Origin of the sequence: Sorangium sp. So ce448 (assembly GCF_051520915.1) — a bacterium.
GTDB classification, from domain to species: domain Bacteria; phylum Myxococcota_A; class Polyangia; order Polyangiales; family Polyangiaceae; genus Sorangium; species Sorangium cellulosum_B.
Map to the genome: position 1 here is coordinate 4632228 of NZ_CP150343.1, position 57671 is coordinate 4689898.

The 57671-nt window shown below is 70.7% G+C and carries 43 protein-coding genes and 1 pseudogene (2 of these 44 cut by a window edge); 32 read left to right on the forward strand and 12 right to left on the reverse strand.

The window, feature by feature from the left end; translation table 11 throughout:
• On the forward strand, window positions 1-9 hold the final stretch of the coding sequence (locus tag WMF45_RS17625) for a VOC family protein (protein ID WP_437718037.1). The gene continues 528 nt to the left of window position 1, outside the view; 9 of the gene's 537 nt are visible here — the last part of the coding sequence; its start codon lies off the left edge, out of view; it ends in the stop codon at window positions 7-9.
• 97 nt (window positions 10-106) lie between these two features.
• Here WMF45_RS17625 and WMF45_RS17630 read toward each other — a convergent pair whose 3' ends face one another.
• Window positions 107-1282, reverse strand: a complete 1176-nt coding sequence (locus WMF45_RS17630; RefSeq protein WP_437718038.1) for a hypothetical protein — start codon at window positions 1280-1282, stop codon at window positions 107-109.
• Between the two features lie 180 nt (window positions 1283-1462).
• Complete coding sequence (locus WMF45_RS17635) at window positions 1463-2068, reverse strand: polysaccharide biosynthesis/export family protein (RefSeq protein ID WP_437718039.1); 606 nt, start codon at window positions 2066-2068, stop codon at window positions 1463-1465.
• 260 nt (window positions 2069-2328) lie between these two features.
• Between WMF45_RS17635 and WMF45_RS17640 the strand changes: the two genes are divergently transcribed.
• The 4 genes from WMF45_RS17640 (at window position 2329) to WMF45_RS17655 (ending at window position 6944) form a co-directional block, all read left to right on the forward strand.
• Window positions 2329-3858, forward strand: coding sequence for an O-antigen ligase family protein (locus WMF45_RS17640; RefSeq protein WP_437718040.1), 1530 nt, complete (start codon window positions 2329-2331; stop codon window positions 3856-3858).
• Window positions 3859-3955: 97 nt separating this feature from the next.
• Window positions 3956-4885, forward strand: coding sequence for a Uma2 family endonuclease (locus WMF45_RS17645; RefSeq protein WP_437718041.1), 930 nt, complete (start codon window positions 3956-3958; stop codon window positions 4883-4885).
• A gap of 256 nt (window positions 4886-5141) precedes the next feature.
• Window positions 5142-6275: a UTP--glucose-1-phosphate uridylyltransferase gene (locus tag WMF45_RS17650; protein WP_437718042.1), complete on the forward strand. Its 1134-nt coding sequence runs from the start codon at window positions 5142-5144 to the stop codon at window positions 6273-6275.
• Window positions 6276-6413: 138 nt separating this feature from the next.
• The gene (locus WMF45_RS17655; RefSeq protein WP_437718043.1) at window positions 6414-6944 is read left to right on the forward strand and encodes a GNAT family N-acetyltransferase; all 531 of its coding nucleotides are present in this window, start codon (window positions 6414-6416) and stop codon (window positions 6942-6944) included.
• 17 nt (window positions 6945-6961) lie between these two features.
• Here WMF45_RS17655 and WMF45_RS17660 read toward each other — a convergent pair whose 3' ends face one another.
• Window positions 6962-7504, reverse strand: coding sequence for a PadR family transcriptional regulator (locus tag WMF45_RS17660; protein ID WP_231864867.1), 543 nt, complete (start codon window positions 7502-7504; stop codon window positions 6962-6964).
• Between the two features lie 472 nt (window positions 7505-7976).
• Between WMF45_RS17660 and WMF45_RS17665 the strand changes: the two genes are divergently transcribed.
• The 4 genes from WMF45_RS17665 to WMF45_RS17680 all read left to right on the forward strand — a co-directional run bounded on the left by WMF45_RS17665 (window position 7977) and on the right by WMF45_RS17680 (window position 14424).
• Complete coding sequence (locus WMF45_RS17665; protein WP_437718044.1) at window positions 7977-8759, forward strand: class I SAM-dependent methyltransferase; 783 nt, start codon at window positions 7977-7979, stop codon at window positions 8757-8759.
• Between the two features lie 167 nt (window positions 8760-8926).
• Entirely contained in the window at window positions 8927-9538 is a 612-nt protein-coding gene (gene rpsD / locus WMF45_RS17670; RefSeq protein WP_437718045.1) for a 30S ribosomal protein S4, read from the forward strand.
• 471 nt (window positions 9539-10009) lie between these two features.
• Window positions 10010-11188 (forward strand): PAS domain S-box protein, encoded by a 1179-nt coding sequence (locus tag WMF45_RS17675; RefSeq protein WP_437718046.1) that lies wholly within the window; start codon window positions 10010-10012, stop codon window positions 11186-11188.
• Between the two features lie 536 nt (window positions 11189-11724).
• A complete protein-coding gene (locus WMF45_RS17680) occupies window positions 11725-14424 on the forward strand; it encodes a hypothetical protein (protein WP_437718047.1) in 2700 nt (899 codons plus the stop codon).
• Window positions 14425-14557: 133 nt separating this feature from the next.
• Here the strand turns inward: WMF45_RS17680 and WMF45_RS17685 are convergent, their stop codons facing one another.
• Window positions 14558-14986, reverse strand: a complete 429-nt coding sequence (locus WMF45_RS17685) for a VOC family protein (protein WP_437718048.1) — start codon at window positions 14984-14986, stop codon at window positions 14558-14560.
• A gap of 104 nt (window positions 14987-15090) precedes the next feature.
• Window positions 15091-16476, reverse strand: coding sequence for an aldehyde dehydrogenase family protein (locus WMF45_RS17690; protein WP_437552968.1), 1386 nt, complete (start codon window positions 16474-16476; stop codon window positions 15091-15093).
• Window positions 16477-16533: 57 nt separating this feature from the next.
• On the opposite strand from WMF45_RS17690, the gene WMF45_RS17695 reads away from it, so the two are divergent.
• On the forward strand, window positions 16534-17325 hold the full coding sequence (locus WMF45_RS17695) for a Stp1/IreP family PP2C-type Ser/Thr phosphatase (RefSeq protein ID WP_437718049.1): 792 nt from the start codon (window positions 16534-16536) through the stop codon (window positions 17323-17325).
• Between the two features lie 106 nt (window positions 17326-17431).
• Window positions 17432-17692 (forward strand): hypothetical protein, encoded by a 261-nt coding sequence (locus WMF45_RS17700; protein WP_437300102.1) that lies wholly within the window; start codon window positions 17432-17434, stop codon window positions 17690-17692.
• A gap of 41 nt (window positions 17693-17733) precedes the next feature.
• On the opposite strand, the gene WMF45_RS17705 is transcribed toward WMF45_RS17700, so the two are convergent.
• A complete protein-coding gene (locus WMF45_RS17705; protein WP_437718050.1) occupies window positions 17734-18810 on the reverse strand; it encodes a glycosyltransferase family protein in 1077 nt (358 codons plus the stop codon).
• A 105-nt stretch (window positions 18811-18915) separates the two neighbouring features.
• Here WMF45_RS17705 and WMF45_RS17710 point away from each other — a divergent pair, with 105 nt between their 5' ends.
• Window positions 18916-19917 (forward strand): hypothetical protein, encoded by a 1002-nt coding sequence (locus WMF45_RS17710; protein WP_437718051.1) that lies wholly within the window; start codon window positions 18916-18918, stop codon window positions 19915-19917.
• Between the two features lie 283 nt (window positions 19918-20200).
• Here WMF45_RS17710 and WMF45_RS17715 read toward each other — a convergent pair whose 3' ends face one another.
• The 3 genes from WMF45_RS17715 to WMF45_RS17725 are packed head-to-tail and all read right to left on the reverse strand — an operon-like array spanning window position 20201 to window position 23867.
• On the reverse strand, window positions 20201-21316 hold the full coding sequence (locus WMF45_RS17715) for an ABC transporter permease (RefSeq protein ID WP_437718052.1): 1116 nt from the start codon (window positions 21314-21316) through the stop codon (window positions 20201-20203).
• A complete protein-coding gene (locus tag WMF45_RS17720; RefSeq protein ID WP_437718053.1) occupies window positions 21313-22851 on the reverse strand; it encodes a sugar ABC transporter ATP-binding protein in 1539 nt (512 codons plus the stop codon). Before WMF45_RS17720 ends, WMF45_RS17715 begins: the two co-directional genes overlap by 4 nt.
• A complete protein-coding gene (locus tag WMF45_RS17725; RefSeq protein WP_437718054.1) occupies window positions 22848-23867 on the reverse strand; it encodes a sugar-binding protein in 1020 nt (339 codons plus the stop codon). The genes WMF45_RS17720 and WMF45_RS17725 overlap by 4 nt, the downstream gene beginning before the upstream one ends.
• A 652-nt stretch (window positions 23868-24519) precedes the next feature.
• On the opposite strand from WMF45_RS17725, the gene WMF45_RS17730 reads away from it, so the two are divergent.
• The 19 genes and pseudogenes from WMF45_RS17730 (at window position 24520) to WMF45_RS17820 (ending at window position 52142) form a co-directional block, all read left to right on the forward strand.
• Window positions 24520-25983 (forward strand): YkgJ family cysteine cluster protein, encoded by a 1464-nt coding sequence (locus WMF45_RS17730; RefSeq protein ID WP_437718055.1) that lies wholly within the window; start codon window positions 24520-24522, stop codon window positions 25981-25983.
• A 64-nt stretch (window positions 25984-26047) separates the two neighbouring features.
• Complete coding sequence (locus WMF45_RS17735; RefSeq protein ID WP_437718056.1) at window positions 26048-27079, forward strand: DUF2169 family type VI secretion system accessory protein; 1032 nt, start codon at window positions 26048-26050, stop codon at window positions 27077-27079.
• The gene (locus WMF45_RS17740; RefSeq protein ID WP_437718057.1) at window positions 27076-28137 is read left to right on the forward strand and encodes a beta-ketoacyl synthase N-terminal-like domain-containing protein; all 1062 of its coding nucleotides are present in this window, start codon (window positions 27076-27078) and stop codon (window positions 28135-28137) included. Before WMF45_RS17735 ends, WMF45_RS17740 begins: the two co-directional genes overlap by 4 nt.
• 109 nt (window positions 28138-28246) lie before the next feature.
• A complete protein-coding gene (locus WMF45_RS17745) occupies window positions 28247-30175 on the forward strand; it encodes an ATP-binding protein (RefSeq protein WP_437718058.1) in 1929 nt (642 codons plus the stop codon).
• 461 nt (window positions 30176-30636) lie between these two features.
• Complete coding sequence (locus WMF45_RS17750) at window positions 30637-35433, forward strand: alpha-2-macroglobulin family protein (protein WP_437718059.1); 4797 nt, start codon at window positions 30637-30639, stop codon at window positions 35431-35433.
• Between the two features lie 290 nt (window positions 35434-35723).
• A complete protein-coding gene (gene arsA / locus WMF45_RS17755; protein ID WP_437718060.1) occupies window positions 35724-37514 on the forward strand; it encodes an arsenical pump-driving ATPase in 1791 nt (596 codons plus the stop codon).
• A 278-nt stretch (window positions 37515-37792) separates the two neighbouring features.
• Window positions 37793-38590 (forward strand): arsenite methyltransferase, encoded by a 798-nt coding sequence (locus tag WMF45_RS17760; protein WP_437718061.1) that lies wholly within the window; start codon window positions 37793-37795, stop codon window positions 38588-38590.
• Entirely contained in the window at window positions 38587-39162 is a 576-nt protein-coding gene (locus WMF45_RS17765) for a sigma-70 family RNA polymerase sigma factor (RefSeq protein ID WP_437718062.1), read from the forward strand. The genes WMF45_RS17760 and WMF45_RS17765 overlap by 4 nt, the downstream gene beginning before the upstream one ends.
• A gap of 185 nt (window positions 39163-39347) precedes the next feature.
• A complete protein-coding gene (locus tag WMF45_RS17770; RefSeq protein ID WP_437718063.1) occupies window positions 39348-39893 on the forward strand; it encodes a hypothetical protein in 546 nt (181 codons plus the stop codon).
• Between the two features lie 118 nt (window positions 39894-40011).
• Window positions 40012-40359, forward strand: a complete 348-nt coding sequence (locus WMF45_RS17775; protein WP_437718064.1) for an ArsR/SmtB family transcription factor — start codon at window positions 40012-40014, stop codon at window positions 40357-40359.
• A 55-nt stretch (window positions 40360-40414) separates the two neighbouring features.
• A pseudogene (locus tag WMF45_RS17780) lies at window positions 40415-40516 on the forward strand (arsenic metallochaperone ArsD family protein); the annotation flags it as partial.
• Between the two features lie 56 nt (window positions 40517-40572).
• A complete protein-coding gene (locus WMF45_RS17785; RefSeq protein ID WP_437718065.1) occupies window positions 40573-41043 on the forward strand; it encodes an arsenate reductase ArsC in 471 nt (156 codons plus the stop codon).
• Window positions 41044-41049: 6 nt separating this feature from the next.
• The gene (gene arsB, locus WMF45_RS17790; RefSeq protein WP_437718066.1) at window positions 41050-42165 is read left to right on the forward strand and encodes an ACR3 family arsenite efflux transporter; all 1116 of its coding nucleotides are present in this window, start codon (window positions 41050-41052) and stop codon (window positions 42163-42165) included.
• A gap of 5 nt (window positions 42166-42170) precedes the next feature.
• Window positions 42171-43028: a VOC family protein gene (locus tag WMF45_RS17795; protein ID WP_437718067.1), complete on the forward strand. Its 858-nt coding sequence runs from the start codon at window positions 42171-42173 to the stop codon at window positions 43026-43028.
• A 3-nt stretch (window positions 43029-43031) separates the two neighbouring features.
• Entirely contained in the window at window positions 43032-43727 is a 696-nt protein-coding gene (locus WMF45_RS17800; protein WP_437718068.1) for an aquaporin, read from the forward strand.
• Window positions 43728-44242: 515 nt separating this feature from the next.
• Window positions 44243-46468 carry a type VI secretion system Vgr family protein gene (locus tag WMF45_RS17805; RefSeq protein WP_437718069.1) on the forward strand — a complete coding sequence of 742 codons (2226 nt, stop codon included), beginning with the start codon at window positions 44243-44245 and terminating at the stop codon, window positions 46466-46468.
• A gap of 40 nt (window positions 46469-46508) precedes the next feature.
• The gene (locus tag WMF45_RS17810; RefSeq protein WP_437718070.1) at window positions 46509-48782 is read left to right on the forward strand and encodes a type VI secretion system Vgr family protein; all 2274 of its coding nucleotides are present in this window, start codon (window positions 46509-46511) and stop codon (window positions 48780-48782) included.
• Between the two features lie 13 nt (window positions 48783-48795).
• Entirely contained in the window at window positions 48796-51570 is a 2775-nt protein-coding gene (locus WMF45_RS17815) for a type VI secretion system Vgr family protein (protein ID WP_437718071.1), read from the forward strand.
• Window positions 51570-52142, forward strand: a complete 573-nt coding sequence (locus WMF45_RS17820; RefSeq protein WP_437718072.1) for a hypothetical protein — start codon at window positions 51570-51572, stop codon at window positions 52140-52142. Before WMF45_RS17815 ends, WMF45_RS17820 begins: the two co-directional genes overlap by 1 nt.
• A 1448-nt stretch (window positions 52143-53590) precedes the next feature.
• Here WMF45_RS17820 and WMF45_RS17825 read toward each other — a convergent pair.
• Complete coding sequence (locus tag WMF45_RS17825; protein WP_437718073.1) at window positions 53591-53896, reverse strand: hypothetical protein; 306 nt, start codon at window positions 53894-53896, stop codon at window positions 53591-53593.
• Window positions 53897-54145: 249 nt separating this feature from the next.
• On the opposite strand from WMF45_RS17825, the gene WMF45_RS17830 reads away from it, so the two are divergent.
• A complete protein-coding gene (locus WMF45_RS17830; RefSeq protein ID WP_437718074.1) occupies window positions 54146-55561 on the forward strand; it encodes a hypothetical protein in 1416 nt (471 codons plus the stop codon).
• Between the two features lie 47 nt (window positions 55562-55608).
• On the opposite strand, the gene WMF45_RS17835 is transcribed toward WMF45_RS17830, so the two are convergent.
• Together WMF45_RS17835 and WMF45_RS17840 are read right to left on the reverse strand one after the other, a co-directional pair.
• Window positions 55609-57354 carry a glycoside hydrolase family 43 protein gene (locus tag WMF45_RS17835; protein WP_437718075.1) on the reverse strand — a complete coding sequence of 582 codons (1746 nt, stop codon included), beginning with the start codon at window positions 57352-57354 and terminating at the stop codon, window positions 55609-55611.
• A 237-nt stretch (window positions 57355-57591) separates the two neighbouring features.
• On the reverse strand, window positions 57592-57671 hold the 3' portion of the coding sequence (locus WMF45_RS17840; protein ID WP_437718076.1) for a hypothetical protein. Its footprint extends 1354 nt past the window's final position; the window shows 80 of its 1434 coding nt (coding positions 1355-1434); its start codon lies off the right edge, out of view — the gene reads right to left on this strand; its stop codon occupies window positions 57592-57594.

Here is a 57671-nt window from a genome sequence, read left to right on the forward strand (position 1 = left end):
GCGGGGTGACGCGCCTGCGCGCGACCGGGCCTCCGATGGGGATTGCGTCCCATCGTCATGGCATGCGCCGCGCGCGGGCCGATGAGAGCACGCGCGGCGATGTGGCTCAGGGCGCTGCCGGAGGGCCTTCCCGGCAGGGCGCCACCCGATCTGCGCCGCCGAAGAACTCTTTCGCGAGCAGCGACCACGCCCGCGCGTTCTCCGGCGGGCCGCACTTGAACGGCGCCTTCGCGAGCCGCTTGCCGCGGAGCGCCGCGCGCTGCTCGCGGTAGTAGCGGATCGCCAGCTCGGCGGCGTACTCCACCACGCCGTTTCCAGGCTGGAACGAGTAATACGTGCCGCCCTTCACGATGGTCTCGTTCGGCGAGTACGGTGTGAGGCAGGAGATCCTCGTCCCGCAGCGCGCGACGATCCCGTCGTAGATCGGCGAGAGCGCCGCCTGGGACCACCCGCCGTGCGCGCCGTCGTTCAGGTGGAAGAGCTCGTGGAAGAGCGTCTCCCGCACGTCGTCCGCGGAGCGATGGAGCGAGCCGGAGAGGTTGTACGCGACCGTCCAGCCCGAGGCGTACGCGGAAGGCGTCCGCGCCCGCACGGACCGGAAGTACCGGAGCGCGAGGGCGCGGTGCCGGTAGCGCACGGGCGAGCTGGCCGCGGCCGCGAGATCCGCGACGAAGGCGTCGAAGTCGGCGATCGCCGACACCGTCCACTCGAGGTGGCGGCGCTCGGCGCGCACCGGCAGCTCCGGGACGAGGTGGAGCATGCCGCGGTAGCCGCCGTCCATCATGTGCTCCCGCTCCAGCCCGGCGACGCTGCCGTTCTGATCGAAGAGCGCGGTCGCGCTCGCTGCGGCCTGCGGGTCGCCCTGGTAGCGGAGCGCGAGCAGGCAGCGGATGCGCTCGTGCGCCGGGCTTGGCGCGGCCGCTGTCCCGGCGTTCCCGCGCCGGCAGGCGTCGATGGCGTCCCGGTGGGCGGCGGCGTCGCCCGGGAACAGGATCGCCTCGGCCTCGTCCGCCGAGATGGCGGGGACCGGCTCGGTTGGGGCGGGGTAGGGCGCGGCGCCCTGCGCGCCATCGGCCCGCGCCGCCCCCGAGGACGCCACGCCGGCAGGCCCAGGGGTTTCCGGGCCAGAAGGCGCGCTGGCTGCCGCGAGGACCGGAGAGCTCGGCGCCGTGGCCTTGCCGGCGGGGCCCGGGGGGCCAGGGCTCGCGGGGGAACACGCCGCGACGATCACCGGCAACGCGAGGGTCAATACGGCGACGAGCGGCGTGGCCTCGGGGCGCATCCTGCCCAGGATGCCAGAACTTGGTGCGGCGATCATCCAACGATGTCCGGCGGGGCAGGGGAGGACGCCCATCGAAGCGCGACGGGCTCTCTGCGACGTGAACGCTGCCCACCCGCGCGCGCCGCCGCCGCATGCGGATAAGCCGTCTCCCGGAACGCCGTGTCGCCGATGCGGGCCTTCCTACGGCACCACCACCGTATCGTTCGTTTGCAGCGGCAGATCCCCGCGGAGATCGCCTTTCCCGACGACCTCATCGAACGCGAACGGAATCCTGCGCTCGCCGATCGCGTCGCGCCGGACGATCACCACCTCGTCGGGATCGGCGAAGCGCGTGAATCCGCCCGCGAGGGCGAGCGCCTGGAGCACGGTGATCTGCGCCCTCGGCGTGAACTCGCCAGGACGCGACACCTCGCCCATCACGTAGACCCGGTAGCTGTGGAGCTCTGCCACCTCGACGCTGACGACCGGCTTCTCATGATAGAACTTGGCGGCCTGCGTCGCGATGTCCTCGGCGATGCCCATGACGGTGCGCCCCGACACCAGGACGTCGCCGACGAGCGGGATCGTGATGAACCCGTCGGGTCGCACCGTGACGCGCTGGCTCAGCGCCTCGTTCTTCCAGGCGCGCACCTCCAGCACGTCGCCGGGGCCGACCGCATAGGCGCTCGTCGCGCGGCGCTCCGCATCGAAATCGACGCGTGGTGCGCGCGCGCCGCAGCCCGGGAGCGCCATGAGGACCGTGAGCGCGGAGCAGAGCAGGGCAATCCGGACACAGCGGGAGCACATGCGGTTTCCAGCCTCCTTGATGCGATGGCGCTCCAGCAAGCGCCGATCCCGCCGCCGCGCTCCGCGCCTGCTCCTCGCGCGCGCACTGGCGCTCTTCCCGCGTGCCGCTCGGGCCCGCGGTGCTAGATCCGTCGCGCGGAAGGGGGGAATGCGCGCCGCGCCTCATCGCGCCCGCGCAGGGCGCCTCCGCGCGGCCGTCACGAGGGCGCGGCGCGGGCCGCCCGTGCGCGGCGCGCGCCACGCGAACGGCGCGCCACACCATGGCAGCGTGGGTCGTGTGCGCGCTGTGCGCGCTCGTCATCATCAAGCCGCAGGAGTTCATCCCCGCGCTCTCGGGGATTCCGCTCGTGCACGCGGCGTTCGGGATCACCCTGCTCTGCGTCGCCCTCGACGTCGTGTGGCGGAGGCTCAAACCGACGCTCGCGCCTCAGGTCGTCTATGCGCTCGCGTTCCTCGCCTGGGCAGCGCTGACCACCGCGCTGAAGCGCCCGACCGCGCTCGAGGAGCGCGGAATGCAGCTCGCGACCGTCGCGGGCATCTTCGTCGCCGTCGCCGTCGCCGCCGCCTCGCCGCGAGGGCTGCGGGCGCTGGCGATCACGCTCGTCGGCTGCGCCGTCCTCACGACCGTGGTCGCGATCGTGCAGGCGTTCCAGCCCCACGGCTGCATGATCGCGGCGCCCGATGACTGGGAAGGCAAGGGCGAGCTCGAGCCGGATGGACGCCCCTGCGAGACCAACCTCGACTGCCGCATCGAGGCGCCCGTACCCGACGGCAACTACCGGTGCGAGCGCCCCGGGCCGCTCGGCACGTCGACCATCGATGGCCGCGTCCGCTACCGCGGCTCGCTCGCCGATCCCAACGAGCTCTCGCTGATGGCCGGAATGTCGATCCCGCTCGCGATCGCGCTCGCCGAGCGGCGCTCCGGCCCGCGCCGTCCGCGCAGGTCCGTCCGCGGGGGCCCACCCCCGTCGGCCGGCGCGCCGTCCGGCGGCGCTGCGCCAGGGGCCGCGCGGGCCTGCGGGGCGCGCCGCGCGCTGACGCTGCCCGTCCTGCTCACGGATCGGCTGATCTCGCGCGTGGCCGGGGCGCTCCGCGCGCTCCCCGTGACGGCCGTCATCGCGGCGATCGGCGCGATGGTCGTCCTGTCGCGCTCGCGCTCGGGCGTCATCGTGTACCTGGCGGTGCTCGGCATCAGCTTCATCCGCCGGAGCGGGACCCTCGGCGTCATCGCCGCCTGCTTCGTCGGGCCGCCCATGCTCCTGCTCGGGGGCCGGAGCGGCGAGGAGGCGAGCGAGAGCTCGGGCGAGCGCGTCGAGCTGCTCCGGGAGGCGTTCGAGCTGATCCGCCGGACCAGGGGGATCGGCGTCGGCGCAGGGCAGTTCGGCGACGAGTCGTCGCTCGGCTTGACCGCCCACAACTCCTATCTCCTCGCAGCAGCCGAGACGGGCTTGCTCGGGATGTGCCTGTTCGCGCTCGTCCTGTACGCGTCGATCAAGGTGCCGCTGTCGATCTGGCTGGGCGACGTCGAAGTCGGCCCCACGGCGAGGCGGTTCGCGCCGGCGATCTTCGTGAGCCTGTGCGGCGCGCTGATCGGCATCTTCTTCCTCTCGTGGGCCTACAAGGACATCCTCTACATGGTGTTCGGCGCCTCCGCCGCGCTCTACGGCGCCGCGCGGGCCGAGGACAGCCGCGTCGTGGTGCGTGTGTCCGGGAGAGAGGTCGCGCTCGTGTGCGGCGGGATGGTCGTGGTGCTCGTGCTGCTCAACATCTTGCTCCGGTTCCTCGGGTGAGCGCGCCCGCGAGCGCCGGGCGCCCCTGGGCCGTCCGCGGCGCGGCCTCGCAGGTCGTTCGGCGGGCGCGCCCTGGAATGGTGGTATGCTGGGCGGGATGTCGGCTCCCATCCGCAAGCCCGTCGGCCCCGCAGCGGCGCCGATCCCGGCCGAGGCGCCGCGCGCCCCGACGGAGGCCGAGTGGGCCGCGATGTCGCCCGCTCAGCGCCAGCAGGCGATCGCGGCGCTCGTCGACTCCATGTCCCAGGAGGAGATCGACGAGCGCCTGGCCATGGCCGAAGGGGACCCGCACTTCGACGCCAAGGTGGAAGCCCGCGACACGCTCCGCGCCTGGTTCGGCCGGCGCGGGCGGCGCATCTACATCGGCGCCGAGATGAAGGTCCACTATCCGGGCGAGAAGGGCTTCACGTCCGACGTGATCGCGGTGACCGACGTCGATCCCACCCCGCGCCTCTGCTGGATGGTCAGCGCCGAGGGCAAGGGGATCGACCTCGCGATCGAGGTGCACTACGCCGGCAACTGGCGCAAGGACTTCGTCGATAACGTCGTGCGCTACGCGACCCTCGGGATCCGCGAGTACTTCATCTACGACATCCCGCGCGGGCACCTCAAAGCTCACCGGTTACCGCCCACCGGCGCGCGGCGCTACGAGAGCATCCCCTCGCGTGCCGGGCGGTACCGATCGGAGATCCTCGATCTGGATCTGGCAGTGGAGGCGGGGCGTCTCCGCTTTTACGCGGATACCGCTGAGCTGGTCACCGCCAGCGAGCTGGTGGGCAAGCTGGAGGGGATGATCGAGGCCGCCGAGGCCCGGATCGAGCAGGAGCAGGCGCGGGCCGAGCAGGCGGTGGGGCAGCTGTCGGCGGCGATCCTGATGCTGCTGAACGCGCGCGGCGTCCCGGCGAGCGAGGAGGCGAGGGGCCGGATCCTCGGCGAGACGGACGTGGACGTCCTGGGACGCTGGCTCCAGCGCGCGGCGACCGCGGCGGCGGTGGAGGAGCTGTTCCTGGAGTCGACCGGCCGCTGACGGAAGCCGGACCGGGGGCTCCCGGGTCAGCGTGATTTCCTGGAGAGGGGCCATTCTCGGAATGGAACTGGCGATCTTCAGGCGAGCGACGCGGCATCAGGGAGCCACGTACGACGCATTCAGCGCCATCCGGATCTCGGGTGTGTGCGCAGGCGCGAGGTGCCTCTCGAGCAGGAGGCGCGCCCATTCTGAACGGCGTGGCCGGATGCACGATGCCGTTGCCTCGCGCATCGCCTCGTGGTCTTTTGAGGATACCGTGTCTTCCCTCACCCAGCAGATCGCCGCGCTCCCTGGCCCTCTCCTCGCTCGCCTCCGGGCTCGCGGGTTCGACCCCGATCGCGTCGCCGGGTGGGCCGCGTCCATCGGCAAGGACCGGGACGCCCGCAACCGCCTCCAGGGCACGGTCGAGCCGCCCGCGCCCGGCGATGTCGCCGACCTGCCCGCCGAGGGCACGCCCGAGCACGCCCGCTGCCGCGAGGCGGGCCTGGCCGCGCTGCGACGGGGCGAGGTCGCCCTCTGCGTCCTCGCCGGCGGGATGGCCACCCGGATGGGGGGCGTGGTCAAGGCGCTCGTCGAGGTGCTGCCCGGTCGGACCTTCCTCGATCTGCGCCTCGCCGAGAGCGATCACCTCCGGCGCACGACAGGGGTCCCGGTCCCGCTGTGGCTGATGACCAGCGAGGCGACGAACGGGCCGATCCGCGAGGCGCTCGGCCCGCGCCTCGACGAGCCGGGCGATCTGTGCGCAACGTTCGAGCAGCACGTCTCGCTGCGCCTGACCCCGGAAGGCGGGCTGTTCCTGGACGAGGCGGGCGAGCCGAGCGTCTACGCCACCGGCCACGGCGATCTCCCGGACGCCCTCCGCGAGAGCGGCCTCCTCGGCCGCTTCATCGCCCGCGGCGGGAAGATCGTCTGGATCGCCAACCTCGACAACCTCGGCGCGACCGTCGATCCGGTCCTCCTCGGCTGGCACCTCGGCCATGGCGGGCCCCTCTCCGTCGAGGTGGTCGACAAGGGCGGCGACAAGGGCGGCGGGCCAATGCGGTGGAACGGCCGACCGGTGATGGCAGAGGACTTCCGGCTACCGGTCGGGTTCGATCCGAAGGTCGTGCCCGTCTTCAACACCAACACCTTCCTGGCGAGCGCCGAGGCGCTCAGCGCGCTCGCGCTGGACTGGATCTATGTGGAGGTCGAGAAGAAGGTGGACGACCGCAAGGCGATCCAGTTCGAGCGCATCCTGAACGAGGTCACCTTCGGCCTGCCCGCCCGGTTCGTGCGCGTCCCGCGCGAGGGCCTCGCGGCCCGGTTCCTTCCCGTCAAGGACGTCGAGGAGCTGGAGCGGCGGAGGCCGGCGATCGAGGCGATCGCCCGCGCGCGCGGCTTCATCGGCTGAACCGAGGGCACAGGCCGCGTCGCGGGGCGCGCGGCTGGCGAGTGAAGGTGGCTGTCGTCGTGGATCGACGCGTGTGACGAGGCGCTGGGCACCGTCGAGGAGCGCCCGAGCGCGCGCTGGCGGATGGGAGAGCTGGATATGGCAGATGCGCAGACTGTCTCTCTGGACGCGGCGACGCTGGCGGATGCGGTGATCCTGTCCAATCTTCTCGAGCTGTACATTCACGATCTCAGCGATGTGTTCCCCGCGGTCGAGCTGGGGCAGGACGGGCGCTTCGGTTACCCCAGGCTCCCTCTCTACTGGTCGGAGCGGGAGCGGCGGTTCGCGTTTCTCATTCGATGCGGCGGGCGTGTCGCGGGGTTTGTGCTGGCGACGCGCGGTTCGCCGGCGGTGGAGGACGCGGACACCCTCGATGTGGCCGAGTTCTTCGTCCTTCGCCGCTATCGCCGCTCTGGCGTGGGCCGCCAGGCGGCGTGCCTCCTGTGGAACGGCCTCCCCGGGAAGTGGACCGTGCGCGTCGCCGAGGGGAACCGGGGCGCTCTGGCGTTCTGGCGCGGTGTCGTCGCGGAGTTCACGAGCGGCGCTGTGACGGAGCTCGTGCGTCCTGGCCAGCCACACGCCTGGCGGGTGTTCTGCTTCGAGAGCGTGCCTGCGCGCGTCGCGCCCTGATTCCAGGGCGGCGCGGATCACGGGCGCCGGCCGGCGCGCCCCTCCGGATCTTCGGCGAGCAGCTCCTCGATCTCGGCCGCCGCCTTGTCGAGCACCTTCACGGTGCGCGCGAGCACGGCGGGCGTGATGCGCCCCCGGCGCATCGCGTGGCGCAGCATCTTCATGAGCGAGCCGATGCGCTTCATGACGTCGCCGAAATCCTCGGCGAAGCGCTCCCACGAGGTCTCGACGAAGCGCTCGTAGAACTCGTCGACGTACTCGCGGTTCGCCTTGAGGTCCTCGCGCCCCGCGTCGGTGATCTCGTAGATCTTGCGCCCCTCGGCCTCGATGACGCGCGCGTGGCCGAGCTCCTCGAGCATCTGCAGCGTCGGATAGATGACGCCGGGGCTCGGCCGGTAGGTGTCGCCGCTGCGCTGCTCGATCGCCTGGATGACCTCGTAGCCATGGCGAGCTCGCTCGGCGAGCACGTCGAGCACGAGGTAGCGCACGCCGCCGCGATCGGCGCGGAGCGGCGGCCCTCCAAACCAGTCGCCCCACCAGCCCGGCGGGCCGCCACCCATGCCGGGCCGACCCCTCCCGAACGGACCCCCCCTCGGCCCTCGCGGGCCTGCGCAGTGATGGTGATGGTGTTCGTATCCCCAGAACATAGACAAAATCCCTCTCTGGCTCGGCGGCGGACCACCACGGCGGCGAACACTCAGCTGCCGCGCGCTCGTGCGCAGACCACCCCGGCTCCACGGCCCGGCGGCCCTGTGGCGGCCGGGTCGATATTCTAAAAGATATATCTAAAAGATAGCTCTCGACTGTCAGCCGTCAAGAGGCGGGGCGGACGACCGCAAGCGCGCGGGCCGGGCAGGGTCGCAGCACGCAGCGACGGGGAGAGGCGCCGCAGCTCAACCTGGGTGGGGTCGCGGCTCCGCAGCTCAGCTCAACCTGGGTGGGGTCGCCGCAGCTCAACCTGGGTGGGTCGCGGCTGATCGCCGGCTGTTCGCCGCTTGACACAGGGCGCTCGTCCCTGTAACGAAAATGAAAATGATTTTCAGTATCGACGCTGCCCCTTCGTTTGCTCGACGCGAGCTCGCGGGAGTCGCCGCGTGCGCGTACGCCTCCGACGCGTTTCCTGACCTCGGGCTCCACGACGAGGAAGCGCGCCAGCTCGCTCGCTTGCTCGAGGTCGAGCGCGCCGGCTTCACGGAACAGGAGCTCCGCCCCCTCGCGACCCGCACGCGGCTGGTCGATGACGTCGTGGACGACTTCTTCCGCCGTCACCCGGACGGGCTGGCCATCGGGCTCTTCTCCGGGCCGTGCACCCGATTCTCGCGCGTCGACAACGGGCACCTCCACTGGATCGACATCGACGTTCCCCGCGTGGTCGCGTGGAAGTCCCGGCGCGCCCCGCAGACGCCGCGGTATGCGCTGGCCACCGCGTCCCCCGGCTGCGATCACTGGATCGATCAGCTCGCCGACGCGCAGGACTGGCCCACGTTGATCCTCGGCCTCGGCCTCTTCTCCCATCTCGGCCCCGAGCGGATCGGCGCCTTCTTGACCCAGGTCTCCCTGCGCCTCGCCAAGGACGTGGAGCTCCTGCTCGACGCGAGCCCGTGCCTCCAGCTCCGTCCCACCGCGGCGAGGGGCGCGCGTCACGTCGAGCTCCACCGAGAGGGAGGCGTCGTCGAGACGTTTCCATGGCTGCGCGTCCTGGGCGATAACGACTATCCCGAGCCGCTCGGCGCCCGCATCCGGACCACGAATGGACTCGCGCGCTTCTTTCGCAAGGCGCAGTTCCCGATCCTCCGCCACCTCCGGCGCGTGTGAGCCCTCGACGGCACCCTCGATAACACCTCCATAACAAGCAACAGCAAGACCCATGAACAAGGACAGAGACGCTCGATGAACATCCAGGACTACGTTGACGCACCGGCGCCCTGCGGCGCCGCGCTCCACCATCGCGACGCGCGCGCGTCCCTGGGGAGGGCCCGGGCATGAGCCGTTACACCGGACCTCGCGTCAAGGTCATGCGCGCGCTCGGGGTCGAGCTCCCCGGGCTGTCGGCCAGGAAGACGGAGCGGAGGCCTTACCCCCCCGGGCAGCACGGACAGGCCCGCAAGAAGCTCAGCGAGTTCGCCCTGCGGCTCCGCGAGAAGCAGAAGGTCAGGCTCAACTATGGCCTCACCGACACGCAGCTGAAGACGCTCATGCTCGAGGCGCGCAGGAGCGATCTCGCCGCCGGGACGAAGCTCATCGAGCTGCTCGAGCGGCGGCTCGACAACGTCATCTTCCGCGCGGGCTTCGCGCGCACCATCCCGGCCGCGCGGCAGCTGGTGGCGCACGGGCACGTGCTCATCAACGGAAAGCGCGTCGATATCCCGTCCTACCGCGTCACCACCGGAGAGACGGTGAGCGTGAGCGAGAAGCGCCGTGACCACCGGACCGTCGTGGAGGGCCTCGCGAGGACGGACATGGAAGCCCCCACGTGGCTCGCTGTCGACAAGGACGCCCGGCAGGCGCGCGTGGCCGCGCTGCCGGACGAGACGAGCATCCCGTTCCCCATCGCGGTTCAGCTGATCATCGAGTACTACTCGCAGCGGCTGTGACGGGGACCAGGGCTCGCCGAGCAGGCGAGCCCGCCTCCTCCGACGGGCGCGAGGTTCGGGCTCTACCCTGAGAATATTGAAGGCGCATCGTGCGTGGGATGGTTGGTGTGGAACCCCCAGCCTATGCACGATGCACCCCTTCCATCAGTCGCGCTTGCCCAGCAGGAAAGGCACGGCGCGGCGGCGAACGCGGGCCCCGCGAGCGCATAAAGGGTCGTCAGCTCCAGGGAGAAGGAAATCCAAGCGCTTCGGGGGCGTCAAGCACCAGCTGCGGGACCGCCTTCTCCACAACCTGCAGCATTGAAAGGGCCGCTTTCGGTCCACAGCCAGCCTGCGGGCTCATCGCGACGAGACCACGCCGTCGCCTCTCCCGTGTCAACTGATTTTTGCCTTGACACTGGAAGACGGCGCCGTGCACGATGGCCACTTGGCGCAGCCTCGTGGGGGACGCGGTTCGCAATGATCATGGGGATGTCTTCGCTCAAACGACTGTGGCCGCTGAGCTGCGGTCCGCTGTTCACATTTCTCGCCGTTCTCGCCGTCATGCTGGCGAAGAAGGCTTTGCTGGGAATACCCAACCCGCCCGCTATTCTGGTCCTCGCGCTCGTCTACTCGGCTTATGTCGGAGGGATCATCCCCGGGCTGATCAGCGCGACGTTCAGCTGGCTCTACATCGCGCTGTTCTTCTCGATTTCCGGTCAGCCGTTCCATTACACGGACGAGAACCTCCAGCGCGTCATCGTGTGGGCCATCACCCTGCCAGTGACGGCGCTGATGGTCGGCAGATTGAAGCGCGAGACAATGCTGCAGATGTCCGCGCTGCAGGAGAGCGAGCTCCGGCTCCGGAGCGTTATCGACAACATGGTGGACGCGGTGTTCACCTTTGACCAGCATGGCGCCATCAAATACCTCAATCCGGCGGCCGAGCTCCTCTTCGGGTACGGGGAGCGGGAGGTGGCTCGGCGGGATGTCTCCAGTCTCCTTGTCACGTCCAGCGCGCCCGCGCCTGGTGGCGACGCGAAAGACGCGTCCCTGCTGAAGTGCCCGCCGCTGGGCTTCTCGGATCTGCCCGTCAACCGCCGCGAGATGCTCTGCCGGCATCGGGACGGGGGCGAGTTTCCGGTGGAGGTCAGCGTTGCCGAGATGGCCTTCGGCGCGGAGGTGCTCTTCATCGGCACCACGCGCGACATCAGGGAACGCAAGCTTGCCGAGGAGGAGAGGCGTCGGGCAGAAGAGGAGCGGAGCCGATTCCAAGAAGAGCTCATCCGGGTGCAGGCGAACGCCATCGCGGAGATATCCACGCCGCTCATACCCGTCCGCCGCAGGATCCTGGTGATGCCGCTCGTCGGATCGATGGACTCGCAGCGCGTGGTGCGCGTGATCGAGGTCCTGCTGAATGGCATCTCACATCACAGCGCGCACAGCGCCATCCTCGATATCACCGGGGTCCCCGTGGTCGACACCCTGGTGGCCTCCGGGCTCGTCCAAGCCGCCCATGCGGCGCGGTTGCTCGGCGCGCGGGTGGTGCTCACCGGGATCCGGCCCGAGGTCGCGATGACCCTCGTGACGCTCGGCGCCGAGCTTCACGGGGTCGTCACGTGCAGGACCCTGGAGCAGGGTATCACCTACGCGGAGGCTCAGGAGCGGTAGCCGGGGACGGAGGTCCGTTCCGATGGTGCGGCACGCGAGGCGCCACCGCCGCGGATAGTACTACCGTGGAGGTTGCTGCTGGCGAACCGGCGCGACCATACCGACCTCGGAAAGCTCGATGTCGGGCTCGGCGGGACGGTGAGCACCAGGGCTCTTCAGCTTGCACCAGGTGCGCGCCGAACCGCGTGGACGAGTCGGGCGGCCCGGAACACGTGCAACTCCTAGAAGGGGCTGGCCTGCTCGCGCTGCGCCCCACCATCGGAACAGAAGAGCTCCGGCCGAGAAGCTGCCATGGCACGGCCGCGAGGAGCACCCGTCTGCCTGTAGCTGTCCGGCAAGGAATCAGCGCTCGCCGCAGGTGGAGTGTCCACGGCGCCGTTCGCCCTCGCTCACCCGAGCCGCGTCCCCCCTGGCGGGTGCGTCCCGGGGTGACGCGCCCGCGAGCACGCGCCTTGCCGTGCGGGGGCGGAGCACCCCCGCGCGCGCCCTCCGCGCCGCGCGGCGCCGGACGCGCTGCCCGCGGGGCGAGGAACACCATGGCCAGCCTGAGCACGGAGAGCACACCCCGGGAGCGCCTGGATCGCGCGATCAGCGTCCTCGGCCGGGTCCGGATGTACTGGCGCGGAGCGGCCGCGATGCTGGCCGTCGGACTCGCGATCTCCTTCGCCCTGGCGCTCGCCACGAAGCGGGTGTGGCGGAGCGAGGCCACGATCCTCTACCGCGACACCATCCAGACTGGCCGCGATCCGCAGAGCAGCACCGCGCGCGCGGCGCGCCTCGGGTCGAAGCTCAAGGATGCGCTTACCGCGCGCGGCACACTCGCCGGCGTCGTCGAGGCGTTCGGGCTCTACCCGGAGAAGACCGCCCGCTCGATGGTCGAGGCCGTCGAGGAGATGAAGACCCACGTCGGCTTCCGCGCGCAGAGCAGCGATACGTACGTCGTCTCGTTCACCCACGACGATCCGCACGTGGCGCAGCAGGTCGCCGCCCGCCTCACGCAGATCCTGCTCGACGACTACCGCCGCGACAGCCTCGGCACGGCGACGATGACCCGCGATTTCCTGCGGAAGGAGCTCGCCGAGGCGAGCTCCAAGGTCGACGCGGCGAGCCGCGCGCTGGCGACGTTCCTCGCCAGGAACCCGCAGTTCCAGTGGGGGCTCAACGACTCTCCCTATGCACCGGCGCCCCAGCAGCTCGGCTCGCCCGGCGCCCCTGCGCCCGCGGCCGGCGCGCGCGCTCTGTTGTCAGCGCAGCCTGTCCGCCCGGTCGACCCGCAACTCGCGGCGCTCGAGCGGCAGCTCGCGCGGGTCGAGGCGCTGCTCGGGGCCGGGCGATCGCCTGCGGCGGCGCCGGGGCAGCCGCTGCCCCAGAGCGTCGTCGAGGCGCAGCGGGCCCGCTCCGCCGCCGTCGCCGCGGTCGCGGCGGCCGAGGCGGCGCTCGCCGAGAAGCTCACGACCGTGACCCCGATCCACCCGGACGCCGTCGCCGCGAAGCGCCGCGTCGAGGCGGCGAAGAGCCAGCTCACCGCGGCCGAGAGCGCGCTCGGGCTCGTGCGCGCGGGCGTCACCGAGGCGCCGGCCGGCGACGCGCGCGCGCTCACCCCGTCGCGGCGCGCGGCGCTCGCGGCGGAGCGGACCGCGCTCCTCCGGCAGATCGCGGGCCTGCGCGCGCGCGCCGGAGGCGGCAGGGGGCCGGCGGGGGGCGATGCGCCGCGCGCGCCGGCGGAGAGCGCGGCCAGGGGCGATACGCCGCGCGCGCCGCAGTGGGCGGCCGACGGGGGCGCCGAGGAGCGCGTGATCGAGCTCGAGACCGAGTGGCACCGGCTCCGCCTCGATCTGGAGCGGGCGCGCGAGTACCTGAAGGCCGTTCAGGCCAACGAGCGGGCCGCTGACCTGTCCGCGGACGCCGCCGAGAACAAGAGCGAGACCGAGCTCGACGTCCTCGACCAGGCCTACCTGCCGAGCCGCCCTGACCGGGGGCGGGGCCGCGTCTTCTTCGCGGGCGCCGCGGTGACGTTCTTCTTCGCGCTCGGCGTCGCCGGGGCCCGGGTGCTGCTCAACGACACGCTCTACGACGGCGGCGACATCCACGCGCTCGGCGGCCCAGCCCTGCTGGCCGCGATGCCGGAGCTCCCGGCGCGCCCGCCGCTCCGCGAGCGCACGATCGTGCCCGCGTACTACGCGGAGCCGCCCATCGAGCCGAAGTACGGCACGGAGCCGCCCGGCGGGCGCGGGCATGGCGCAGACCCGCCTGGCGCGGCTGGGCCCGGCACGGAGCCGCCCGGCGGGCGCGGGCATAACGCAGAGCCGTCCGGCGCACCGGAAGAGGCCGCTCTGGCCGGCGTCGCTCCGGCCGGCGCCGCCCCGGAGGACACGCTCCGGGACGGCCTCGATGTCGGCGACTGCGAGGTGGTCGACCGGTCGTCCTGGAGCGCGCCCGAGGCGCCGCTCGCCTGCATGGGCGTGCGCTCGTTCGCGCGCGCCGGCGGCCCCGCGTTCGATGGGCCCGAGGTGGAGATCATCGGCGCGGACCTCGATCCCGAGGGGCACGGCGTGTTCGAGCTGCTCCGGGGGGCGCCCGCGCCCGCGCTCGCGGCGCTCCGGGTCCTGCGGCACCGGCTCGATCAGCGGCGGGCGGGCGAGCCGCTCGCGGTCGCGGTGGTGAGCCCCGGCCGGGCCGAGGGCAAGACAGCGCTGGCGGTCCGCCTGGCGATGACGCTCGCCGAGGCCGAGCGCGCCCGGGTGCTGCTCGTCGACGGCCACCTCACGTGCCCCCGCGTCGCGGCGACGCTCGGCCTGCGGCTGCCCGCGCACGCGAGCTTCTCGGAGCAGCTCCGGCGGCGGATGGCGGGCGAGATCCGCCCGCTCGGCGTCATCGCCGTCAGCCAGTCGCTCTCGGTGCTCGCGGAGCCATCGCTCGAGGCGAGCTACCCCGCGGCGCTCCACTCGGTCCACTTCGAGGCCGCGATGCGCACGCTGCGGCGCTACCACGATTACGTCGTCATCGACGGCCCTCCGGTCCTTGGCTCGGGCGACGCCAACGTCATCGAGGACGCCTCCGACGGCATCGTCCTCGTCGCGCGCGCCTCGCTGACCCGGGCGTCGTCGCTGACGAGGGCCGCCGAGCAGCTCGGCGATCGCCGCATCCTCGGGGTGGTCCTGAACGACGTCGCGCCGAGGCCCGTCGCCAGGAAGCGTGTCTGCATCGACGGAGAGCCAGCGCGGCAGTCCGTTTGAGGAGAGACGAGCAGGCGCCGAGAGGGGGAGCAGGGAAAGAAGCGCGGGAGGAGCAGCGGTGGTGCGCCGGCGCCCGTGCCAATTTCAATCGATTCTCTGTCGGTTCTTCAATGCTCTCGCGACATCTTCGCGATCAGAACGTGATCTTTATCGCGTCCGCCGACCTGTTCGCCTGGCCATGGTGGACGACCTCGATGTTGTTCCCATCCGGGTCGAGCACGAACGCCGCGTAGTAGCCGGGGTGGTACGGGCGCTTGCCCGGAGCGCCGTTGTCCTTGCCGCCCGCGGCGATCGCGGCGGCGTGGAACCGATCGACCGTGGCGCGGTCGCTCGCCTGGAAGGCGAGGTGCGTCCGGCCGGTGGTCACGCCGGCCGCGGCCGGCGAGTCCGCGCTCGAGATGAAGAGCTCGTCGGCCCAGAAGTAATCGTTGGCCTCGCCTGCGATCGGGATCCCGATCACGTCGAAGACGGCACGATAGAACTTCTTGCTCGCCGCCAGGTCGGCCACGACGAGCTGAACGTGATCGATGAGGCGCCCGCGATAGATCTCTTGAGTTTCCATCGCCTCGGGATACCGCACTTCGCCCCCGGCGCAAGCCGTCTCCTTCGAGCTCATCGGCTCTCGGGCTGCGCGAGGCGCGGTGTTAGCGCCGCGCGCCCGGGCCTTCAGCCGATCTTGAAGTTGATCGATTTCGGCCGCGTCAGGTGCAGGAACCCGAGCGTCGAGAGCGTCGCGCCCTTGCCGCTGTTCTTCGCGCCCGTCCACGGGAGCGCCGGATCCAGGGTGTCACACTGGTTCATGAAGACCGTGCCGACGTCGAGCTCGCGCGCGAGCCGCGCGGCGCGCTCGCGGTCGCGCGTCCAGACCGACGCGGTGAGCCCGAGATCGCTGTCGTTCATCAGCGCGAGCGCCTCCTCGTCGGACGAGACCGGCACGATGGGCAGCACCGGCCCGAACGACTCGATGCGCATCACGTCGAGATCGGGCGCCGTGTCCACGAGGAGCGTCGGCTCGAAGAAGCGGCCACGGCCGTCGACCTGGGTCGCCCGACCGCCGCAGAGCGCCTTCGCCCCCCGGGAGAGCGCCTGCTTCACCTGCGCCTCCAGGAACGCCGGCGCGTGAGGCTGCGCCATCGGACCCAGGTTCGTCCGCTCGTCGGTCGGATCGCCGAGGACGTAACGCTTCATCAGCTCCAGCGCGGCCTCCACGAACTTCGGATAGAGGTCGCGGTGCACATACGCGCGCTCGACAGCGCAGCAGCTCTGTCCCGCGTTGTAACAGGCGCCGTCGACGATCCCGTCCACCGCCTTCTCGAGGTCCGCGTCGGCCGCGACGTAGGCGCCGTCCTTCCCGCCGAGCTCCAGGCCGGCGTCGACGGCCACCTTCTTCGATGTGGCCGCATAGATCCGGCGTCCGCCTTCGACGGAACCGGTGAAACCGACGAAGTTGACCCGCGGGTCCGACGCGATGCGCTCGGACGTGGCGTGGCTGCAGTGGAAGGCCTGGACGAGGCCGGGCGGCGCGCCGGCCTCCGCGAACGCCGTCGCGAAGTGCTCTCCGCAGAGCGGCGAGCGCGGCGAGTGCTTGAGCAGCACCACATTGCCCGAGAGCACCGCGGGGATGACCACGTTCACGGCGGTGAGGAGCGGATAATTCCAGGCGGGCAGATTGAAGACAACGCCGAGCGGAGCGCGCACGATCCGCCGCTCGAGCCCGGGGAGCTCCGGCAGGATCACATCGGCGAGCGCGCCCTCGGCGATCGCGATCATGTGCCGGGCTCGCTTGGCCATCCCCGCGACTTCATTGCGGGATTGGCGCAGGGGCTTGCCCATCATGCGGGTGATGTCGGCGGCGATCGACGGGGTGTTGGCCTCGATGTGCTCGACCGCGCGCTGGCACAGGGCGGCGCGCTCGGCGATGGATGTGTGCGAGAAGCGCCGCGCGGCGGCGGTCGCCGTGTCGAGGAGGCGGTCGACGGCGGCCTCGTCTGCAAGAGGCCGGCGGACGGCTTCCTCGAGGGTATACGGGTTGTCGATCACAAGGTCGGACATGGCGGGGAGATTAACCCAGTTCCCTGGGGGGCCAAGCGTCGTCTAGACTCGGGGCGAATGCGCGCCACCGCGGCAGGTCTATCCGACGTCGGCAGGGAGCGGGTCCACAACGAGGACCGATACATCCTCCTCCCCGAGTTCAACGTCTACGTCGTCGCGGATGGCATGGGCGGGCACGAGGCCGGCGAGGTCGCGAGCCGGATCGCCGCGAGCGCCATCGCCGGCTACTTCCGCGACGCGAACGGCAAGCGGCGCAAGGCGTCGACCGGCGACAGGCTGCGCGCCGCCGTGACGTACGCGAACGCGCGCATCTTCGCGCACGCCGACGACTCGCGGTTCTACCGCGGGATGGGGACCACGGTCGTCGCCGCCGCGTTCTCGCCGCGGGAGCGGAAGTTCTACGTCGCCCACGCCGGCGACAGCCGCTGCTACCTCCTCCGCAACGGCGATATCTCGCAGCTGACCCGCGACCACTCGCTCATCGCGGACGCGCTCCTCGAGCGGCCCGACCTCACGGAGCGCGACCTCGCTTACCTGCCCCGCAACGTGATCACGCGGGCGCTCGGCATCGGCCCCAGCGTCGACATCGACCTGCGCGCGGAGCGCGTCGAGGCGGGCGACGTGTTCCTCCTCTGCTCCGACGGCCTCCACGGGCTCGTCGACGATCGCGAGATCGCGCGCATCGTCGAGGACAACGCCGTGCTCGCCGACGCGTGCGGCAAGCTCATCGACTGCGCCAACGAGAACGGTGGCCGCGACAACATCACCGCCGTGCTCATCCGGATCGAGGAGACGGCATCGGCGTCGTGGAGCCAGCGCCAGGGCGTCAAGAGCCGCAGCGCGCGGTAGCATCGGGCTGCGTGCGGAGGGGGCCGAGAGCGCGCCGCGCCATCACGTGAGCGGCGTCGACGCGCCCTGCCGCCTGCGGGTGGGATGAAGACAAGGGAGGTCATGCATGCGAACCAGGTGGATCGGGATGGGGCTCTTCGTCGGCGCGCTGCTCGCGTGGGGCTGTGGCGGCGAGGCGGCGCTCGGCGAGGCGTGCGACGAAGCGGGCGCGGACGGCGAGTGTGAGAGCGGGGCGGTCTGCGGCAAGCCCGACGACAGCGCGGCGCTCGAGTGCCTGAAGACGTGCGTCGAACAGACGGACTGCCCCGCGGACCAGGAGTGCAACGGCGTCTCCGGCTCGGACCTCAAGGGCTGCAGGCCGAAGTAGGGGAGGGCGCCTGGCCGAGCGCGGCGCGCCGGCCGCCGCGCTCAGAGCACGCCGGCGTGCGCGCGATCGAGCAGGCCGTCCATCACCTCGAACAGCTGCCGGTTGCCGTCCTGGGAGTAACCCGCGAGCTTCTCTTCACAGGCCGGGATGGCCTTCACGAAATCCGTGACGACGGCCGGATCGTCCAGCGAATCGGCGCCGCGGCCGAACCCCTCGCGCTCGAGGTAGCGGGCGTTCAGCACCTGCTCGAACTGGCGGCCGAGAGGGACGGCGAGCATCGGCTTGCGCAGGTAGACCGCCTCCCCCATGAGCGTGAACCCGCCGCCGGCGATGACGGCGCGGCACGACGCGAGGTCGTCGATGAAGCCCTCCTCGCTGAAGGGGCGGTAGCGCAGGTTGCCCTCGACCTGCTCCTCCGTGATGTTCCGGCGCATCCCGTAGATGCGGCACTCGAGCCCGGTCTTCGCGAGCGTCGCCGTCAGCGCGTCGTTCCCCTCGGCGGTCTGGTAGACGAGCAGGTGCTCCCCGGGGCGGCGGTTCGCGGCGATGATCTCGGGGCGGAGGATCGGCGGCACCAGCGTCGTCTCCTGCTTGCGGACCGGCGGGCGGAAGAACGTGGCGATGACGTAATGGTTGCAGAACGGCAGCTTGCTCTTCACGAACGCGCGCGTGAGCTGGAAACCCGCCTCGTGGCCGGCGAGGATCTCCGCGTCGTGGGTGCACCGGTTGATGATCTGCATGTTGTCGACCGAGAGGATCGGCAGCCGGTGGAGCTTGGCGTAGAGGTACGTCCACGACTCGAAGTCGCTGACGGTGAGCTCGGGGCGAAAGTCCTTGATGAGCTCGAAGTACGCGGCGATGTTCTTCGGCGTGCCCGTGGCGCCGGAGAGCACGTTGGACCAGAGCGTCTTGCCGCGCCGGACCCGGTTCTCCTCGTAGATCATGTGGAGCCCGTGGATGCGGTTCACCCCCGCGAAGCGCTTGGACAGGAAGTCGGTCGCCCTGCCCGACGCCATGATCTCGAGCTCGTGTCCCTGCGCGAGCAGGTGTTCGATCACCACGCGCGAGCGCATGGCGTGCCCCATCCCTTCGCCGACGACGCCATAGAGGATCTTCATGACGCGCGAGTGTAGCGGGGGCTCCGGGGCGTTCGGAAGGAAACGGCGGCGCCGCTGCGCGGGCGGCGACCGAGCGCAGGCGGCTTCGCGGCGCGGGCGGCGGGCGTGACGCCTCGCCGCCGGATCTGGAGCGAGCTGCTGCCGCTCGAGGTGGTGCGGGCGCCCGGGACGCTCGCGCTGTTGCGGCGGTATGCGCTGGAGCTCTCGATCGCGGTGCGGCCGGAGACCGCGGCGGGGCTGCCGGATCTCGTGGCGGCGTGCGCGGACGCGGGGGTGCCGGTCGCTGTGTGGCCGATGATCGCGGACGAGGACGGGCGCTGGGCGAGCGCCGGCAATGTGGCGGCGTTCGGCGCGTTCGTCGCGCGGCTGCTGGACGCGCTCGACGCGCGGCGCCTGGCCGTGGCGGAGGTCGTGTTCGATCTCGAGCCGCCGATCGAGGCGCTGCGGCGGGCCCTCGCGGGGGGGCGCGGCGCGCTCGATCTGCTCGGCGGTGGGCCGCGGGGAGCGCGGGGGAGCCCGCGGTGGAGCGATGCGCAGCGCGCGTACGTGGAGCTGGCGGGCGCGGTGCACGCGCGCGGAGTGGCGACCTCGGCGGCGATCGTGCCGCTCGTCTTGACCGACGGGTCGTCATGCGGCTGGGAGCAGCTGCTCGGGACGCCCGTGTCCGCGCCGCCGTGGGGGCGCGTCGGCGCGATGCTGTACACGTCGCTGTTCGAGGGGTACTCGCGCGGTGCGATGGGCCGGGAGGACGCGCTCACGCTGCTCGCCTGGGGGTGCCGCGCCGCCGCCCGGCGGTTCGGTCCGAGGGCGGGCGCCTCGCTGGGCGCCGTGGGCAAAGGCGCGCTCGGCGACGAGCCTGTCTACCGCTCGGTCGCCGAGCTCCGCGAGGACGTGGCTGCCGCGGTGGCGGCCGGGGTCCCGGATCTCTCGCTGTTCGACCTCGGCGGGGTGCTGGCGCGACCGCCGGCCGAGGCCTGGCTCGAGGCGTTCGTCGCGCCGCCGGAGGCGCGTTCGCCCCGGGAGACGCTGCGGGCGCGCGGCGTCATCGCGGCCGCCGCGCTCGTGGGTCGGGCGGCGGGTTATGCTCGCCGGCTCACCTCGCCGTGACGGCGATCACCCGTGGTGTGCCTTGCCCTGGCCGCGGTAGCGCTTCCAGTGATGTCGCTTGTTCTTGTTCGTGGGCCTGCTGTTGCCGGAGCAACCGATAGACGTCTTCTTCGAGTGCGCTGACATGGACCCGTCATGGCGCCGAGACGGGGCGGGCGACAGGGGTCACGAGCTCCGGCGCCGCTCAGGCCGGACCGCCAGGCTGAGGAGGCAACGACTTCTCTGAGGGTCAGGGCGGGGCGCTCCTGGCGACTTGCCGGTTCGTCTCCCATCGCCGGAAAGCTCAGACGCTCTCGCGATCGGGCGCTCTCGCGGCGGGCGGCCCCGCCGCGCTGACCGCCGCGGCCGCCTGCAGGCTCGGCGCCGCCTCGGCGGCGCCCGCGGAGGCATGCCGGATGCGCCGCTTCGTCTGCACGATGTGCACGATCTGGTCGAGGATCACGGCGACGAGGATCACGGCGCCGATGATGATGAAGGTCCAGTTCGGGTCCAGGCGCCAGATGCGCTGGATGCGGTCGGCGTCCTGGTACGGCAGCTGAAACATGTTGATGCCGTTGTCGATGACGCGCATCACCGCGGAGCCGATGATGATGCCGAGCACCGTGCCTTCACCCCCGCGAAGCGAGCAGCCGCCGAGAACGGCCGCGGCGATCGCGTACATCTCGTACGCGATGCCGACCTGCTGCGACATCTGGCCGATGTACGACGCGTAACAGACGCCAGCCACGCCGCCGAGGCCCGCCGAGATCACATAGGTCGACGTCTCCACCCGCCTCACGTTGATGCCGGAGTACTCGGCCGCGTCGCGGTTGCCGCCGATCGCGTAAACGTACCGGCCGAACACCGTGAAGTGCAGCGCGTAGGCCGCCACGCCGCCCACGGCGAGGAACATCAAAAGCGGATACGGGACGAGCGCGTCGCTCCCGCTCTTGAGCAGCCCGCCGTTCGCGAGGGTGAGCAGCGGCGAGCCACCGAGGCTCAGCGTGCCCCCGCCGGCGATGGTCTGCGAGACGCCGCGCAAGAACAGCATGCCGCCGAGCGTGACGATGAACGGCTGCAGCTTGAGCCGCGTGATCAACAGGCCCTGGCCGAGGCCGATCAGCAGCGCCACGCCGAGCGCCACCGGAATGCCGATCCAGAGCGGATAACCCAGGCCGCCGAGCTGGGTCGACGAGAGCTTGGCGATGAGGACGCCCGTCAGGCCGATCACGGACCCGATCGACAGATCGATGCCGCCGGCGATGATGACGAACCCGATGCCGATCGCGAAGATCCCGAGCATCGAGATCTGCCGCAGGGTGTTGATCGAGTTCGACTGCCCGAGAAAATCCGGGTTCGAGATGTAGAGGGCCAGACACATCACGAAGAGCGCGATGGTCATCCCGAGCTCACGCCTCACGACCAATCCTCCTTGTCGGCGTGGCCCGTCATCAAGGTCGCGATCCGCTCCTGGCTGAGCCGTTCCCGCGGCAACACGCCCTTGATGCGTCGCTCGTGCATGACGGCGACGCGATCGCTCATTCCGATGATCTCTTCCATGTCCGAGCTGACCATCAAGATCGTGATGCCTTCATCCGCGAGAGCGGTCATGTGGCGGTATATCTCGGCCTTGGCGCCGACGTCGACGCCCCGCGTCGGCTCGTCCAGGATGAGCACGCGCGGGTTCATGGCCAGCCATTTCCCGAGCACCACCTTCTGCTGGTTTCCGCCGGAGAGGTTCACGACGAGCTGGCGGATGCCGGGCGTCTTCGTCCTCAAGCGCTGCACCTCCGATTCGGCGACCCGGCGCTCCGTCTCCCTGTTCAGGAAGCCCCAGCGGCTGTAGCTGCCGATGTTGGGCAGGGAGGTGTTCTCCGCGACGCTGAGCGGCAGTACGAGGCCGTGGCGCTTGCGATCCTCCGGCGCCAGGTAGACGCCGCGGTCGATGGCGTCCCTGGGTTTTCGAGGCGCAAACTCCTTGCCTTCGAGCGTCATGTGTCCCCCGAGCGCCGGGGTGACCCCGAAGATCGCCTGCATGAGCTCCGTGCGGCCCGAGCCGACCAGGCCGGCGAAGCCGAGGATCTCCCCGCGTCCGGCCGAGAAGGAGATCTGCGCGGGCGCGCCGGGCACGACGAGCCCTTCGACCACCAGCACGGGCTCGGTCGATGTGCGGGGCCGCTTCTCCGGGAAGTAGTGCGCGCTGAGCTCGCGGCCCACCATCATGGAGACGATCTGTTCGCGCGTCGCTCCCGCGCGCGCGAGGTCCCCGACGTGGCGGCCGTCGCGCAGGACCGTCACCCGGTCCGCCAGCGCCATGACCTCTTCCATGCGGTGCGAGATGTAGACGATGCCGATGCCGTCCGCCCGGAGCTTGCGGATGATCCCGAAGAGATGCTCGGACTCACCGCTCGTGAGCGACGAAGTCGGCTCGTCCATGATGAGGATGCGCGCGTTCAGGGCGAGCGCCTTGGCGATCTCGACCATCTGCATCTGACCGGCGGTCAACGCGGACACCGGGGTCGAGGGCGGGAGCCGCAAGCCCACGCGCAGGAGCAGCTCCCTGGCGCGGGCGGCCATGTCGCCCTTCGGCAGCGGACGGAGGAGCAGCCCCGTCGCGCCGCCTTCGTTGCCGAGGAAGATGTTGGCCGCGATGTCCAGGTTCGGCGCCAGCATCAGCTCCTGATGGATGAGCGCGATGCCGAGGCGCTTGGCGGCGCGCACGCTCTCGATGGCGACGTTCTTCCCGTCGATGTGGATCTCGCCTTCGTCGGGCTGCAGGGCGCCCCCGAGGATCTTCATGAGCGTGCTCTTGCCCGCGCCGTTCTCGCCCATGAGGGCCAGCACCTCGCCCGGCTTCAGCGAGAGAGAGACGCCCCGGAGCGCGACCACCCCGGCGAACCGCTTGGTGATCGCGCGCATCGCGAGCAGATCCGGAGCGGGCGCTGTCACGCTCACTTCTTCATTTCGGCGAGCTGCTGTTTGAAGGCCGCGACGTTGGTCCTTTCGATCACGTCGATGCCGGTGTCGATGCTCTTGTTGGCCGGGATCTGCGCCTTCGCCGTGTCGGGCTTGACCGAGAGCTCGTGCGCCCACTTGCTCGCCAGGTAACCGAACTGAAAGGGCTTCTGGACGACCGTGGCCGAGATCGTGCCGTTCTCGATGGCCGTGAGCGTCTCCTGTTCCTCGTCGAACACCGCCGCGAGGACCTTGCCCTTCTTCCCGAGCGCCTCGATCGCCGCCGCGATGGCGGGGCCGTTGTAAGACCACAGGCCGGCGACGAGCTTCAGGTCCGGGTGCGCGTTGATGATGTCCTCCACGTTGGAGCGCGCCTTCGCGCGGTCGGTGTTGTCCTCGCGCTTGTCGACGATCTCGATGTTCTTGCCGGCGATCGCGTCCTGGATGCCTTGCAGGCGCTGCTTCGCGTTGTCCGCGGAGAGCGTGCCGACGAACACGGCCATCTTGCCGCCCTCCGGGAGGAGCTTCACGATGTGGGCGCCGAGCGCCTTGCCGGCCTCGTGGTTGTTGGTGCCGATGTAGAGAAGGCGGCTCGACGCAGGGGCGTCCGAGTCGAACGTGATGAGCTTGCTCTTCTCGGCCACCTTGTTGAGCACCGGGACCTGATCGGCCGGCGCGATGGCGCTCACGGCGATGGCGTCGTAGCCCTGACTCGAGAGGTTCTCGAGGATCTGGTTCTGCTCCTCCGTGGTGCCGTTCGACGGCATCTTCACGTCGACTTGAACCTTGCTCTCTTGCTCATATTTCCGGACGCCCGCCTGGGCGATCTTCCAGAACTCGGACGCGTTGTTGGTGACGAAGGCGAGCTTGACGATCTTCGGCTTCGCGCCGCCGCCCTCGGCCGGCGCGGCGGCCGTCCCCTCGCTCTTCTCGTTGCACCCCGTCATCGCGAGCAGCCCCAACACGAAGGGCGCCACGACCGCCCAACCCCTGCCCCAGGACTTCGTCTCTTTCACGGCTGGTCTCCTTGCTGATCACTCTCAAGAACGTGTTGACATCACGCGTGGCGTCGCCCTTACCCGGACGTTGTCCCCGTGACCTGTCGCAAAGCTGGCGGCGCGTTCTTCCCACAGTGCGCCCCGGTGGCTGGGGTCTACCCTCCGCGTCCCTGGAGCCCGAACCACTCCTTGGTCTTTACCATAGGAATGGATCTGGAGGACAAAGGACACCCGCAAGAATGCATTGTGAGCGTTCACATTTTCGGTGTCAACTCCGATCGGAGGGTGCTGTGCACGCGGGACGTCACGGGTTAAGGCTGATCGAAGAATTGTCAGGGCACGGGAACGCGCGGTCGCCCGGAGCGATCAGGGGCGTTGCGCCTGCCAAAGGCGCGTAGGGTCTGCGACTCGGCACATCGAGCAGGAGCTGAGACGGCGGTGCCGGGCGATTTCTGTGGATTGGCAGGAAATGTGTTTTGACCCCTCCTTCCGAGGCGTACTCAACCTGAGCGACGGGATCGTCAGCAACGCCTGATGGGTGAAGTGCGTGCGCTGAGGGCGCCGCTGCGGCCGTCGCGCGCCGCCCGGGGAGAGCGCGGCGGGGGCGGCCTGCGCCGCCGTGCCTCGTTTGGGTGGCGCGCTGCCGCCGGCGTCGGATAGCGTCGCTCGGGTGAGCCCGAGCACGCCGCCGGCGCGCCCTCGCCTCGCCGCCCACGTGCTCGCGCGGCGCCACGTGGTCGGCGAGGAGGAACGCGTCATCCTCCACGATGTCCGCACCGGGCAGCTCCTCCAGCTCGGCCCACGGGAGTGGGTCCTGCTCTCCGCGGCCGACGGGACGCGCGACGTCGAGGGCATCGTCATCGCGGCGGCCCGCGAGGGCGCACACGCGCGTGTGCCCGCGGCGCAGGCGTTCTTCGCGGAGCTCCACGCCGCGGGGCTGCTCGGAGCGGACGACGCCGGCGGGGACGCGGGCTCCTGGGAGGCCGCGACGCCCGCGGCGCCCGCGCTGGACCCGGGGGAGCGCGATCCCCGCGAGCGCCCGCTGGAGGTGCTGCCCGACTTCAGCCTGCACTGCGACGGCCGCGGGAGCTGCTGCCGGATCTACGCCTCGATCCTCTTCGATCCCGAGGAGGCCGCGCGGGCGCGGGCATTGCGGCCCGACGTGCTGAGCGGGGGCGCGCGCCACGAGCGGGCCTTCACGCCGGAGCGCGGGACGTGGCCGTGCGCGGCCTCCGTCGTGGCGATGCGGGACGGCCGGTGCGCCTACCTCGAGGGCGAGGGGCGCTGCTCGCTCCACGCGAAGGGCGGGCCCGAGGCCAAGCCGCTCGGGTGCCGCACCTTCCCGACCAGCTTCATCGACGACGGCGAGTCGGTGCGCGTCTCGGTCGCCGTGGAGTGCGCCTGCGTGCTGGTCAGCGTGGGCCGCCCCGGCGGCGCGCCGCTGCTCGATCCGCGGCTCGTCACGCGGGGGGATCTGGACGAGCGCATCGATGTCGCCCGGCTGCCGGAGCGCGCGCAGGTGGCGCCCGGCGTGACCGCCTCCCGCGCCGAGGTGATCGCCTGGTCGCGGCGCCTCGCCGCGGCTGCGCCCCCGCCCGACATCGCCGCGGGCCTCTTCTCGCTCGCCCTCGCGATCGAGGCAGAGGGCCTCGCCGAGGGGGCGATCGCGCGCTTCGAGCGGCCCGATCCGCTGGATCCGGCGGCGCTCGCGCCCTGGCTCGCCGCGCTCCACGGCCGCGCGGCGCGGCGGGCGCGCGAGGACGCTTCGTGGAGGAGCGAGCGGGACCTCGCCCGGAGGGCCACGCGGTGGATCGCGGACGCGACCCTGGCGCTGGCCGAGCCCGACCTGCTCGTTGCGCTGCTGCTCTCGCCCGTGCGCGCGCGCGTCGGCGACCGCGAGCGCTTCACCCTGCGCGCGGCCTTGCACGGCCACCGCCTGCTCGGCGCGCTGCCGCTCTCGCTCGCGCTCCGCGATCGTGCCGTGCGGCTCGTCGTGGCCCGGGCGCTGCCGGCGGTCGTCGCCGGGGAGGGCGCGGACGATCCGGCCTGCGCCGAGCCGATCGCGCTCGTGGAGGCGATGCTGCGCGGCCACGGCCTCGACGCGTATGCCGCCGAGGTGGCCATGGCCGGGTGATCGCGCGCGCCTCCGTCGAACTCGGAGAGACATCGCCTCCGATCCTGTCGATAATGCGCCCGCGATGAGCCAGCCCCCGCTCGACAACAAGACGGACTTCGCCGCGCACCCACAGCTGCTCGTCGACCGGGACGGCGAGCAGCTGGTCACGATCGTCAAGGCGAGCTTCGAGCTCCAGGACGACGGCAGCCTCGAGCTCGCGCCCCCCGAGCGCACGCGCGGGGTCCGCCTCGCCGACCTGCCCTGGGAGGAGAAGAAGCCCGAGAGCGTCGCGTACCCGGCCGACGTCTGCCTGTTCAAGCCGGCGACCGACGTGATCTTCGTGGCCACGGCGTACGCGCCGAACGGCAAGGCGGTGCCGTCCTTCGACGTGCGCGTCGAGGTGGGCCCGCTCAAGAAATCGCTTGTCGTGTTCGGCAAGCGGCTCTGGGTGGACAAGGGCGCCGCCCTCACCGCGCCGGCGCCCATCGAGCAGATCGACATGCGCTACGACCACGCCTGGGGCGGGCGGGACGACGACGATCCCGCGGCGCCCCTCGAGGAGCCGCGCAACCCGATCGGCACGGGCGTCACGCGCGCGCCGGCCTCGCTCACCCACCAGCCGGCGCCGGCCATCGAGGATCCCTCGTACCCGATCCGGACCGCGAAGACCGAGCCGCCGCCCGCGGGGATCGGGGCCGTCGGCCGGCACTGGGAGCCGCGCCGCGGGTACGCCGGGACGTACGACGCCGCGTGGCGGGAGAACCGCGCGCCGCTCCTGCCCGAGGACTTCGACCACCGCTTCAACCTCTGCGCCTCGCCGGGCCTCATCGCGGATCCGCCGCTCGCGGGCGGCGAGCCGGTGCGGGCGCTCAACCTCACGCCCGAGGGGGCGCTCAGCTTCGAGCTCCCGAAGGTGCAGATCGAGATCGAGTTCCACGTGAAGGACCGCGCGCCGGTCGCCTTCGCGCCCCACCTCGACACCGTGCTCGTCGACCTCTACGCCACGGGCCCGCAGAAGCCGGTGGCCGTCGAGATGGTCTGGCGCGCGCACGTCAAGGCGCCCAGGCGGATGAAGGACGCGCGCGTGATCGTGCGCGAGCGGGGGCGAGCGTGAGGCCCCTCGCCGTCATGGTGGCCGCGGGCGCGGTCACGCCCGTCGGGCTGCGCTCGATCGACACCGCCTTCTCGCACCGCGCCTCGGCCGCGGCGATGCGCGAGTCGCCGCTCGTGGACGGGCAGGGCGAGCGCGTCACGATGTGCTTCCTGCCCACCATCGATCCGCGCGTCACGGGCGCGGCGCGCGCCGTCCTGCTCGCGGAGCGCGCGCTCGGCGAGGCGCTCGAGAAGCTCGGCCCCGCGGCGCGGGGGCTTCGCCTGCAGATGGGCCTGTGCCTCGACGAGCACCTCGGGCAGCGGCCGCCGGGCGGTGAGGCCCCGGCGCAGCGGGTCGCCGCCGAGCTCGCCGCGCGGGCGCAGTCGTACGGGTGCGCGCCGGAGATCGCGGTCAAGGTCTCGACGCGCGGCCCCGCCGCGCCGGGGTACTTGCTGCCGGAGCTGTGCGACGCGCTCGCGCGAGGCGCGATCGATGCGGCGCTGCTCGGCGGCGTGCACACCGACTACGACCCCGCGCGCATCGCCGCGCTCGACGCCGCGGGCCGGCTCTTCCGGCCGGACAACCTCGACGCCCTCGTCCCCGGCGAGTGCGCGGCCTTCGTGGTCCTCACGCGCCCCGACGTCGCGCGGCGCGCGCTGATCCGCGAGCTCGGGCAGATCGTCGGCCTCTCCACAGCCCACGAGCGGGCCCGCCCGGACAACGACGAGTCCGCGTTCCAGGCCACGGGCCTCACCGCCGCGCTCCGCGCCGCGCTCGCGCCGCTGGCCGAGCGCGGGCTGCGCGCGGGCTGGATGCTCACCGACATCACCTTCGAGACCTTCCGCCATTTCGAGCTACAGGCCGCCTCGGTGCGCACGCAGCAGCTCTTCTGCGATCCGCAGCAGCTGGAGTGCCCCGCCCAGCGGATCGGCGCGCTCGGCGCCGCGGCGATGCCGCTGCACCTCGCCATCGCGTCGGAGGCGTTCGCGCGAGCCTTTGCGCCGCACCCGTGTGCAGTCTCCCTCGCCGGGAGCGACGGCGGAGAGCGCGCGGCGATGGTGGTCGTGGCGCCGGGGTGAAGCGTGAGGACGTCACACGTGCACCTGACGTGGACCGTGTCACGTCCTGGCCCCACCGGTCCTGAGGTCTCGAGCCCGTCGCCGGCGAGCTCGTGGTAAGCTGGAAATTATGAGCCAACCGGGGAAGGTCAGGCGCATTCACGACCATGAAAATCTGGTGCGTGAGCTGCGAGAGAACAAGGTTGACGCCCTCGAGATCGTCCGGGAGGCGCTCTCGAACGCGAAAGATCACGGCGCGCACCGGGTCTGGATCAGGACCTGGCGGGAGGCCACGCCGGACAAGCCGAGCATTCTCTTCGCGGATGACGGCGAGGGCATGAACGACGACCGTCTGGGCGCGTTTTGGGGGATCGGCGCGTCGAGGAAGGCCGCGCAGCTTCGCATTGGATACAAGGGTCATGGTACCAAGCTCTTCTTCGCGAGTGAACGGCTGACAGTAGCCACTAAGTGCAAGGGTGATTCCTCGTGGCGGATATGCACCGTCCGGCGTCCGTCAGAGTTGAAGGCGGATGCCGATATCGATATCCACTGGCTCGGGTCGGATGAGCAGCGAGCACGGGATCTCGTGGATTTTGGTCTGTTTTCGCGCGAGAGCGGGACGGCGATCTGGGTAGAGCAGCTGCTCTTTGGCGATGCCGACAAGCTGCTTCGTCGTCGAGGCCTGTGTTCTTATATAGATTGGTTCACAGTTGTCGGGGATCTGAGGAGCGGCTTGTTCGATACACGTCTCTCCTTCCACGAGGCTGTCGAAGGTGACCACCTCGAAGGGCTAGCGACGCAGGAGGTCCCTCTGCGCCCGATAAGGGTGGATCTTCGTGTGAATGGGGAACCTGCCTACACGCCCATGTATGGGCGTGATAAGGATCTGATCGCCGCATGGGGAAAGGACGTCGAGCACTATGCCCAAAAGCCAGAACTGCACAGTTTCGGCCATCGCTTCGCCGACGTCAACGAGAGCTCGGCCGCCAACAAACGTGGCGCGCGCGACGACCTGACAGCGCTCCGTTTGAGCTCGCCGGCTGACTGGATGCGCGAAGACGGCTACGGGATTATCGGTCGCATCGAGGGAAATCGGCGTCAGCGGGAATACTACGTGGAGGCTAGCTGGCAGAACCATCGCGGACTCTACGGCTTCGAGGAGCGTTTCGGTCTCTGGCTTTGTCGTGACTATATTCCAGTCGTCCGCAAGAATGAGCTTCTGGTAAGGGCGCTCGAGGACGCCTCGCCGGATGGTCTCGGTTACGATCTCGGGAACCTCCGCAATTGGCAGGTGTTCATCAATCATCAGCGGTTCTTACCTACGGCCAACCGTGGTGATGTCTCGAACTTCGCGGAGCACGCCCCGGCGATACATAACCACCTTGTGGAGTGGTTGCGGGAGAAGCTCAAAGAGGAATCTTTCAGGGACTGGATCCAGCGTCTACGCTCCGCGAGGCACTCGGGTCTTCGTGAGCGCGAAGTTCAGCAGATGGACCGTCGGCGAGACTACGTTCGAGCTTGGCTCGACAAACCGAAGAAGGCCGAGGTCATCGACCCGTCGGACGTGCCAGGGCTCACGCCGCTCGATCTGGACGAGGCTATCCCCATGATGGCGCCCCGCTCGGAGCAAGAGCTCTTCTATCTGTACGGCCTTCTGTCGAGCCGCTACCGCATGCCGCTCCACGTGCTCGAATACAACGCCAAGATCGGTGTCGATGCGATCGCGAGCGTGGCACATGACGCGCAGCAGCTCATCACTCCAAAGACGACGTTGGCGCGGGTCGAGTTCAAGTTCGACGTTTCTGCGGGGAACCCGCTCGATCACTTCTTCAAGGCCATAGATGCCGTCGTTTGCTGGAAAGTGCTTAGGCCTGGGCCTATCTTTGAGCAAATCGCTGGCGATACTACGGGGCTTCTCCAGAGACGCAAGAAGCCCTTGCTGTCGCCGCCTGTGGACACCTACGAGATCGAATATGAGGTCGACGGCAAGCGGCGCGTTATCCCTGTTCTCGAGGTGTCAACGCTGTTCGAGCAATCTTCGCGAGCGAAGAAGCGTTGATGCTGGTGCCGCGCGAGTCACATGCGCGTTCGGGCGCGATGCCGACCGGTGTGTTCACCGACGGCATGGTACGGTCGTCGGGAGGTAGCTGGGAGCCTCCGGCTGGACCGTGTGCGGTGTCCCGGAGGCAGCCGGGAGCGCTGGCGGGACCGTGTGCGGTGGCTGAGAGGACCCTGGGAGTAGTGGCTGGTTTTGACTGAAACTGGCTGGACCCGGCCAGCCTGACGATCTTGTGCGCTAGTTTTGGCGCAAGGAAGTGCAGTTCCTCCAGTGGCCGAATCCGGCCACCAGCGGTCGACACCCTCCCCGGAGAGTTGAAACTCAACCCGCAGGTGGTCGACACCTTTCGCCGGAGCCCGTCGCCGGACGGCAACCTTGGCCCGATCGCGCGCCGCGCCGGCCACCCCGCGCGGCGCCGTGCAGCGCAGGAACCTGCGCCCCTCTGCCGTGTCGAAGGCACCATGCCCAGGCCTTCGCTTCCGCTCGCCGGCCTCGTCGTCATCGCCGCCCTAGGTGCCGCCACGACCTCCGACGCGGCCACGGAGGGCCGCGATGCCGTCGCCCGCGGCCTCGATCTCTTCGTCCACGCCCCCGACCGCGGCGCGCCCGGCGCCACCCTGCCGGTCCAGGTCCTGGCGCTCGGCTTCCCCACCGCGATCACGCTCCGGCCGCTCGAGACGGTCACCGTGGAGGCGACCTGGGATCCCGAGCACCTCGGCAAGGTCACCGCCGTCCCGCCGCCCGTGCGGGTCACCACCGACGCGAAGGGGCGCGCCCACCTGGACGTCCCGATCCCCGAGGGGCCCGAGCGCGAGCTCCGGCTACTGCTCGGCGTGCGCGCCGGCGACCGGCAGCGGACCCGGACGCTCACCGTGCAGCGACTGGCGCCGCTCCAGGTCGACCTGCACGTCCCTGACACGCGCGTGGTGCCGGGCAGCGCGATATCGGCGTGGATCACCGTGCAGAGCCAGGCCTCGGGGCAGCCGGCCCCGCGGGTCCCCGTGGAGGTCAGCCTGCTCGAGGGCGGCGCCGCGCGGCACACGGCCGTGGTCACGACCGACGCGGCCGGCGTTGCGATGACACGCGTGCCCGTCCCGTGGATCGACGAGCCCGGCTGGCGCTGGATCCTCCGCGCCCGCGCGCGGGGCGCGGCGGGGGCCTCGTCGAACGCCGCGGAGATCTCCCTCTCGCCGCGCGAAGAGACGCCCGGCGCCCCGCAGATGCTGGCCGAGTGGTCCGAGCAGGATCTGCGCGCCGGGGATCGCGCGAGCTACGTGATCCGGATCCGCGATGGCGCCGGCCAGCCCGTGGCCGGGCTGCCGGTGCGGACCTGGATCGGGCCGAAGGGCACGAGCCCGCCCGAGGACAGGGCCGCGTGGGAGAAGCTCACGACGCCCGCGCGCACCGACGCGGCCGGTGAGGTCCGCGGCGCGGCCGTGGCGCCCACCACCGTGGTGCAGGGCGCAGGGACCACGCTGCGCGTCGTCGCGCGCGCGACGTTCGAGGGGCACGAGCTCGAGCGCGAGGCCACCGTCTCCGTGGAGAGCCCCACCTCGGAGGCGACGCTGCTCCCGGAGGCGGGGGCGATCGTTCCGGGCGTCGCTCAGCGCATGCTCCTGCGCGTCCGCGATGCGCGGCGGAAGCCGGTGCAGGGCACCTTCACCGTCGAGGGCGACGGGCTCCAGGCCGCCGTGACCACCGACGCGTACGGCGAGGCCGAGGTGACCTGGGACGCGCCCGTCGAGCTCGGGGCCTTCCGCAACGTCGGGCCGTGCGCCGGCGGCGTCGCGGCGGCGGTGCGCGTGCGGCCATCAGGCGAGCTCCCGGCGCTCGCGTCGCGGCGCGAGCCGTTCGCGCTGTGCGTCTCCGTCGATCGCGACGCCTCGGCGCTGCTCCGGCCCGAGCGGCTCCTCGCTCGCGCCGGCGACGCGCTCGCGCTCCGCGTGATCGACGCCGGCGGCGCGGACGCCCGCGCCGACCGGCGGCCGGCGGGCGGCAGGGCAGCGGACGGCGCAGGCTGGAGCGTGATCGTCCAGGCGGACAACGCGGCCCGCGCGGCGAGCGCCTGGATCGCCGGAGGCCCGGAGGGCGGCGCGCTCGGCCTGCCCGAGGGCGCGGCCGGCGTCTGGACGCTCAGCGCCGCCGCTCCCCGGTCGGCCGCCGCCGCGCGGCAGGCGGGCGGCGCGGTGCTCGTCACGCCGCGCGTCCTCCCTCGGCTCGAGGCCCGCATGACCGGCGGCCGCGCGGCCCCGCGCGGCGCCGTCGACGTGGACCTCGCGCTCACCGACGGGGGCAGCCGCGGCCTGCCCGGGACCGTCGCGGCCGTCGTCGTGGATCTGCACGGCGGGGGCAGCGTCGGCGGCCTCGCGGCGCTCGACACGCGCGCGCGGCTCTGCCAGGGCATGGTCGAGCCCGAGCGCTGCGGCGCCTTCCTGCAGGGCGATCCCGCGCTGGAACCGCTCCGGCGCGCGGAGCTCGGCGCGCGGGCGCGCGAGGCGATCGCGCCGGCGAACGATCCGGCCGGCTCCGCGCGGGCGGCGCTCGACGAGGCGTTCGGCCAGGTCCTTCGCTCGCTCGAGGGGGCGGTCTTCGAGGCCACCAGCGACCCGGAGCGGCTGCGCGACGTACGCCGCCGCGGGCCGGGCGGCGCCTATGCATGGAACCCCGAGCTGATGACCCTGGTCACGGCCGCCATGGATGCGCCCCCCGAGACGCCCGGCGGCGAGCCGCTCTCGCTCGCGGACCTCCTTGCGGTGGACCCGCAGGTCACGTTCGATCACGTCGCTCGCCGCGTCACCCGCCTCAAGCTCTTCCGCATCCTCGCCGCGGCGCGGGCGTTCCGGCGCGAGCGGCTGCTCGACCCGGACGAGCCGGCGCTCCGCGATCCGAACGCGCTGCTCCGCCGCCTGGTGCGCGACGCGCAGCTCGAGGAGTCGCTCCTGCTCGATCCCTGGGGCGGCACGATCCAGTTCACCCCGACGACCGCGCCGCCCGCGCCGTTCCTCACGGTGCGGCGCGGCTTCGCCCTGCACGCGCCCGGGCCCGACGGCCGGATCGGCACGGGCGACGACGTGCGGGATCCGTTCGAGCGCGTGCTGCGTTCGGGCACGCCGTACGCCAGGGCGGTCGGCGAGGATCGCCTTGTCGACGCGAAGTTCGACATGGAGGTCGGCGACGCCACGGTGTCGGCGTGGGAGAGCCTCCTGGAGGAGTTCACGGGCACGTCGCTGGGCGAGGGGCTCGGCCTGAGCGGCATCGGCACCGGCGGCGGGGGTACGGGCTCCGGCGTCGGGTTCGGTTCAGGCCACGGCAGGCTGGGCGGCGCCCACCGCACCTCGTACGGCGCGCCGCGGGGCGTGTTCTTCTGGTCGCCGCCCCAGCGCACCGACAAGGATGGCCGGCTGCGGATGCGCGTCCCGCTCGGCGACGTCGAGACGACCTTCCGGCTCGTCTTCGTGGGCGTGCCGGACGGCGCCACGCCGGCCACGGCCACGCTCGACGTGCCCACCGCGCAGCCGCTCTCGGCGCGCGTGGAGGCGGGCGCCGCGTGGGTCGAGGGCGACGAGGTCGACGTCGAGATCTCGGTCCGGAACCGCTCGTCGAGGCCGCTCCGCGCGATCGTGGAGCTCACGGCGCGCGGCGTGGCCGCGCTCGCGGACCCTCGGCGCCGGGCGGTGGCGGTCGACGTGCCCGCGGGGGGCGCGGCCCCGGTGCGCGCGCGGGTGCGCGCGCTGCGCGCGGGGCGGGCGGAGCTCGCGGTCGCCCTGAAGGCGCAGGGGACCCCGGGCGACACGCTCGTGCACGCGTGGGACGTGCGCCCCGCGGGCGAGCCCACCGACCTGAACATCGCCCAGGTCGTCGAGGGCGGCGCCGCGGCCACGCTGCGCGTCGCGGCGGACGCGCAGCGCTACCAGCCCACCGGCCGTCCCCGGCTCGTCGTCGAGCGCGGCCTCGCGGGCGCGCTCACCGCGGCGCTCGAGGCGATGGATCCCGACCGGCTCTCGTCTGCCGGGGCGATGGCGGACGCGGTGGAGGTCGCGGCGCTCGTGCGCCGCTGGGCCGCCGCGCGCGGGGGCGAGGGCGCGCCGCTCGCCGCGCGCGCGGAGGACATCGGCCGCCGCGCCGTGGGCCGGCTGCTCGCGTACAAGGGCAGCAAGAAGGACATGGTCTTCTGGCCACCGGCGCTCCGGGCGCGCACCTTCGCGCCCGCGTCCGTGGCGGAGGAGCTGCCGAAGATCGACGCGCGCTGCCCGCCCGAGCCCTTGCAGCCCGCGGCGGCGCTCGACGCGCTCGAGGTCGAGCCCTCGCCGGCGGGGGGCGCGGTGAACGCGTGCTGGGACGCGTTCGTCACGACGACGCTGGACGAGGTGATCCGGAGCGGCGATCGCGTGGCGCTCGCCCGGGTCCTGCTCGCGCTCGCGGAGCGGCCGCACCGGGCGGCGCTGGCCGCGAACGTGGCGGACCGGCTGCGCGCCTGGGTGGCGCTGCTCCCGACCGGCGGCGTCACCTTGCCGCCGGGTCAGGCCGAGGATCGGAGCGCGCGCGCGGTGGTCTACGCGGCGCTCCTCCGCGCCGCCGGGCTCGGCCGGAGCGCGGCGCCGCCCGCGAAGCTCCTCGGCTGGGTGGGCGTGCAGCGCGACGTGCGCGGCGGCTACGGCGCGCCGGCCAGCACGCGCGCGGTGGTGCGCGCGCTCCTGGCCCACGGGGGCGAGGGCCGAGGGGCCGCACGGGTCACGGTCACGTCGGGTGGCGCGCGCCGCGACGTGCAGGTCGGGCCGTCGGGGCGGCTCGTGGTGCCGCTCGACGCGGGCGCGACCGAGGTGACGGTCGAGGCAGCGGGGCCCGCGGTCGTGGCGCGCCTGGAGCGCCCGGCGCTCCGGCGCTGGAGCCGGCCGCCGGCCGCGGCGGCGAGCCCCGTGCAGGTGGAGATCTCGTGGCCGAAGCGCCCGCGCGCGGGGACGACGGGGAAGCTCGGGGTCTCGCTGCGCCACTCGCTGGGCCGCCCGGTCGAGGTCGACGTGCGCATCCCGCTCCCCCCAGGGGTGTCGCTGGCCGCGCCGCTCGGGGGCGTGCGGCAGGTGAACGGCGTCCTCGCGCTGCGGGCTTCCCTGGAGCCGAGCCGGCTCTCGACGCTCGTGGAGATCCCGGTGCGTTTCGCGCTCGCCGGCAAGGTGACGGCGCCCGAGGCGCAGGCCCGGGTGGCGCAGGAGGAGCTGCCGCGCGCGGCGGTCCCGGCGCGGCCGATCCTCATCGAGTGATCGGCTCTCCTGGATACCGGTTCAAACGAGCCTCTGCGGCAACAACTCGCGGGGTGCACGCACGCTGAGGCTGCTGCATCCGAGGCGCAGGCGCTGGGTAGGCGACCGGCATCCGCACCGCGAGGCCTATGGGGGGTGCGGCGTGCTACCTTCGCCACTGGAGGCGCCCATGAACAGGACGACCTGCCCGACGAGGTAGGACCATCCGCCCGTGGAGGCGCTCGGCCAGGCTCGGCTGTCGAGTGTCGGTGCCAAGCCGTGCCTGGCACAATCTGACGGAGGCCACATCGATGACGATCTTCCTGGACCAGCCGGGTCGCTTCCTCTTCTTCACCGGAAAGGGGGGCGTCGGCAAGACGGCTCTCGCGTGTGCGACAGCGATCCGCCTCGCGGACGCAGGGAAGCGAATCCTCCTGGTCAGCACCGACCCGGCCTCGAACCTCGACGAGATGCTCGGCGTCGCGCTCTCGAACCGGCCGACCAAGGTTCCCGGTGTCGACCGACTCTGGGCCCTCAACATCGATCCCGAGCGGGCAGCCAGCGCCTACCGCGAGCGCGTCATCTCGCCGTATCGCGAACTCTGGACGGAAGGCCAGCTCGCCGAGCTGCGCGAGCAGCTCGCCGGCGCGTGCACAGTCGAGATCGCCGCATTCGACGAGTTTGCCGAGCTGCTCGCTGGCGACCAGGCGTCCGCGGCGTTTGACCACGTGTTATTCGACACCGCGCCCACCGGACACACGTTGCGGCTCCTCAGCCTGCCACGCGCCTGGACCAGCTTCCTCCAGTCGACCGCGCAGGGAGCCTCGTGTCTCGGTCCGCACACGGGGCTGAGGATGCAGGAGGCGCGCTTCGCCGCGGCGATGGGCGCGCTGGCCGACAGCGCTCGCACCACGATCGTCCTGGTGACGCGGCCTGATCGAGCTGCTCTACGCGAGGCCGAGCGGACGTCGGGTGAGCTGATGGCCATCGGCATCAAGAACCAACAGCTCGCCATCAACGCGGTGTTCGAGGCTGCCGATCAGGCCGATCCAGTCGCTGCCGCGCTCACGGAGCGCGGGCGAGCGGCGCTCCGCGCGCTGCCTCCTCGATTGCAGGGACTGCCCACGTTGCGCGTCCCTCTGCGCGCCTTCAACATGGTGGGCCTCCCGGCGCTCCGCGCGCTCCTCGACGATCGCGCGGCCGAAGCCCTGTCGCATGCCGTTTCCCCGATCGCGAGGCCATCGCTCCCGCGTCTCTCGTCCCTCATCGACGAGATCGCGATGCCCGGCCGAGGGCTCGTGATGGTGATGGGAAAGGGCGGTGTGGGAAAGACGACGATCGCTGCCTCGATCGCTGCCGAGCTGGCCTCGCGCGGTCACCACGTGCACCTGAGCACCACCGATCCGGCGGCCCACATCGCCTCGACACTCGATGGGCAGATCGAGAACCTGACGATCAGCCGCATCGATCCGGCCACCGAGGCGAAGGCTTACGTGGACCGCGTGATGGCGACGCGCGGCGCGAGCCTCGATGATGCCGGCAGAGCCTTGCTCGCCGAGGATCTTCGCTCGCCGTGCTACGAGGAGGTCGCCGTCTTCACGGCGTTCTCGAGGATCGTCTCCCAGGCTCGCTCGAACTTCGTCGTCCTCGACACCGCTCCCACCGGGCACACGCTCCTCCTCCTCGACACGACGGGCTCTTATCACCGGCAGGTCATCGGAACGGGTCCGGAGCCGAAGCAGGCCTCCATGCGACTCGTCACACCGCTCATGAGGCTGCGGGATCCCGACTACACGAAAGTTCTTCTGGTGACGCTCGCCGAAACGACGCCCGTCTCCGAAGCGGCCCGCCTCCAAGCGGATCTGCGTCGTGCTCAGATCGAGCCGTTCGGATGGGTCATCAACGGCAGCCTGGCGGCCACCGACTCGGCAGACCCGTGCCTGAAGCAGCGTGTTGCCGCCGAGCTCGAGCAGATCGACGTCGTGCGCACCTTTCACGCGAAGAGGGTGGCGATCGTGCCCTGGGTGACCGAGGAGCCGGCCGGCCCCGCCCGCCTGCTGGCGCTTGCGCGTGACAATGAACTGCAGCGGCGCGTTACTTAGGAGAGGAGCCCTAGGCGCGGACGAACCCACCCCAGAGCGCGTTTCGGCCCGGCGCAGTGATCGTGCCCGCCCAGTGGTGGCCGTCGCGGGAGGACGCTGCCGGGTGGTGATGGTCTGCGCTCTCACGGAACACATAAGCCATACTGCCCCACGATGACGCCGCGCCCGCGCCGGCCGGGCGCGCGCCGCCGCGGTTCGCGCGCCCGGCTCGACGAGACCCAAGTCGATTTTCTGCGTCCATCCGCTCGGATCCCCGTCCTCCAGGCAGGAGGCCCGAGATGACCGATCGAACCATCCACCAGACCCGTGAAGCTGTCCGAGATCATTACGGAAAAGTCGCCCTGGCCGGGACGGGCTGCTGCGCCCCGAGCTGCTGCGCGCCCGCGCCCGTGGCGTCGCTCGGTCTCGGCTATACGCGCGAAGACCTCGCGGCTGTCCCGGAGGGCGCGGACATGGGGCTCGGCTGCGGCAACCCCCAGGCGATCGCCGCCCTCCAGCCGGGCGAGACCGTGCTCGACCTCGGCAGCGGCGGCGGGTTCGACTGCTTCCTCGCCGCCAGCCAGGTCGGCCCGGGCGGCCGGGTGATCGGCGTGGATATGACCCCGGAAATGGTCGCCAAAGCGCGGGAAAACGCGCGAAAGATCAACGCGACCAACGTCGAGTTCCGCCTCGGCGAAATCGAGCATCTGCCCGTCGCCGACGCGACGGCCGACGTCATCCTCTCGAACTGCGTCATCAATCTCTCCCCGGACAAGCCCGCCGTGTTCCGAGAGGCCTACCGTGTCCTCCGCCCCGGCGGCCGGCTTGCGATCGCCGACGTCATTGCCACCGCAGAGCTGCCCGCCGCGTTACGCGAGCAGGTCGCCGCGCTCACCGGGTGCGTCGCGGGGGCGATCCGGGCCGACGAGCTCCAGGAGCTGTTGCAGCACGCCGGATTCACGGACATACGCATCGGGGTGAAGCCCCAAAGCCGCGAGTTCATCCGTGACTGGGTGCCCGGATCGGGCGCCGAGCAGTACATCACCTCCGCGACGATCGAGGCGATCAAACCGGCTCGGCCGGAGGCTCGGGCATGATCGACGCAGACGCGCGCGGCGCCTGGCGTCGGCTCGAGGCACGCCTGCGCCCCTTCGTCGTGCGCCGCGTCCCGACGGCGGCCGACGCCGACGACGTCGTGCAGGACGTGTTCCTGCGCATGCAGCGGGGCGTGGGTGGGCTGCGCGATGACGAACGCTTCGGCCCCTGGGTCTACCAGGTCGCTCGAAGCGCCATCGCCGAGCACCACCGGGCCCGCGCGCGCCATCTCCTCCTGGAGGAGGACGTCCCCGAGATGGAGGCAGAACCCTCGAGCGGCGACGACGGGGCCGCCGAGCTCCTCGCCCTGGCGATGGGTCCGCTCGTCGCCATGCTCCCGTCGCCCTATCGTGAGGCCCTCACCCTCACCGAGCTCGAAGGCCTCTCGCAGAAGGCAGCGGCCGACATGCTGGGCATCTCGCTCACCGCGTTGAAGTCCCGCGTCCAGCGCGGGCGGGAGAAGCTGCGCTCGCTGGTGGAGCAGTGCTGCGAGGTGGCCCTCGACGCGCGCGGGCACGTCATCGACTGCGTGCCGCGCGCTCCGGGCAACGGGCCCCGCTGCTCCTGCGGTTGACGCGCGCCCCGTCCTCCTGGCCGGCCCACACAAGCCCCGCTCCCGGCCTGGCCCAGCGCTCGCTGCTCCCCCCCTTCGCGCTCGATCCCATCGATCCTCTTCGCCTCCTCGGACGCTCTGCGTCTCGTTCGATTTCCTGCGTCCTCATCGCTCGAGCCCCGTCCTCCTCGGCGGAGGTCATCGACATGAACGAGATCGCATCCATCCTGCTCGCCGTTTATGCCGCCGTCGGCGCGATCGACGGGATCTACTTTCATCTCTGGAAATACCGCCTCTTCGCCCATGAGGCCTCGCGCCGCGAGCACCACCTTCACACGATCCACGCGGCGCTCTTCGCCGTCGTCATTGGCATGCTTTACCTCGCTCCGAGCGCCGGTCTCCTCCTCTGGGCCGGCGTGGGCGCCTTCGCTGCCTCCTTCGTCGTCGTCATCCTCGACGTGCTCGAGGAGCGGCGCTCCCGCGAGGACCTCGGTGGGCTCACGCCGCGTGAATACGCGCTCCACGCGGGTCTGATCGCGCTCTACTCCGCCTCGGTCGCGCTCGTCCTCGCCGCCCGCCCTGCCTCGGCTTGGTCGCTCGACGCGCCCGCCCTCCTCGACACCGTGCTCCCGGCGCTCACGCACACCATCGCGCTCAACCTGCTCCCGGGCGCGGCGCTCACGGCGCTCGTGCACGTCGTGCTCGGGCTGCGCCCCATCGCGCTCCGCTTTGCGCGGCCTGGCCTCGCCTGAGGCCACCCCGCTCCGGGCTGTCCCGTCCTCGACGCGAAGCCCGAGCGCCTCACGGCGACACCAGGCGTGAAATCCGCCGATTGACAGAGGGTGCATCGTCACCTATCGTTTCCTTACGATGAAAGCGAAGCCCGAGGCGGCCGACCGCTGCTGTCCGCCTGCGCGCGAGCAGGTAGACCTACGGCCGATCGAGGGCGACGAGGCCGACGAGGAGCTGGCCAGCCTGTCGAAGGCGCTCGGACACCCGGCGCGCGTGAAGATCGTGCGTATCCTGATCCGAAAGAACGCCTGCGTCTGCGGCGACATCGTGGACGAGCTGCCGCTCGCCCAGTCGACGGTCTCGCAGCACCTGAAGGTGCTCAAGGAGGCCGGCCTCATCCGCGGCGACGTCGACGGCCCTCGCGTCTGTTACTGCATCGAGCCCCGGGCGCTCCGGCGTCTGAAGGCCCTCGTCGGGGGGCTCTGATGGCTGCCGCATGTCTAACCTATCGCCCATCGACGATTAACGAAAAGAAGTTCCCATGTCCGTGACCATCCGCGTGTTCGATCCCGCCATGTGCTGTTCCACTGGCGTCTGTGGACCGAGCATCGATCCCGAGCTGACCCGCTTCGCCGGCGATGTCGCCGCCGCGTGCGAGCTGTCGGGCACCATCAAAGCCATCGCGCCCGGAGGGGCAACATGAAAGCAGACCTGCGCGTGCTCTTCGTCTGCGTGCACAACGCCGCGCGCAGCCGCATGGCCGAGGCCCTCCTGCGCCAGCTCGGCGGACCTCGCTTCGAGGTCACCAGCGCCGGCTTCGAGCCGCGCGAGGTGAACCCGCTCGTCGTCGAGGCACTGGCCGGCATCGGCCTCTCCCTGCCGTCGACCGCGACGCAGCCGTCGGTCTTCGAGCTGTTCAAGGCCGGCCGCCGCTTCAACTACGTCGTCGGCGTCTGCGACGAGGAGCACGGTCAGAAGTGCCCGCTGTTCCCCGGCGTCACACAGCGCCTGTACTGGAGCTTCCCCGATCCGGCCACGTTCACCGGCTCGCACGAGGAGAAGCTCGCGCGCGTCATCGAGGTGCGCGAGAGCCTCCGGGCTCGCATCGCGTCGTGGCTCGCGTCGCTTCCAGGCACGGACACGACGCCTCGCACGACCACAAGGAACTGAACCCGCATGACCAACGCAAAGGCCGGCCTGCTCGGCAAGCTCTCCTTCCTCGACCGCTACCTGACGCTCTGGATCTTCCTCGCGATGGGCCTGGGCGTCGCCCTCGGCTTCCTCGCGCCCGGGTTCACGACTGCGCTCAACGACATGAGCGTCGGCACGACGTCGATCCCTATCGCGGCCGGGCTGATCCTGATGATGTACCCGCCGCTCGCCAAGGTCCGCTACGAGGAGCTCGGCAAGGTCTTCCGCAACAAGCGGGTGCTCACGCTGTCGCTGGTCCAGAACTGGATCATCGGTCCGCTGCTGATGTTCGGGCTCGCGGTGGTGTTCCTGCGCGACAAGCCAGAGTACATGCTCGGTCTCATCCTCATCGGGCTCGCGCGCTGCATCGCGATGGTCATCGTCTGGAACGATCTCGCCAAGGGCGACACCGAGTACTGCGCCGGGCTCGTGGCCTTCAACTCGATCTTCCAGGTCCTGTTCTTCTCGGTCTACGCGTACTTCTTCGCCACGCTCCTGCCGACCTGGCTCGGACTCGAGGGAGCCGTCGTGAACATCACCATCGGCGAGATCGCGACGAGCGTGGCCATCTACCTCGGTGTGCCCTTCGCCGCCGGGTTCCTCACGCGACGGGTGCTCGTGCGCACGAAGGGGCGTGACTGGTACGAGAAGGCGTTCGTGCCTCGCATCGGCCCCATCACGCTCGTCTCCCTGCTGTTCACCATCGTGGTGATGTTCTCGCTGAAGGGCGAGACCATCGTGCAGCTGCCGCTCGACGTTCTTCGCATCGCGGTGCCGCTGCTCATCTATTTCGTGCTGATGTTCGCGGTGTCGTTCTTCATGAGCAAGCGCGTCGGCGCGGACTACAAGCAGTCGGCGACGCTCTCGTTCACGGCTGCGTCGAACAACTTCGAGCTGGCCATCGCTGTCGCGATCGCGAGCTTCGGCATTCACAGCGGTGCGGCGTTCGCGGCGGTCATCGGTCCTCTCGTCGAGGTGCCCGTCCTCATCGGCCTCGTGAACGTCGCCCTGTGGGCGCAGAGGCGCTTCTTCCCCAACACCCGGCTCGATGTCGCGCCGCCCGCATGCGCCGGCCCGAGCACTCCCGAGAGCAAGGCCTGACCACGATGAACACCGGCAAGACGATCCTTTTTCTTTGCGTCGCCAACTCGGCGCGCAGCCAGATGGCCGAGGGCCTTGCTCGCAAGCTCTTCGGCTCGCGCGTCGCCGTGCAGAGCGCGGGGAGCGAGCCGTCGAAGGTGAACCCGTACGCGATCGAGGTGATGCGCGAGGTCGGGGTCGACCTGACGACGCACCACTCGAAATCTGTGCAGACGATCGACGCCGCCACCGTGGGCACGGTCATCACGCTCTGCGCCGAGGAGGTCTGCCCGGTCTTCCTCGGCAAGGCGCGCCGGCTGCACTGGCCCATTCAGGATCCGGCGAGCAAGGATCCGTCGATCCCACGCGAGGAGATGCTGACGCGGTTCCGGACCGCGCGGGACCAGATCCAGGCGAGGCTCGAGGTGCTCGACGCGCTGCTCGACCTCCCCGAGGGGCCACAGGCGCAGGAGTTCCACGCCAGCGTGCGCGTGAAGGATCTCGCGAAGAGCACGCGTTTCTACGCTTGGCTCCTCGGCACCGAGCCGAAGGAGTGGACGCATCGCTACGCGACCTTCGTCCGGCCGGAGCTGCACACGAACTTCGTGCTCGTCGTCTCCGACGGCAAGGAGCTGCACCGAGACACGCTCTGCCACCTCGGTATTGCCGTCGCTGGCAAGGCCGCGGTCGTTCGGTCCTACGAGCTCGCGACGGCCGCCGGGTTGACGGTGAGCAAGCCGCCGCGCACGACGTGGCGTGGCACGCCGCTCCACGAGCTGTGGCTCGAGGACCCTGACGGCAACCTCGTCGAGATCTACGCCCGGCTCACGCCGGACGAGCTCGCCGAGAGGCCGGAGAACCTCGAACCCACGGCGTTGGCGTAGCGCATGCGCGGCCCCGCCTGGCTCCGACCGGTGATGGGAGAGCTGCTGGGCAGCGCGCTCCTCGTCGCCGTCATGTTCGGGTCGGGCGCGGTCCGAGGGCAGCTGGGAGCCGGAACGATGGCTGGCGCATTGCTGGGCTCCATCGCGCTGGGCCTCGGCTACGGGTTGGTGCTCTGGTCGTTCGGCGGGCTCTCAGGCGCCCAGACCAACCCGCTCATCACGCTCATCGCATCCGCGATGGGCGGGCAGCCTTGGAGAAGCGCGGGAGCACGGGTACTCGCGCAGCTCTGTGGGGCCGGCGCGGCGACGTCAGTCGCGTCACGGCTCGCGCCGCTCTGGGCTGCCGGGAACGCGACCGTGGCCGGTACGCACGGCCTCGGCGAGGCGATGGCGAGCCTCGGCTTCGTGCTCGTCGCGCTCGGCGTGGCACAGCGTCGCGACATCAAGGTTCCGCTGGCCCTCGGCGCCTTCGCGACGGCGAGCTTCTGGATGACCGGCCACGCGACCGTGGGCAATCCGCTCCTGGTTCTCTCGGTCTTCGTGGTGCGCGGCGAGCACGACACCGGGGGCCTGCTAACCGCGCTCGGCAGCGCGGCGCTCGGAGCCGGCCTCGCCGTGGCCGTCGCACGGTTTCTCTTCCCGCGGGCTCGGGAGGCGGCGAGCTGCCTTCTTTTCGTCCCGCGCGGGCTACGGCGATGACCTCCCAGCTCAGGAGCAGCAGCGGTTACGCACGAAACGCCGTTGACATTGCGTGCATGGATCGCTCCAGCTTTGTCGGTCATCCTCCCCGCTTTTTTGCGCCTTTGCGCCTTTGCGCCTTTGCGTTTAAAATCCGAGATTCTCGACGACGTCAGCTGCGGGCACGATGATGCACCCAGTGATCTGACAAGCTGCGGTTTGACGCCCTCCGCCCGCGTGACTTCATGGTCAGCTGGGCGTGAAGCTGCGCGACGGTGCGTTCATGCGGTGACGACCTGCATTCACTGCACAGCGCGTCGCGTGTCCGCCGTCGCGTGAGACGGGTCGCGCCGTGCTCGCTCGCGTCCAGGTCCTCTGCTGCGCTCCGGCCTGCCGCGCGGGCGCTCCGGCGATCTGGACCCGAACTGCGCGCGCCGCCCGGAGGTCCGCGCGATCCGGCCCCCACGCCGCTCCCACCGCGTCGCGTTCCAGCGCCAGGGCTTGGCGCCGTCCGCCGATCGCCTACCATGCCGCCAATGGCCGCTACCTTCGCCACCTTCTCCCTGGAGGGCGACAAGCTCCCCGCGGACGTCTCCGTGACCCGCTTCGAGGCCGTCGAGGCGATCTCCACCCCCTACACGGTCGAGGTGCGCTTCGCGACGCTGGACGCGTCGTTCCGGGTCGAGGACTGCCTGCGCAGCCGCCTCTGCCTGCGCGTCGTCGACACGTCGGGCCAGGAGCGGCTGTACGACGGCATCGTGGACCGCGCCGGCTTCGCGCACATCGTGGGCGAGAGCCGCCAGTTCGACGTCCGCCTGCGGCCCGCGCTGGCCGCGCTCGCGCACCGCGAGGGGTGCCGCATCTTCCAGGAGAAGACCATCGTCCAGGTCGCGCAATCGGTCTTCGAGGACGCCGGCTTCGGCGACAAGGTCGAGTGGCGGATCGCGAAGGAGTATGAGCCGCGCGAGTTCATCGTCCAGTACCGCGAGTCGCACCTCAACTTCGTCTCGCGGCTCCTCGAGGACAACGGCCTCTTCTACTACTTCCGGCACGAGGCCGCCGGGCACACGATGATCATCACCGACGACCCCGCCGCCTTCGAGGTGGAGGAGGGGATGCCGGTGAGCTTCCGCATGGCGCAGGGCGGCCTGCCCGGGAGCCTGCCGCTCTCCAAGCTCACGAGGACGCGCGCGCTGCGCACGAGCCTCGTCCACCTCCGGGACCACGATTTCGAGAAGCCCGACGTGACGCCGGAGTCCGCGCTGCCCCGCAAGGAGGCCATCGCGGCGCCCTACTTCGAGTACCCCGCCGGCTTCACGAAGGGGAGCGTGGGCGGCCGCCGCGCCGAGGCCCGCATGCGCGAGCTCTCCGCCGACGCCGACGTGTGCGAGGGCGAGAGCCGCGCGGCCGGGCTCAAGGTGGGCGAGCCGTTCGCCGTCGAGGGCGCCGCGGAGCCGTGCCTGAACGGCGAGTTCGTGGTCACCCACCTCGTCTCGCGCGGCAACCAGACGCTCACCGGCGGCGCGACGAACTACGACGTGGAGAACCACTTCCGCGGCGTCCCCAAGGGCGCGCCCTTCGCGGCGGAGCGCCGCGCGCGGCGGCCGCGCATCCGCGGCATCCAGACGGCGGTCGTCACGGGGTCGAGCACCCAGGAGCAGGCGATCCACGTCGACAAGTACGGCCGCATCAAGGTCCGCTTCTTCTGGGACCGGCAGGGCCAGCAGGACCACACCTCGAGCTGCTGGCTGCGCGTCTCGCAGGTCGCGATGGGCGGCTCGATGATCCTCCCCCGCGTCGGCTGGGAGGTCTCGGTCGCGTTCCTCGACGGCGACCCGGACCGGCCGCTCGTGCTCGGGCGCACGTACAACGCGGAGAAGACGCCGCCCGACGCGCTCCCCGCCGCCAAGGCGTCCGGCACGCTGAAGAGCATGTCGTCGCCGGGCGCGGGCGGCCACAACCAGATCGGCATGTCCGACACCGCGGGGAGCCAGGGGTTCGGCATCCACGCCCAGAAGGACCTCAACGTCACCATCAAGAACGACAAGGTCGAGGAGGTGACGGTCAACGAGGAGCAGCACATCAGCGTGAACGGCTCCCGCTCGGTGAAGGTCGACGACTCGACCTCCGTCGCCGGCAATCAATCGCTCGACGTCGGCGCGGTGCTCTCGCACAAGATCACCGGCAACCAGAGCATCTCGATCGGCGGCAACGACACGACCAACGCGATCAGCAACTACGTCGAGAAGGTCACCGGCAATCGCTCCTACACGGTGAGCGGCAACCAGATCACGATCTCGAACGGCGTCAGGCACTCCATCACCGGGGACATGAGCCGCAAGGTCGGCGCGCTGCAGCTCTCCGGCAGCCTGGGCTCGATCAACGACAACGTCCTCGGCGGGATGACGGAGACGGTGGGCGCCGTGAAGGCGCAGATCATCAACGGCAGCCACGGCGAGCAGATCACGGCCAACAAGGACCAGACCTCGCTGGCGGCGGAGCTCCACCTCACGAAGGGCTCGCTCTCCCACGTGGCGCTCGGCGTCACCAACATGGTCGGCGGCCTCCACTACCAGAAGCTGGACGGTGATCTCGTGGTGCAGGCGCCGCTCATCACCCTCTTCGGCGCCGTCGGCGTCTTCAAGGGCGGCGGCAGCGAGCTCAAGCTCGGCGGCGGACCGGTCGTGATCAAGGGGTCGAAGATCGCGGTCAAGGGCGCGCTCGTCGTCAAGATGGGCGCGTCGATGAAGCTCGGATCGTGAGGGCCCATGAGCGCTGGTGACGTGAAGAGAGAGGTGAAGAGTGGCTGATCATCATGTCCTCGCGATCCCCTCCCTCAGCGTGGAGGGCAAGAACTACCGGGTGCTGCGCTTCGAGCTCACGGAGCAGCTCTCGGAGCTCACCCGCCTCGAGTGCGAGCTGCTCGACGACGAGGCGGCGCTGCCGAGGCCGAAGGAGGTCCTCGGCAAGCGCGCTGTGTTCACGCTGTCGCGCAGCGACGACACGCAGACGCGCTCGTTCGCCGGGACCATCGTCCTCGCCGAGCTCGTGCCCGATCCCGACGACGTGCCCACGCTGCGGATCGAGGTCGCGCCGGCGCTGTGGAACCTCGGGCAGCGCTCCGACTGCCGGATCTTCCAGGACAAGAGCGCTGTCGACATCGTGAAGGAGGTCCTCGAGGGCGCCGGCGTGCCCGCGGGCCAGCAGGACTGGCGCGTGACCGAGCCCCACCCGACGCGGGTCTATACGGTCCAGTACCGCGAGCGGGACCTCGATTTCGTGCACCGCCTCCTCGCCGAGGAGGGGATCTACTTCGCGATCCACATGAAGGACGAAGAAGACGTCCTCGTCTTCGGCGACTCGCCGACCGGCCTCGAGGACATCGAGGGCGCGACCTCGCTGCCGTTCTTCCAGGACTTCGGCGTCGAGGGCTTCGGGGATCGCGTCGTCCGCCTCTCGCGGGAGGTCTCCGTGCGGAGCGACAAGGTGTTCGTCCGCGACTACGACCCGGAGAAGCCCTCGACGAAGCCGGAGGCGTCGGCCGAGGGGAGCGATCCCGGGGAGCACGTGCTCGAGATCTACGAGCAACCGGCGCGCACCGCCGACGCGGGCGTCGCGGAGCGGCTCGCCAAGGTGCTGCTCGACTCGGTGCAGGCGGAGCGCGACGTCGTGCACGGCGAGACCGGCTCGCTCGCGCTGCTCCCTGGCCGGCGCTTCTCGGTCGACGGCCACCCCTACGACCCGCTCAACCAAGAGTACCTCGTCGTGCGCGCGCGTATCGCCGGCAGCCGGCCGCGGAACTTCGAGCTCTCCGGCCGCGCGGGCGCGGAGGACGGCGCGCGCGACCTCCGGTCGAGCTGCGAGTTCTGGGGCGTGCCGACCGGGACCACGCGCTACAGGCCCCCGCGGCGCGCCCGCGAGCAGGTGATCCCGGGCACGCAGACCGCGATGACCACCGGGGCCTCGGGGCAGGAGATCCACACGGACGCGAGCGGGCAGGTGAAGGTCTCCTTCCACTGGGATCGCTCCGGAAAGAAGGACGACACGTCGAGCCGCTGGATCCGCACGAGCCAGGTGCCCACGGGCGGATCCATGCTGCTGCCGCGCGTCGGGTGGGAGGTCACCGTGCGCCACGTCGAGGGCGACGCGGATCGGCCGTTCGTGATGGGCCGCATGTACAACGCGCTCACGCCGCCGCCCTACGCGCTCCCGAAGGAGGCGGGGAAGAGCTCCCTCCAGACCGCGACGACGCCGGGCGGGGGCAGCACCAACGAGCTCCGGATGTCGGACACGAAGGGCGGCGAGGAGATGTTCATCAACGCCTCGAAGGACATGTCCACCGAGGTGAAGAACAACGCGACCGAGTCGATCGGCAACAACCACAAGAAGAAGATCGGCGCGGACCAGACGACGAACGTCACGGACAGCATGACGACCAGCATCGGGTCGAACCAGACGCTCTCGGTCTCGGGCAACCAGTCGATGAAGATCGAGACCTTCCACGTCGACGACATGGGCGGCGATCACTCGCTCTCGATCGGCGGGAACCGCGACATGAAGATCGGCGGGGATCACAAGCGCGACGTCACCGGCAACAGCTCGCTCACGGTGTCCGGCAACCAGATCGATCTCGTGGTCGGCTCGGTCACGGATCAGACCCTGGCCGGCTTCAACCACGAGGTCGGCGCGGCGCTCGTCGAGCTCGCGCTGGGGCACCGCTCCGTGACGGTCCAGGGCGACCGGAGCGAGACGGCCACCGGCGCGAAGGTGATCGCGGTCAAGTCGGGCCGCGGCGTCCAGGTCGGCGGATCGATGAACGTGAAGGTCGGCGGCGCGATCGTCAACGTGGCGAACGGGAACCGCGTGGAGAGCTCGCTCGGCACGTACACCGAGCTTGCGGGGGGCGCGCAGCTCGTCAAGGCGAACAACGCCGTCTTCGAGGCGACCGGTGCGCTCACGCTCGTCATGGGCGCGTCGATCCTCTCGCTGACGCCCGCGAGCGTCGCGATCATCGGCGTCTCGGCGAAGCTCGACGGCGACGTCTCCGACACCGCCGCGCTGGTGCTCGACAACTGAGGAGGAGGCGAACGTGGCACGCGAGATGATTGCGCACTTCACGATCGACGAGGTCCCCGCGGCCCGGGTGCTCCGCTTCGAGTCGACCCACGAGGCCGGCAGGCCGCTCGTCCTCGACGTCGAGGTGTACCTCCACACGTACCAGGAGCTCGAGGCGATGATCGGCAAGCCCGCGGCGCTCTCCTTCGGCGTGCCCGGGGAGGCGCCGCGCGTCATCGCGGGCACGGTGGAGGCCGCGACCTCGATCGGCACCACCGAGCTCGGCGTCGAGGGGCTGCTGGGCGTCCGCTACGCCGTCCGCGTCGTCTCCTCGCTCGCGCTCCTCGCGCGCAGCGTCGACTCGCGGATCTTCCAGGACATGAGCGCCAAGGAGATCGTGGCGAAGGTCCTCGAGGATCACGGGATCACCAAGGTCGCGTGGCGGCTGAGCGGCGACTGTCCGAAGCGCGAGTACTGCGTGCAGTACCAGGAGAGCGCGCTCGCGTTCATCTCGCGGCTCATGGAGCACGAGGGCATCTACAGCTTCGTCGAGGTGGACGCCGACGGTGAGCTCCTCGTCTTCGACGACGACAGCACCGTCGCCGGGCCGATCGCGGGCGACCCCGCGCTGCCGTTCCGCCGGCGCACCGGGCTCAGCGCGGCCGACGAGCGCGACGCGATCTACGCGATCCGCGAGCTCGAGCGGGTGCGCTCCGGCAAGTTCGTCCTCCGCGATTTCGACTTCAAGCGGCCGAAGCTCGATCTCACGGCGACCGCGGCGTCGGGCGAGAACGACGCGCTGGAGCGCTACGACTACCCGGGCGGCTACTTCGAGCCGAGCGAGGGGCAGCGGCTCGCGCAGATCCGGCTGGAGGAAGAGCAGGTCGAGCGGCACACGATCGAGATCGACACAATCTGCTCGCGCCTCGCGGTCGGCCAGAAGCTCACGATCACGGACGCCGGCGAGCTCGACGGCGAGTACTTCCTCTTCGCGGTGAAGCACACCTACGTCCACGAGGCGGACGACGCGCTCGGCGGCAGCGAGCGCACGACGCCGCGCTCCAGGGCGCGGGCGCGCCTCGTGCCGGCTTCCGTGAAGTACAGGCCGCGGCGCATCACGCCGATCCCGCTCATCGAGGGGCCGCAGACCGCGACGGTGGTGGCGCCCGCCGGCTCCCAGACCGAGGCGATCCACACCGATGAGTTCGGCCGCTGCAAGGTGAAGTTCCACTGGGATCGCAGCGACGTGATCGACGACAAGGCGTCGTGCTGGATGCGGGTCGCGCAGCTCCAGACCTCCGGCTCGATGATGCTCCCGCGCATCGGCTGGGAGGTCATCGTCGAGTTCCTCGAGGGGAACCCCGATCGGCCGATCGTGACCGGGCGTCTCTACAACGGCGTCACCATGCCGCCGTACGCGCTGCCGGAGGGCAAGACCCGCACGGCGATCCAGACCTCGAGCACGCCGGGCGGCGGCGGGGCCAACGAGATCCGCTTCGAGGACAAGGCGGGCTCCGAGGAGATCATGGTGCACGCCCAGCGCGACATGAAGACGGTCGCGGCGAACAACGCCAAGCGGAACATCGGCAACAACGAGACGTCCGTCGTCGGGAACAACGCATCGCTCGAGGTCGGCGGCAACCAGACGACGAAGATCACGAAGGGCTCGCAGAACACGGTGGGCGCGAACCAGACGATCAGCGTCGGAGGCAACCGCAACGTCGAGGTGAACGCTGTGTCGGCGCTGACGGCGAAGGGCAACGCGACGACCACCGTCGGCGGCAACCAGTTCGAGATGGACGGTAACCCCCTCGAGGCGATGCTCGCGCTCGCGGCGCAGGCGGCTGTGCAGTTCGCGAGCGTGATGGCCAACAACGCGATCGCGGCGGTCCAGGGGCAGGTCGACGGCGCCATCAACCAGGTGATGGCGCCGATCAACGGGCTGACCCAGAAGGCGGCGGGGGTCGCGGGCGCGATGCAGGCCGTCGCCGGCGGGGACATGAGCCGCATGCCCGGAATGATCGCGGGCGCGTCGGGCATTCCCGGCGCGAGCCAGCTCGCGGCCTCGATGGGCGGGGGCGGCGGCGGGGGCGGGGGCGGCGCCGCCGGCGGCGCGCCGGGCGCCGCGGCGCCCAACATGCTCGCCTCGATCGCGTCGAACGTGGCGCAGAGCAGCCTCGCCGGGAAGGTCTTCGTGAAGCCGGAGGCGCTCGCCTCGGCCCTCGGCATGGACGGGGGTGGCGGCGGCGGCGGGTCGACGGCCAACGTCGGCGGGCCGGACGGCGCCGTCGATGGCGTCGACGCGACCGACCGCGAGAAGGGCCCCGGGCACACGACCGCCAAGGTCACGGGCACCCACAAGGAGGACGTGGGCTCGATGAAGGTCCTGGGCGCGATCCAGGACATCGACAACAACGTGACCGGCAAGAAGACGATCGACGTCGGCGCCGCGACCGTGCAGGTGGCGTTCGGCAGCTACGCGGAGAGCGTCACGGGCTCGAAGAACGAGAAGGCGACGGGCCTGGTCGTCCTCAGCAACGGGGGCGAGAGCGAGACGGTCACCGGCTCGCGCACGGCGATGGTGGGCGGCGCGATCGTCGACAAGCTCAAGGGGTCTCACGTGGTGCAGGCCGTCGGGCCCGCGACGTTCATCGGGGCCTTCCACAAGGTGGAGGCGAAGGGCGCCATCGTCTTCAAGTGCGGCGCCAGCGAGGTGGTGATCGACGGCGCCGGCGTCACCATCACGTCCCCGCTCGTGACCATCCTGGCGCCGAAGATCCAGCTGCCGAAGAAGGTCTCGGAGGTCTGATGGCAACTCAGTTCGACGGTGGTACGCGGGCGGCCGGCGCGTCGCTCTCGCTGGACGAGCCCCACGCCGGGACCACGGCCGAGGAGGCGTCCGAGTCGCCGCGCGTGACCCTGGACGACGTGCTCGCCGAGCCGGCCGCGGCGCCGCTCCCGGCGCGGAAGGCGCAGCCGCTCGGCGCCGCCATGCGGACCGCGCGCGTCGCCTCGATCGCGGGGCGGACGGCGTCGATCCACGTCCGTGGCGCGGAAGGGCCCGTCGACGCCCAGATCGCGCCCGACGTCGATCCCGAGGTGATCGCCGACGCCCGCGCCCGCGGCGACGCCGTGCTCGTCGAGCTCTGCGAGGGCGAGCCCCCGCTGATCGTCGCGGCGCTGACGACGCAGCGCCCGCAGACGCTCCACCTCAAGGCGACCACCGTCGCCATCGAGGCGGAGCAGGAGCTGCTGCTCCGCTCGGGCCGAGGCGCGGTCCGCATTCGCCAGGACGGCGACATCGAGGTCGTGGGCAGCCGCATCAGCGCCGCGTCGCGGGGGCTGTTCCGGATCGTCGGGAGGCTCTTGCGGTTGAATTGACGGCACGCACCGCGTGTCCGCTGGAAGGCTCTGCTGTCCTAGCGTGCACTCAGGCAGCGTTGAAACCGCAATGCGGGCGGCACCCGTCCCCAACATCCCGGGGATGAACCCCGGAGTCTTCGTTGTCGGCTATGGCGCGACCCCATCGGGGCCACCTTCTCCGCGCGGGCAGGTGCTGGCGCGCACCGACGTCCACGGGCAGGGCGAGCACTTCCGGTACGACGCGGAGGGGAACGTGCGCGAGCTCGGCCCCGGCGCGCCGGAGCGCGAGTACGGGCGCGGCAACGTGCTTCTCCGGCGCGGCCCTGTGTCGTACGTGTGGGACGGCGAGGCAATTACAAGCGGCCAGACAAGCAGCCGCCGCCGCCGCCGGATCCGAAATTCGCACCGCCTGAGGACGCAAGCACCGATCCGACCCGGAATCGGAACCGGAAGAAAAGATGACAGGCATCGGCGAAGAAGCTGCGTTTTCAGGTTTGCTCACTGGGCTGGAGCGCGCGCCGGACGCGGTCTGGCTCGCCACGCGGGCCCTCCTCGCCTCGCCGGCGGTGGCGGCCTGGCTTCACGGCGAGCCTCGTCCTCCCGCCTCGCCCGAACCGGGCCCGTGGTCAGCGCTGGAAGCGCTCTGGACGAGCTCCCGCCCAGGCGAGCGGGCGTTGATCAGGGCTCCTGCGCGCTCTGGCGCGAGCGCTCTGCTCGGCGCGTTCTGTGTTCATCTCACGCGGCGAGGGCTGGCCCGCGTTGCATTCATCCCGATCTCGGTCCACGGCGGCATGGCGGATCCCTCGGTATGGGTCGCCGCGCTCCATGCGCGGCTCGGAGCATTGACTTCGAGGAAGGCGTCCGAGCGTGCGCTCGCTCCTCGCGTGGCAGATGACATCCGACCGATCCTCGACGGTGACGAGAATCCCGAGGTGCCGCTGCTGATCGTCCTCGACGGTGCCCACGAGAACGATGATCCGGCGGTATGGCCGCGCATCGGAGGGTCAGCGGGGCTGCCCGGGAACGTCCGCGTGTGGGTGTCTGCGGACAACGACCCCGGTGTCACGGCCGCTCGATGGGGTGAGGCCCTTCATTGGTTGAACGATTGGTCTGATGTCGTCCTGGAGATGCCGTCGGAGCGCTCCGTCGCGGCGTTGCACGGTGACGTCGACGCGGATACCGTGTGCGTCTTGAGCGCTTCCAGCGGGCCGATAGCGGAGGCAGAGCTGGTCCAGATCGTGGGCGGCGATCAGGCCGAGACGCGAGTGTTTGCCACGTTGCGGAAGCTCGAGCCATGGCTCTGTCACACAACCCATGGCGCCGCGTTCCTGCATCGAAGTCTCGGGAAAGATCTCGCTCTGCGCTTGAGCCATCTGGGCGATGCCCGTGGTCAGGCGCTCTTGACCGCACATGTCCGGGCGACTCTCGATAGCTACTCCGAAGGGAGCATCGCCCCTGTCGCTCGATCAGAATACGTCATTCGATACGGGGTGATGCATTTCCTGCGACACGATGCCACGGCGGAAGAGCTCGATCGCGTGATCGCCGAGCCGATGCGCGCCGCCTGGGAACCCCTGGATGGCGGTGCGTTCGGCTTTCGTGCGCTCGTCGTCGCCGCGTGGCGGCGAAGCCACGCAGCGTTCGGCGAAGTGACGTCGGAAGCCTCGCGCGGCCGTTGCATGGGGCAGGCGCTGCGGTTGCGAACACTCTTCGAGCAGCTCATCACTTCGTTCGTGCACGCGCTCCCGGACGTGGTTGGCGGTGCCATCCACGAGGGGATCTTTCGGCCGGACGCAGGCATCGAGCTCGCCAAGCCGCTGAACGAGAAAGACAGGCTGCGGCTGTGGCGGGCGGTCCGGCCCGCCGTGTCCGAGGCGGATGCAGCATGGCCAACGCCATTGCTGCACGAAGCAGATCGCGCCGTCGCAGGGAACGAGGCCGCCGGCGCGACCGAGACCCCCTCGGCATACGCGCGAGACCGCAGAGGCTTCGTATTGGGCGAGCTGAAATGGCGCCGTGTCGTGAAAGCGCTCGTGATCGGTGCGCTCCGGCGGATCGCCGAGCGGCTGCGCTTCCCCGCGCGGGAGGAGGTTCTGCTGCTGGCGGCCAGGCGCCTTGCTCGGCTCCGTCCAGAGAGCCGTGCGTTCTGGGCTGCCCTGCTGGCGCCGCTCTACCCCGAGGAGCGCCGCGCCGAGCGACTCGACGACGTGGATGAGCAGATCTCCACCTTGCCAAAGCTCGGAGATCGCCTTGACGTCTTGACGGAGCGGCTCCTGGGGACCTCAGCGGGAGCGAGCGCAATCGTTCAACGAGCCATGGGATGGCTGCTGTCCTCCGAACGGTTTCCGCTCACGGCGCAGCGCTTTCTCTTTCATATTCCCGAGAGTGAATGGAACCGATGTGTTCCCGACGAGGCCCGAGCGCTCGTCCGTCGCTGGCAAGGCGAATCGCGAGGATCCGCGGATTCGCTCGGGCCGCTCCGCTGCGCGCGGCTGCCTCCGTGGCTCGCGGCCGAGGTGCAGGATGCTCCCCTCGCGGAGGTGAAAGAGCGGACGGACGTCTCCGACCGTAACTTCGTCGCCTCCGAGCTCGTCTCCTTCGTCACGGCGGATGTCCGAGCGGAGCTGGCGCGCATGTTCTTCTCGGTGCCTCCAGAAGCCTTTCGCGTCGAGGACCGCGCCATCGAGAACTGGGCGGAATCGGCGACGCTGGAGGAGCTCCGCACCATTCACGAGAAGGTGTTGCCGTGCATGGGCTCTCAGATTGACGACGCGCTCGCGGCGCTCTCCATTCGTGCAGTGGAGCTCGGCGACGGAGACCTTGCGACCAGCTTTTGTGCCGCGATGGAAGGGGATGACGACCGCCATCAGCCCGAGCTGGAGATCGCGCTCGCTCTGGGCTCGTTTTCCGACGTGGAGCGCCTCGTGCGTCCGGACCTGGAAGACGAGGATGCGTCTGGAATGCTCGAGATGGTAGGGAAGTCGCTGAAGAGCGAGGAGCACGCGGCTCGCTTCGCGGAGCTCGTGCGCGGCGCTGCTCGAGCATCGAACAGGCTGTCTGCGTGGGCGTCCGTGTTCCCGTCGCTCTCCGCAGAAGCGAGGGAGAGCTTGTCCGCCGCCGTCGCCGACACGGTCAAGGAGGCGCTCCGCGAGCCCCCCGAGGAGTCGGACGGCTCGATCTGCCGCATGTTCCCGTGGATGTCGGAGGAGAGCCTGTGCGACGTATGGCGAGAGCGCGCTTCACCCGAGGCGTGGCGCCCCACGATCGCCGAGATCACGCCTCTCTTCACGTACGATCGACGTTATGACAATGGCGCGTGCCTGGACACGCTCCTCCTGCGTCTGGGAGGTGAAGCCGCGCTCGTGGCCTGGGCCAGGACGCTCGCCGAGCTCGATGATTGGTTCTCGGAGATCGGGCCCGGACCCGAAGAGGGCTGACCCCGCGCGTCCACGGCGATGTGGCCATCGCCGCCTGGGTTACCGATTCAGCTCGTCACTCCCGGACGACGCCCCCTCCGGCCGCGCTGCCGGAGCCCCAGGGACGCCGCGAGCAGCGCCGTCAGCGCGAGGGCACCCCCGGACGGCGCGCGGCTCGCCGAGCGGCAGCTACAACCAGCCGGCTCGCCCGACTCCTCGCCGGAGGTGCCCCCCGACGACGCCTGGGCGGCTGACGTTGAGCTGGGGGACCCTCCACCCGTGGCCGCACCCGTCGAGGGCGCTCCTCCGGAGCCGGAGCCGGCGCCGACGTCACCGCCGCTGCTGGCGCTGACGCTGCTGACGCTGCCGTCGCCGCCGCCGCTCGTGCTTCCCCCCGTGCCACCCCCGCCGGCGCCCTCGCCCCCGACGGGCGAGAACTGCCAGAAGTTCATGTTGAAGAGGTTCGACCCGCCGCCGGTGAAGACGAGATAGAGATCGTGCACGCCTGCGGCGCCGTCGACCGCACACGACACGTCGCTCCACTTCTGCCAGCCCCCCGTCGCCCCGACCGCGCAGGTGCCCACGAGCTTGCCGTCGCGCGCATCCAGGCGGAGCTCGATGCTGCCCCCCTCCGCGCCGCTCGCGACGCGCGCGCTGAAGCTCTCCGCCCCTTCGCCGAAGTCGACCCCGCGGAGGCGCACCCAGTCTCCGTTGTTGATGAACGAGACGTCCATCCCGCCCTCCTCGCAGCGCTCCGTCTCGATGCCGCTCTGCGCGTTGAAGGTCTCGGCTTCGACGCGCGCGTAGGGGTCGAGGTTCGCGAGCTGCTTGAGCCCGTCCGTCGTGTAGGTCACCGGCACGATCGACCCGTCCTCCTTGTAGGTGAACGACTCGATCCCGAGGTTCCGGCGATAGCCCGGGGGCTCGCCGGCGTCGTTGGCGACGGAGCGATTGTGGTAGGCGTGGTACCAGGAGCCGCCGAACTCGAAGATTGCCGCGTGGTTGTTGTTGTTGTTGTTCTTCGGCGGCTGGGGCCCCACCGTGCCGCGGTGGGTGAAGCCGGAGGTGGGGCTCGAGCTCGTGAGGTAGTCGATCCGCATGCCGTTCGCGGGGTTCGTCGAGTACGACAGATAGTAAACGCCGTTCCGCTTGTGCATCCACGAGGCCTCGAAGAAGTACGGGACCGTGATCGTGGAGGCCGAGCCCGAGACGCTCACCATGTCGTTGTTCAGCTTGATGACGCGCGCGTTCTGCTCGCCGTTGCCGCCGAAGTAGAGGTACGCTTGGCCGTCGTCATCGATGAAGACCCCCGGATCGAAGAGCCAGATGTTCTGGCCCGAGGCGCCGGGGGTGCTCGAGGTGATCAGGGCGCTGCCCTTCCCGTCTCTGAACGGTCCGGTCGGGCTGTCGCTCTTGGCGACGCCGATACCTGATCCGTTGTTGGCGAAGTACATGTAGATGTTGCCGTTGCGCTCTATGAGCGAGGGGGCCCACGTGTTGGCCGCCCAGGAGGCGTCGCGGGGCACGCGGATCACTTCCCCGTGGTCGGTCCAGTTCTTCATGTCGCTGCTCGAGATGGCCACGAACGAGGCCATCTTGTAGCCGTCGTCCGAGCCGTCCGCCTTGACGTTGTCGTCGTCGTTCGAGCCGTAGAGATAGACGCGCCCGTCGTGCACCAGCGAGGCCGGGTCGGCGAGGTAGCGGTGCGAAGCGATGGGGTAATCGGCCAGCGCGGAGGGGCTCGCGACGAGCCCGACCGTGGTGAGCGCGAACCCGCAACCAGCCGTTCTCGCCAATGTACGTGAGCGACGCATGTTCACCTTACCTGTTGGTCCAGAGCCCTTGATCATGGCCGCTCGGGCGGCGCTTCGCCCCCGAACTGGTACAGGCGAGGTCCCGAGCGCAGGCTTCCAGGGCGAAGCGAAAGGATATCCCTGGGGGTAAAATGTGAACGTTCACATGGCCGATGTCAATCAAAATCCGGCGCGCGGTGAGCCTCGGCACCTCTCGACGCCGGCGCTGAGCGGCGCCCGACTCGAGCGCGGGTGTCCTCAGCTCGTCGCGCTCTGGTCGATGAGCGCCTGCCACTGCGCCTTGAGCGCCGGATCGGCCTCGAGGCGCTCATGCCAGA

Bases quoted from the DNA above. Each gene is read 5' to 3' on its own strand.
- WMF45_RS17645 (WP_437718041.1), top strand. From the start codon at position 3,956: ATGTCGGCTCCCATCCGCAAGCCCGTCGGCCCCGCAGCGGCGCCGATC.
- WMF45_RS17765 (WP_437718062.1), top strand. From the start codon at position 38,587: ATGATCGACGCAGACGCGCGCGGCGCCTGGCGTCGGCTCGAGGCACGC.
- WMF45_RS17770 (WP_437718063.1), top strand. From the start codon at position 39,348: ATGAACGAGATCGCATCCATCCTGCTCGCCGTTTATGCCGCCGTCGGC.
- WMF45_RS17800 (WP_437718068.1), top strand. From the start codon at position 43,032: ATGCGCGGCCCCGCCTGGCTCCGACCGGTGATGGGAGAGCTGCTGGGC.
- WMF45_RS17835 (WP_437718075.1), bottom strand. From the start codon at position 57,354: ATGCGTCGCTCACGTACATTGGCGAGAACGGCTGGTTGCGGGTTCGCG.
- WMF45_RS17750 (WP_437718059.1), top strand. From the start codon at position 30,637: ATGCCCAGGCCTTCGCTTCCGCTCGCCGGCCTCGTCGTCATCGCCGCC.
- WMF45_RS17760 (WP_437718061.1), top strand. From the start codon at position 37,793: ATGACCGATCGAACCATCCACCAGACCCGTGAAGCTGTCCGAGATCAT.
- WMF45_RS17700 (WP_437300102.1), top strand. From the start codon at position 17,432: ATGCGAACCAGGTGGATCGGGATGGGGCTCTTCGTCGGCGCGCTGCTC.
- WMF45_RS17735 (WP_437718056.1), top strand. From the start codon at position 26,048: ATGAGCCAGCCCCCGCTCGACAACAAGACGGACTTCGCCGCGCACCCA.
- arsA (WP_437718060.1), top strand. From the start codon at position 35,724: ATGACGATCTTCCTGGACCAGCCGGGTCGCTTCCTCTTCTTCACCGGA.
- WMF45_RS17680 (WP_437718047.1), top strand. From the start codon at position 11,725: ATGGCCAGCCTGAGCACGGAGAGCACACCCCGGGAGCGCCTGGATCGC.
- WMF45_RS17640 (WP_437718040.1), top strand. From the start codon at position 2,329: ATGGCAGCGTGGGTCGTGTGCGCGCTGTGCGCGCTCGTCATCATCAAG.
- WMF45_RS17655 (WP_437718043.1), top strand. From the start codon at position 6,414: ATGGCAGATGCGCAGACTGTCTCTCTGGACGCGGCGACGCTGGCGGAT.
- arsB (WP_437718066.1), top strand. From the start codon at position 41,050: ATGACCAACGCAAAGGCCGGCCTGCTCGGCAAGCTCTCCTTCCTCGAC.
- WMF45_RS17705 (WP_437718050.1), bottom strand. From the start codon at position 18,810: ATGAAGATCCTCTATGGCGTCGTCGGCGAAGGGATGGGGCACGCCATG.
- WMF45_RS17685 (WP_437718048.1), bottom strand. From the start codon at position 14,986: ATGGAAACTCAAGAGATCTATCGCGGGCGCCTCATCGATCACGTTCAG.
- rpsD (WP_437718045.1), top strand. From the start codon at position 8,927: ATGAGCCGTTACACCGGACCTCGCGTCAAGGTCATGCGCGCGCTCGGG.
- WMF45_RS17635 (WP_437718039.1), bottom strand. From the start codon at position 2,068: ATGTGCTCCCGCTGTGTCCGGATTGCCCTGCTCTGCTCCGCGCTCACG.
- WMF45_RS17795 (WP_437718067.1), top strand. From the start codon at position 42,171: ATGAACACCGGCAAGACGATCCTTTTTCTTTGCGTCGCCAACTCGGCG.
- WMF45_RS17630 (WP_437718038.1), bottom strand. From the start codon at position 1,282: ATGCGCCCCGAGGCCACGCCGCTCGTCGCCGTATTGACCCTCGCGTTG.
- WMF45_RS17690 (WP_437552968.1), bottom strand. From the start codon at position 16,476: ATGTCCGACCTTGTGATCGACAACCCGTATACCCTCGAGGAAGCCGTC.
- WMF45_RS17745 (WP_437718058.1), top strand. From the start codon at position 28,247: ATGAGCCAACCGGGGAAGGTCAGGCGCATTCACGACCATGAAAATCTG.
- WMF45_RS17785 (WP_437718065.1), top strand. From the start codon at position 40,573: ATGAAAGCAGACCTGCGCGTGCTCTTCGTCTGCGTGCACAACGCCGCG.
- WMF45_RS17660 (WP_231864867.1), bottom strand. From the start codon at position 7,504: ATGGGTGGCGGCCCGCCGGGCTGGTGGGGCGACTGGTTTGGAGGGCCG.
- WMF45_RS17820 (WP_437718072.1), top strand. From the start codon at position 51,570: ATGGCAACTCAGTTCGACGGTGGTACGCGGGCGGCCGGCGCGTCGCTC.
- WMF45_RS17675 (WP_437718046.1), top strand. From the start codon at position 10,010: ATGTCTTCGCTCAAACGACTGTGGCCGCTGAGCTGCGGTCCGCTGTTC.
- WMF45_RS17805 (WP_437718069.1), top strand. From the start codon at position 44,243: ATGGCCGCTACCTTCGCCACCTTCTCCCTGGAGGGCGACAAGCTCCCC.
- WMF45_RS17665 (WP_437718044.1), top strand. From the start codon at position 7,977: ATGATTTTCAGTATCGACGCTGCCCCTTCGTTTGCTCGACGCGAGCTC.
- WMF45_RS17775 (WP_437718064.1), top strand. From the start codon at position 40,012: ATGAAAGCGAAGCCCGAGGCGGCCGACCGCTGCTGTCCGCCTGCGCGC.
- WMF45_RS17695 (WP_437718049.1), top strand. From the start codon at position 16,534: ATGCGCGCCACCGCGGCAGGTCTATCCGACGTCGGCAGGGAGCGGGTC.